At 65.2% G+C, this 57,671-nt stretch carries 47 protein-coding genes (2 of these 47 running past the window's edge); 25 read left to right on the top strand and 22 right to left on the bottom strand.

From position 1 onward, the window contains the following. Window positions 1-2,152, bottom strand: the 5' portion of a protein-coding gene (locus H977_RS0102465) for an MMPL/RND family transporter (protein WP_029106363.1). Its footprint begins 752 nt before the window's first position; the window shows 2,152 of its 2,904 coding nt (coding positions 1-2,152); it begins with the start codon at window positions 2,150-2,152; the stop codon falls past the left edge of the window. After that, a complete protein-coding gene (locus H977_RS0102460; RefSeq protein WP_029106362.1) occupies window positions 2,149-2,595 on the bottom strand; it encodes an MmpS family transport accessory protein in 447 nt (148 codons plus the stop codon). The genes H977_RS0102465 and H977_RS0102460 overlap by 4 nt, the downstream gene beginning before the upstream one ends. 150 nt (window positions 2,596-2,745) lie before the next feature. On the opposite strand from H977_RS0102460, the gene H977_RS0102455 reads away from it, so the two are divergent. Next, a complete protein-coding gene (locus H977_RS0102455; RefSeq protein ID WP_029106361.1) occupies window positions 2,746-3,348 on the top strand; it encodes a TetR/AcrR family transcriptional regulator in 603 nt (200 codons plus the stop codon). Between the two features lie 13 nt (window positions 3,349-3,361). Here the strand turns inward: H977_RS0102455 and H977_RS0102450 are convergent, their stop codons facing one another. Both H977_RS0102450 and H977_RS0102445 read right to left on the bottom strand, forming a co-directional pair. Beyond that, entirely contained in the window at window positions 3,362-3,655 is a 294-nt protein-coding gene (locus H977_RS0102450; protein ID WP_029106360.1) for a DUF3618 domain-containing protein, read from the bottom strand. Next, a complete protein-coding gene (locus H977_RS0102445; protein WP_029106359.1) occupies window positions 3,642-4,052 on the bottom strand; it encodes a phage holin family protein in 411 nt (136 codons plus the stop codon). The genes H977_RS0102450 and H977_RS0102445 overlap by 14 nt, the downstream gene beginning before the upstream one ends. A gap of 172 nt (window positions 4,053-4,224) precedes the next feature. Here H977_RS0102445 and H977_RS0102440 point away from each other — a divergent pair, with 172 nt between their 5' ends. Further along, a complete protein-coding gene (locus H977_RS0102440) occupies window positions 4,225-4,497 on the top strand; it encodes a DUF4235 domain-containing protein (protein ID WP_029106358.1) in 273 nt (90 codons plus the stop codon). A 27-nt stretch (window positions 4,498-4,524) separates the two neighbouring features. Here H977_RS0102440 and H977_RS0102435 read toward each other — a convergent pair whose 3' ends face one another. The 4 genes from H977_RS0102435 to H977_RS0102420 form a co-directional block, all read right to left on the bottom strand. Further along, window positions 4,525-4,797, bottom strand: a complete 273-nt coding sequence (locus tag H977_RS0102435; RefSeq protein ID WP_029106357.1) for a hypothetical protein — start codon at window positions 4,795-4,797, stop codon at window positions 4,525-4,527. 68 nt (window positions 4,798-4,865) lie between these two features. After that, window positions 4,866-5,357, bottom strand: coding sequence for a hypothetical protein (locus tag H977_RS0102430; RefSeq protein WP_029106356.1), 492 nt, complete (start codon window positions 5,355-5,357; stop codon window positions 4,866-4,868). 109 nt (window positions 5,358-5,466) lie between these two features. Further along, window positions 5,467-6,102: a DUF1361 domain-containing protein gene (locus H977_RS0102425; RefSeq protein ID WP_029106355.1), complete on the bottom strand. Its 636-nt coding sequence runs from the start codon at window positions 6,100-6,102 to the stop codon at window positions 5,467-5,469. Between the two features lie 48 nt (window positions 6,103-6,150). Continuing rightward, on the bottom strand, window positions 6,151-6,921 hold the full coding sequence (locus H977_RS0102420) for an IclR family transcriptional regulator (protein ID WP_029106354.1): 771 nt from the start codon (window positions 6,919-6,921) through the stop codon (window positions 6,151-6,153). A gap of 52 nt (window positions 6,922-6,973) precedes the next feature. On the opposite strand from H977_RS0102420, the gene H977_RS0102415 reads away from it, so the two are divergent. From H977_RS0102415 to H977_RS0102390, 6 genes are read left to right on the top strand one after another with little or no spacing between them, the layout of a single operon-like run. Beyond that, on the top strand, window positions 6,974-8,443 hold the full coding sequence (locus tag H977_RS0102415) for an MmgE/PrpD family protein (RefSeq protein WP_502691129.1): 1,470 nt from the start codon (window positions 6,974-6,976) through the stop codon (window positions 8,441-8,443). Further along, a complete protein-coding gene (locus tag H977_RS32375; RefSeq protein ID WP_051288568.1) occupies window positions 8,443-9,828 on the top strand; it encodes an MmgE/PrpD family protein in 1,386 nt (461 codons plus the stop codon). The genes H977_RS0102415 and H977_RS32375 overlap by 1 nt, the downstream gene beginning before the upstream one ends. After that, entirely contained in the window at window positions 9,825-10,703 is an 879-nt protein-coding gene (locus H977_RS32370; protein ID WP_051288566.1) for an isocitrate lyase/PEP mutase family protein, read from the top strand. The genes H977_RS32375 and H977_RS32370 overlap by 4 nt, the downstream gene beginning before the upstream one ends. Before the next feature lies 1 nt (window position 10,704). After that, on the top strand, window positions 10,705-11,955 hold the full coding sequence (locus H977_RS0102400; protein WP_029106352.1) for a 3-isopropylmalate dehydratase large subunit: 1,251 nt from the start codon (window positions 10,705-10,707) through the stop codon (window positions 11,953-11,955). 14 nt (window positions 11,956-11,969) lie between these two features. After that, window positions 11,970-12,518: a LeuD/DmdB family oxidoreductase small subunit gene (locus H977_RS0102395; RefSeq protein WP_029106351.1), complete on the top strand. Its 549-nt coding sequence runs from the start codon at window positions 11,970-11,972 to the stop codon at window positions 12,516-12,518. Beyond that, a complete protein-coding gene (locus tag H977_RS0102390) occupies window positions 12,515-13,063 on the top strand; it encodes a YbhB/YbcL family Raf kinase inhibitor-like protein (RefSeq protein ID WP_029106350.1) in 549 nt (182 codons plus the stop codon). Before H977_RS0102395 ends, H977_RS0102390 begins: the two co-directional genes overlap by 4 nt. A gap of 82 nt (window positions 13,064-13,145) precedes the next feature. On the opposite strand, the gene H977_RS0102385 is transcribed toward H977_RS0102390, so the two are convergent. From H977_RS0102385 to pdxS, 7 genes are read right to left on the bottom strand one after another with little or no spacing between them, the layout of a single operon-like run. Next, window positions 13,146-13,778 (bottom strand): MBL fold metallo-hydrolase, encoded by a 633-nt coding sequence (locus H977_RS0102385; RefSeq protein ID WP_029106349.1) that lies wholly within the window; start codon window positions 13,776-13,778, stop codon window positions 13,146-13,148. Between the two features lie 29 nt (window positions 13,779-13,807). Beyond that, entirely contained in the window at window positions 13,808-14,902 is a 1,095-nt protein-coding gene (locus tag H977_RS0102380) for an S-(hydroxymethyl)mycothiol dehydrogenase (RefSeq protein ID WP_036474803.1), read from the bottom strand. Continuing rightward, the gene (locus H977_RS34330; RefSeq protein ID WP_051288564.1) at window positions 14,895-15,278 is read right to left on the bottom strand and encodes a hypothetical protein; all 384 of its coding nucleotides are present in this window, start codon (window positions 15,276-15,278) and stop codon (window positions 14,895-14,897) included. Before H977_RS34330 ends, H977_RS0102380 begins: the two co-directional genes overlap by 8 nt. An 18-nt stretch (window positions 15,279-15,296) precedes the next feature. Beyond that, window positions 15,297-16,661, bottom strand: a complete 1,365-nt coding sequence (locus H977_RS0102370) for an aldehyde dehydrogenase family protein (RefSeq protein ID WP_029106347.1) — start codon at window positions 16,659-16,661, stop codon at window positions 15,297-15,299. Between the two features lies 1 nt (window position 16,662). Further along, on the bottom strand, window positions 16,663-17,397 hold the full coding sequence (locus H977_RS0102365; RefSeq protein ID WP_029106346.1) for a gamma-glutamyl-gamma-aminobutyrate hydrolase family protein: 735 nt from the start codon (window positions 17,395-17,397) through the stop codon (window positions 16,663-16,665). A gap of 6 nt (window positions 17,398-17,403) precedes the next feature. Further along, on the bottom strand, window positions 17,404-18,777 hold the full coding sequence (locus H977_RS0102360; protein WP_036474801.1) for an aminotransferase family protein: 1,374 nt from the start codon (window positions 18,775-18,777) through the stop codon (window positions 17,404-17,406). Window positions 18,778-18,809: 32 nt separating this feature from the next. After that, window positions 18,810-19,685: a pyridoxal 5'-phosphate synthase lyase subunit PdxS gene (gene pdxS, locus H977_RS0102355; protein WP_029106344.1), complete on the bottom strand. Its 876-nt coding sequence runs from the start codon at window positions 19,683-19,685 to the stop codon at window positions 18,810-18,812. 225 nt (window positions 19,686-19,910) lie between these two features. Between pdxS and H977_RS0102350 the strand changes: the two genes are divergently transcribed. The 4 genes from H977_RS0102350 to H977_RS34325 all read left to right on the top strand — a co-directional run bounded on the left by H977_RS0102350 (window position 19,911) and on the right by H977_RS34325 (window position 24,513). Continuing rightward, entirely contained in the window at window positions 19,911-20,927 is a 1,017-nt protein-coding gene (locus H977_RS0102350) for a phosphotriesterase family protein (protein ID WP_029106343.1), read from the top strand. A 142-nt stretch (window positions 20,928-21,069) separates the two neighbouring features. Then, a complete protein-coding gene (locus tag H977_RS0102345) occupies window positions 21,070-22,272 on the top strand; it encodes a glutamine synthetase family protein (protein WP_231395847.1) in 1,203 nt (400 codons plus the stop codon). Next, window positions 22,265-23,665: an APC family permease gene (locus H977_RS0102340; protein WP_231395846.1), complete on the top strand. Its 1,401-nt coding sequence runs from the start codon at window positions 22,265-22,267 to the stop codon at window positions 23,663-23,665. The genes H977_RS0102345 and H977_RS0102340 overlap by 8 nt, the downstream gene beginning before the upstream one ends. Then, complete coding sequence (locus H977_RS34325) at window positions 23,662-24,513, top strand: FadR/GntR family transcriptional regulator (protein ID WP_051288562.1); 852 nt, start codon at window positions 23,662-23,664, stop codon at window positions 24,511-24,513. Before H977_RS0102340 ends, H977_RS34325 begins: the two co-directional genes overlap by 4 nt. Before the next feature lie 11 nt (window positions 24,514-24,524). Here H977_RS34325 and H977_RS0102330 read toward each other — a convergent pair whose 3' ends face one another. Further along, window positions 24,525-25,184 (bottom strand): TetR/AcrR family transcriptional regulator, encoded by a 660-nt coding sequence (locus H977_RS0102330; protein ID WP_036474799.1) that lies wholly within the window; start codon window positions 25,182-25,184, stop codon window positions 24,525-24,527. Between the two features lie 267 nt (window positions 25,185-25,451). On the opposite strand from H977_RS0102330, the gene H977_RS32355 reads away from it, so the two are divergent. The 5 genes from H977_RS32355 to H977_RS0102305 are packed head-to-tail and all read left to right on the top strand — an operon-like array spanning window position 25,452 to window position 30,452. After that, a complete protein-coding gene (locus H977_RS32355) occupies window positions 25,452-26,756 on the top strand; it encodes an NAD(P)-binding protein (RefSeq protein WP_051288560.1) in 1,305 nt (434 codons plus the stop codon). A gap of 37 nt (window positions 26,757-26,793) precedes the next feature. Further along, a complete protein-coding gene (locus H977_RS0102320; protein ID WP_036474798.1) occupies window positions 26,794-27,246 on the top strand; it encodes a flavodoxin domain-containing protein in 453 nt (150 codons plus the stop codon). Between the two features lie 48 nt (window positions 27,247-27,294). Beyond that, entirely contained in the window at window positions 27,295-28,806 is a 1,512-nt protein-coding gene (locus tag H977_RS0102315) for an APC family permease (protein WP_029106338.1), read from the top strand. A gap of 46 nt (window positions 28,807-28,852) precedes the next feature. After that, the gene (locus tag H977_RS0102310) at window positions 28,853-30,061 is read left to right on the top strand and encodes a cytochrome P450 (RefSeq protein WP_029106337.1); all 1,209 of its coding nucleotides are present in this window, start codon (window positions 28,853-28,855) and stop codon (window positions 30,059-30,061) included. 28 nt (window positions 30,062-30,089) lie between these two features. Then, entirely contained in the window at window positions 30,090-30,452 is a 363-nt protein-coding gene (locus tag H977_RS0102305) for a cupin domain-containing protein (RefSeq protein WP_036474795.1), read from the top strand. Window positions 30,453-30,522: 70 nt separating this feature from the next. Here the strand turns inward: H977_RS0102305 and H977_RS0102300 are convergent, their stop codons facing one another. Continuing rightward, a complete protein-coding gene (locus tag H977_RS0102300) occupies window positions 30,523-32,358 on the bottom strand; it encodes an acyl-CoA dehydrogenase (protein ID WP_029106335.1) in 1,836 nt (611 codons plus the stop codon). 236 nt (window positions 32,359-32,594) lie between these two features. Here H977_RS0102300 and H977_RS0102295 point away from each other — a divergent pair, with 236 nt between their 5' ends. Further along, window positions 32,595-33,674, top strand: coding sequence for an NAD(P)H-dependent amine dehydrogenase family protein (locus H977_RS0102295; RefSeq protein ID WP_036474794.1), 1,080 nt, complete (start codon window positions 32,595-32,597; stop codon window positions 33,672-33,674). Window positions 33,675-33,762: 88 nt separating this feature from the next. Here H977_RS0102295 and H977_RS0102290 read toward each other — a convergent pair whose 3' ends face one another. After that, on the bottom strand, window positions 33,763-44,925 hold the full coding sequence (locus H977_RS0102290; RefSeq protein ID WP_029106333.1) for a type I polyketide synthase: 11,163 nt from the start codon (window positions 44,923-44,925) through the stop codon (window positions 33,763-33,765). 229 nt (window positions 44,926-45,154) lie between these two features. Between H977_RS0102290 and H977_RS0102285 the strand changes: the two genes are divergently transcribed. The 5 genes from H977_RS0102285 (at window position 45,155) to H977_RS0102265 (ending at window position 53,611) form a co-directional block, all read left to right on the top strand. After that, window positions 45,155-46,576: a condensation domain-containing protein gene (locus H977_RS0102285; protein ID WP_029106332.1), complete on the top strand. Its 1,422-nt coding sequence runs from the start codon at window positions 45,155-45,157 to the stop codon at window positions 46,574-46,576. Between the two features lie 51 nt (window positions 46,577-46,627). Beyond that, complete coding sequence (locus H977_RS0102280; protein ID WP_029106331.1) at window positions 46,628-49,606, top strand: MMPL/RND family transporter; 2,979 nt, start codon at window positions 46,628-46,630, stop codon at window positions 49,604-49,606. Window positions 49,607-49,752: 146 nt separating this feature from the next. Continuing rightward, window positions 49,753-50,886 carry an acyltransferase PE gene (gene pe, locus H977_RS0102275; RefSeq protein ID WP_036474974.1) on the top strand — a complete coding sequence of 378 codons (1,134 nt, stop codon included), beginning with the start codon at window positions 49,753-49,755 and terminating at the stop codon, window positions 50,884-50,886. Window positions 50,887-50,934: 48 nt separating this feature from the next. After that, complete coding sequence (locus H977_RS0102270) at window positions 50,935-52,686, top strand: AMP-binding protein (RefSeq protein WP_081681576.1); 1,752 nt, start codon at window positions 50,935-50,937, stop codon at window positions 52,684-52,686. A gap of 40 nt (window positions 52,687-52,726) precedes the next feature. Beyond that, window positions 52,727-53,611 carry a P1 family peptidase gene (locus H977_RS0102265; protein WP_036474792.1) on the top strand — a complete coding sequence of 295 codons (885 nt, stop codon included), beginning with the start codon at window positions 52,727-52,729 and terminating at the stop codon, window positions 53,609-53,611. A gap of 38 nt (window positions 53,612-53,649) precedes the next feature. On the opposite strand, the gene H977_RS0102260 is transcribed toward H977_RS0102265, so the two are convergent. Continuing rightward, window positions 53,650-54,312: a GAP family protein gene (locus H977_RS0102260; protein ID WP_029106327.1), complete on the bottom strand. Its 663-nt coding sequence runs from the start codon at window positions 54,310-54,312 to the stop codon at window positions 53,650-53,652. Between the two features lie 92 nt (window positions 54,313-54,404). On the opposite strand from H977_RS0102260, the gene H977_RS0102255 reads away from it, so the two are divergent. After that, window positions 54,405-55,382 (top strand): 2-oxoglutarate and iron-dependent oxygenase domain-containing protein, encoded by a 978-nt coding sequence (locus H977_RS0102255; RefSeq protein WP_029106326.1) that lies wholly within the window; start codon window positions 54,405-54,407, stop codon window positions 55,380-55,382. 27 nt (window positions 55,383-55,409) lie between these two features. After that, window positions 55,410-55,895: a flavin reductase family protein gene (locus H977_RS0102250; RefSeq protein ID WP_029106325.1), complete on the top strand. Its 486-nt coding sequence runs from the start codon at window positions 55,410-55,412 to the stop codon at window positions 55,893-55,895. A 22-nt stretch (window positions 55,896-55,917) separates the two neighbouring features. Here H977_RS0102250 and H977_RS35145 read toward each other — a convergent pair whose 3' ends face one another. The 3 genes from H977_RS35145 to H977_RS0102235 all read right to left on the bottom strand — a co-directional run. Then, on the bottom strand, window positions 55,918-56,079 hold the full coding sequence (locus tag H977_RS35145) for a hypothetical protein (protein WP_155946469.1): 162 nt from the start codon (window positions 56,077-56,079) through the stop codon (window positions 55,918-55,920). 120 nt (window positions 56,080-56,199) lie between these two features. Next, complete coding sequence (locus H977_RS0102240; RefSeq protein WP_029106324.1) at window positions 56,200-56,949, bottom strand: succinate dehydrogenase/fumarate reductase iron-sulfur subunit; 750 nt, start codon at window positions 56,947-56,949, stop codon at window positions 56,200-56,202. A gap of 1 nt (window position 56,950) precedes the next feature. Next, window positions 56,951-57,671: the final stretch of a fumarate reductase/succinate dehydrogenase flavoprotein subunit gene (locus tag H977_RS0102235; RefSeq protein WP_029106323.1), read on the bottom strand. Its footprint extends 1,163 nt past the window's final position; the window shows 721 of its 1,884 coding nt (coding positions 1,164-1,884); the start codon falls outside the window, past its right edge; its stop codon occupies window positions 56,951-56,953.

Genomic DNA, 57,671 nt, shown 5'->3' with positions numbered 1-57,671 from the left:
TGGCGGGAGTGCCCTCATGCGTGATGATCATGCGGGCGGCTTTGCCGTCGGGCGACATGAACAGTTTCAGGCCGCGCTTGAAGTCGGGATTGTCGAAGGCTTCGGGAGGCAGGTAGAACGAGTCGTCGTTCTTGGCGGAGTCGAAGGCCTGTCCCATCGCGGTCGAGTTCTGCAGGGCCTCCTCCGACTGCGAGTTGGTCCCGGCCGTGGTGGCGTAATTCGACAGAGTCAGGTCACGGTTTCGCTCCTGGATGGCGATCTGGGGCGGGAGCAGCGCCACCAGTTTCGGCTGAAGCGCATCAAGCTTGTCCAAGCTCGCAGTGATCTGCCCGAACTGGTCGCTGAGCTTGTCGATCCCGTCGAGTGCGTCGAACACCGATCGCAACGCCGCACACATGGGGATGTCGAAACAGTGTGGCTCCCAGTAGAAGTAATTGCGCAGGGGCCGGAACTGATCGTCGAAATTGGCGATCTTGTCGCGAAGGTCGTTCACGATCGCCACGGTGTCGTGGAACGCCTGAGTCTGCTCATGGGTCGCCGCGGCACTGGCCTGCTGCAGCGTGACCTGCTGTTTGAGGATGTTGATCGTGTTCGACAGCTCGTTGGCCTGCTTGAGCAGATCGGCGGCGCGATCCTGCTGGTAGCCCAAATTCATGATCTGACTGGCGCTTTGGGCGCTGATCTGAAAGGGGATGGAGCTGTGCTTGATCGGCGTGCCCAGGGGCCGGGTGATCGACTGGACCAGGGCGATGCCGCGGGTGTGCAGAACGGCTTTGGCCACGCGTTCGAGGACCAGCATGTCCGAGGGGTTGCGCATGTCGTGATCGGTTTCGATCATCAGCAGCTCGGGGTTCAGCCGGGCCTCCGAGAAGTGGCGGGTGGCGGCGGTATAGCCGATGTTGGCCGGTGCCGATTCCGGGAGGTAAGGGCGACCGTCGTAGCTGGTCTTGTACCCCGGCAGGGCGAGGAGGCCGATCAGCGCGATCAGGCATGACACCACCAGGATGGGGCCGGGCCAACGCACGATCGCGGTACCGATGCGGCGCCATCGCGGTGCTCGCGGGTTGCGTTTCGGCTCGAAGAGTCCGAACTGGCTGGCGATGGTCAATACGGCGGGCCCCAGGGTCAGCGCCGCCGCCAGTGTCACGAGCACGCCGATGGCGGCGGGGACGCCCAAGGTCTGGAAGTAGGGCAGACGGGTGAAGTACAAGCACGCCACTGCTCCTGCGATGGTCAGTCCGGAGCCGACGATGACGTGCACGGTGCCGCGAAACATGTCGTAATAGGCGGCTTCTCGGTCCATGGCACGACTACGTGCTTCGTGATAGCGGCCGACGATGAAGATGCCGTAGTCCGTGCCCGCGGCGATTGCCAGGAGCGTCAGCAGGTTGGTCGAATAGGTGGACAGGCCGATGATCCCGGTGTGAGCGAGCGCGGCGACGACACCTCGCGCGGCCGACAGCTCTATGAGGACCGTGACGAGCATGAGGAACATCGTGACGAAGGACCGGTAGACGACCAGCAGCATCACGGCGATGACCAAAAACGTGAGGAGCGTGACCTTTTCGGTACCCTCACTGCCCACTTCGAAGTTGTCGGTGATCAGCGGCGCGGCGCCGGTGACATAGGCCTTGACCCCGGGCGGTGGCGGGGTGGTTGCCACGATTTCGCGGATGGCGTCGACGGATTGATTGGACAGCGCCTCGCCCTGGTTGCCGGCGAGGTATACCTGCACGAGAGCGGCTTTGCCGTCCTTGCTCTGAGAGCCACCCGCGGTGAGCGGATCGCCCCAGAAGTCCTGGATGTGCTCGACGTGTGTGGTGTCCTCGGCCAGTTTTTTCACCAAGGTGTCGTAGAAGCGGTGAGCCTCATCGCCGAGGGGCTGGTCGCCTTCGAGCACGATCATGGCCGCGCTGTCGGAATTGAACTCGTCGAAGACCTGTCCGATATGGCGCATCGCCATGGTCGACGGCGCATCGGGGGCGTTGAGTCCCACCGAGCGAGCGGCGCCGACGACTTCCAGTTGTGGCACAAGGATATTCGTCAGCGCAGCGATGGCGACCCACACCAGCACGATGGGCACCGCGAGCAGGCGAATGGTCCGCGCCGTCCTGGAATGCTCGGTGGCACCCTCGACGTGCTGGCCGCTCATGCCGATTTGTCCAAGCAGGCGATGTAACCGTTCACGTTGCTCGTGGACCTTTCGTCCTTGACGACCCCGTTGACGGTGATGCGGCACCCGATGGTCCCGCCGTCACCTTGAGCGCGGAGATCGGCGAACATGGTCGGGTCATCCGTGACCAGGGTTTGCGACCACGGCAGGGTCACATCATCGACCCGCTGGGGTTGTGCGTCGATGTCCAGGTAATTGATGGTGGCGACCGAACCCGGTGATCCGAACACCTCGAAGAGAACCCTCTTGGGGTTGTACCCGGTGTTCTCCAGGGCGTCGGCGCTCGGCCGTGACACCTCGTTGTCGGAGCCGAATATCCCGTGCAGGCGACTGACGGTGAACGCGACGACGGCCACCACCAGCACGGCCACGATCACCGTCCAGCGTCGCCTGATCAGGCCTCCTACCGAGATCCCCGCCATCTCAGTGCCTTTCGACAACGGCCGCCCTACGCATCGTGAGTCGAGAGTCTGTGGCCGTCCAAAGCTTCTGAACGGTACCGTACGGTACTATCCTGGACGGGGCAAGACCTACGGACTGCTAGGCCCACCGCTCCGGAAAGGTTTCCCCGCGTGGCTCCTTCTTCTACGCATCACGTCTCACCGCCGGCAACGGCGGCGCAGTGGACTGAGCGTGAGTCGGAGTTGTTGGCAGTCACCCTGCGGCTGTTGCAGCAGCACGGATACGACCGGCTGACCGTGGAAGCCGTGGCGACCGAAGCGAAATCGAGCAAGGCCACGATCTACCGGCGGTGGCCGTCGAAGACTGAGCTGGTGCTGGCCGCCTTCATCGAGGGCACTCGGATTCAGTTGATACCGCCCCGCACCGGCTCGTTGCGCGCCGACCTCTTGAGCATCGGCGCGTCGGTGTGTACCCAGGCACGCGAGCACGGCAGCACGATGAGCGCCATCATGAGCGAGGTCGCGCACAGTCCGGAACTCAGTGCGGCCCTTCAGAATCAGTTCGTGCTCGCGCGCAAGAAGCTGATGGCCGAGGTCTTGGCCGACGCGGTCGACCGCGGTGAGATCGACGCTGGAGCGATCCATGACGAACTGTGGGATGTGATGCCGGGCTATCTCGTGTTCCGGTCCTTGATTCCCGGACGTCCGCCCACCGAAGAGACGGTCCGCGCGCTGGTGGACGACGTGTTGATGCCGAGCCTGACCCGGCTCTGAGAGCCGGCCCGGGTCAGCGGCGCCGCCGCCACACCAGCAGGCCGACCACCGCAACGAGCGCGATCACCACGGCTGCCGGCACCGCAGGCTTGGAACGCGCGGCCTCGGTTGCGGCGTGGGTCCGGTCCACGACGGCGTGCTTGGTTTCGGCCGCCTTGTCCTGCGCGCGGCCCTTGACGTCGAACTTGTCCGACAGTGCGGCCACCGTCTCGCCCAGCTCGCCGCGGGTCTTGTCGATGTCGGACTGCAGTTCGTCGATGTCGGCGTCCGGCCCCGGTTCGGGGGGAAGGCGGTCAGCGGTTGCCATGTCGTGCCTCCTTGATCTGGTCGAGGTCGTGTTTGACGCTGCCGACTGATTCGGTCGCCGGCGGTGGAACCTTCCGGGCTTGGCTGCGGCTGATCAGAGCGGCCACCCCGGCTCCGAGGAACAGCACGGCGGCGACGATGATCGCGGCGGCCCAGACCGGGAGGACCAGTGCGATCGCGGCCACCGCTGCGGCGACCGCTGTCATGAGGCCCAACACCGCCAGCAGGCCGGCGGCACTGATCAGCCCGGCGCCGAGGCCGGCATGGCGGGCGGATTCCTGGAACTCCCGCTGCGCCAACCGCAGCTCGTCACGTACCAGTCGCGTCGTCTGCTCCTGGAGCTGCCCGAGGAGTTGAACCGTGGACGGTTCGTTGATGGTTTTCGATTCGGTCGTCATCGGTGTGCCTTTCACCAGACGTACTACTTCTCTGAAGAGCAGTGCCCGACGCACGGGCGGGCAAAACCTCGAACCGGCAGCTGCGCCGTTAAAACAGTCAGGTTGGGGGTATCCGCATTCGCAACCCGTGAGCCGGTGCGTTCCGGGCCCGTTGCCGATGTGAGGAGGATCCGTGAGCCGACTCTCGAAGATGCTGTACATGCCGCTGTCGATGGCCACGAGTGTGGGCGGAGGTCTGCTGGCCGGCGCGGTGTTCACCCAGATCTGGAAACGCATCGACGAGCCGAATCTGGAACCGCCCGACCCCAAGGATCTCGACCGGTCGGCCGCCAAGGCGCTGACGGCAGCGGCCATCCAAGGTCTGGTGTTCGGTTTGGTGCGTGCCGCCGTCGACCGTGCGGGGGCGAAGGGATACCGGGCGTTGGCCCACGAATCGCCGGTCTAGGGGGAGTGCCGCGCGGACTTGGGCCGGCTATTTCTCCGGTGCCGGAATGATCCTGCGAAGCAGGGTCCCGGTTGGATAGTTGAGCACCATGGGATCGCTGCCGGCGTGCGGCTGAGACGTCAGGATTACCCTCGGCTGCTCGCCGGTGATGAGTTCGTTTCTGATGTCCACGTTGGCCACTCGAAAAATGTGCGAGCGGGGATCGCTGTCGCCCGACATCGACAAGACGTCCCCGACGCGGACCTGTTCTACCGCAACATGCTCGACGTCTGGTGGCCTGGGGTCGGCAGGTTCGATCATGGGGCTCCCGGGCAGATCTGGTCGGATCAGGTCGACTCTATGACTCGGCCGTCCGCCAAGCCAGGCCGTCAACCGGCCCAGGTGCGCCGACTGGTGGCGCGCACCCTGCTGGTCGCCACGTTGTGTGGCCCGGCGCAGTGCACAGCGGGTGCGAGTTCGTCGTGTCGACGGCGGTCATCACGGTTCATGCGCCGGTTGAGTACCCGCGCGTCACGTCTGGACAGTGATTGGTTTCGACGGATCAGTAGATCCAGTTGTTGCCAGCTCAGGCCGTCGAGTTCGCCGCCGGAGTCGTGGGTCGCGACGACGACACAGCCGCGTAGCAAAGGGACCGACTTGGCGCTGAATGTTGTTGTAGCCAGCAAGAGTTCAGTGGCCGGCCGGTTGACGCGGCGCTGGCACCAATGGGTTGACGGGCTGAACCAGAAATCGAACTGCCGGTCGGTGGAAGTCAGGGATTGCAGCCCTTGGTCGTGCACGAGTTGGTCGATGTCGGCGGTCGTGTATGCCCGGGTCTCATAAATGTCGCCGGTGATACTGAAGTACAGGACGGTATGCATGGTGATGGTCCATTCGCCTCTTTCTCTTTGTGCGGGCCACAGACGCCACCCGCTGTTACTGAAGTTACCCATGTGGCAAATGGGATAAACCTTGATAACGATCAGAACACTATGTGCGCAATCCGCGCAGCGCCCAGATCGTCAGATAGGCCAGACCGAAGAACGCCGCAACCGCTATCGCCACGCCCGTCGACTGGACGTAGGACAGCGGTGAGCGCACCCAGTCGAGCGTCGCCGTGACCACCGCATCGGGACGGGTCACCAGGTCCCAGGAGTTCCATCGCTGGAAGCGGCCGATGACCACGCCGACGGCGCACAGCGCAACGGACAGCACGACGGCCAACCAGCCCCAGAAGGAGCCGAACTCGTCGTTCAGGCGTTGATGCACCAGCAGCAACGACACCACGCCCAACAGGATCCCGGTCCATGCGGCGAACCCGTACTGCAGCACGTGACGCCACAGTTCGTAACCCTCGGCGAGATGGACCAGGTCGGTCACCAGATAGGGGGCGTTGGGCAGGAAGGCCAACCAGGCCACGCCCAGCGGCAGCAGCCACAAACGGCGCTCGACCAGATCGAAGGCGACGGCGAAGATCATCGGGGTCCAGGCCAGCACCAGGTTCCAGATCAGGAACTTGGTCGGGTAGGACATGGGCGCCGCCGGATCGGTGATCCCAAGAGCGAGGGTCAGCGCGGTCGTCGCCATCAGTGAGACGACCAGCAGGATGCCACGGGCTTCGGTCATGGGGATCAGTGTGCCTGTTCGGCGCAGATGCCCCGAGACACAGATCCGCTAGAGGTCGAGGGCGTCGATGTTGTTTCCGGGATTCGGGCCCAGCAGTGCGGCGAGCCGCGGGCTGAGATCCCGGCACGCGGCCGTCAGCGGACCGGCGAGACGGCCCAGATGCTCGGGTGTCAGGCGTTCACACGGACCGGCAATGGTCATGGAGCCCAGCACGATCGGCACGGTTTCCGGGTTTTCGGCCTCGGCGAGCAGCGGCACGGAGATGCCGTTGATGCCGGGATGGTTCTCGCCGTAGGACATCTCGTAGCCACGTGCTCGGATCGCGGCCAGCTGTTGTGCCGTGACACCGTTGAGATCGATATCCGCAAGCTCGGTCTCGGGTAGATAGGCGAGGATGATCCGGCCGCTGGCCCCGGAAGCCAGCGGCGACCGCTCTCCGAGGATGCCGGCCGGGTCGAGGATCGGACCCGACCGGGCGGGCACCCCCAGCACGAGCACCCGGAAGCGGCCGGCTCGCAGGTGGATCACCGCCGCTTCGCCACTGATCGCGGCCAGTCGGGCCACCACCGGATACAACAGGCGCAGCATCGCCGGTCGCGGCCCGATGACGGTGGCCAGCGCGAGTGACCGGCTGGCCAATCGGTAGCCCGAGCGACCGAGGTGGTGAAGGTAGCCCTCCTGCTCGAGAGCCTGCAGTATCCGGAAGGCGTTGGACTGCGAGATTCCGGCCCGGTCGGCGACATCGCGCAACGTCGCCGGCTGACGCATCCCGGCGAGCGTTTCCAGCATCTGCAGTCCCCGCAGCGCTGTCGTGGCCACGTCGAAATTCTACTTGCGGATCCTGCAAGTTAACTGGTGTGTGGTCGGCGGTCTGCCTGGAATGGAGCAGGTGACCATTTCAGACATCGAACCCCGAGTAGCGGAAACCAACGCACCGAGCGCGCCTGACGGACCGACAGGCCGACTGGTGGACTGGGTGCACGCCCTCGACTGGGCAGAGATCCCGGAACCGGTGCGCCGACGCGCAGTGCACCTGTTGTTGGACGGTGTCGGGTGCGCCTTGGTCGGTGCCCAGCTGCCGTGGTCACGGACCGCCACCGCAGCTGTGCTCGGCATTGAAGGGCCCGGCGCCGTTCCGGTGATCGGTACCGGACGGACGACGACGCCGGTGGGGGCGGTGCTGCTCAACAGCACCTTCATTCAGGGGTTTGAGCTCGACGATTTTCATCCTCTGGCACCGCTGCACTCGGCATCGTTGCTGGTGCCGTCCCTGCTCTCGACAGCGGCCCAGCTGGATCGGGTGGTGAGCGGCCAGGAGCTGCTGGTCGCAGCGATTGCTGGGTTCGAGACCGGACCACGGATCGGTAACGCGCTGGGTGGCACCGAAATGCTTTCTCGCGGATGGCATTCGGGACCGGTGTTCGGTGGTATCGCGAGTGCCCTGGCGTGCGGCAAGCTGCGTGGCCTGGACGGGGCGCAGCTCGAGGATGCCGTCGGCTTCGCCGCCACCCAGTCCGCCGGACTGATGTCCGCGCAGTACGAGGCCATGGGCAAGCGGATGCAACATGGGTTCGCCGCGCGCAACGGATTCTATTCCGCCGCACTGGCACACACCGGCTACACCGGCATCGACCAGGTGCTGGAGCGTCCCTACGGTGGCTTTCTCGCGGTCTATGGCGAAGGGCACGATCCCGACGCCGACGCGCTCACCCGCGGGTTGGGGGAGAACTGGGAGACGACGTTCATCATGGTCAAGCCCTGGGCGGTGATGGGTGGACTGCAGGGAGTGGTCGAGGCCGCGCGCACGCTGCGGGAACGCTTGGCCGGCCGCATCATCGACCGGATCGACATCCGGGTCGGCGATGTCATCTACCACCACGGTTGGTGGCCGCCGCGGCGGCCGTTGACTGCCATCGGCGGGCAGATGAACATCGGCTACGCCGCGGCCGTCACGCTGCTCGACGGTGTCGCACTGCCTGAACAGTTCACCGCCGAACGCCTTGACGCGGACGACGTGTGGCAACTGGTGGACCGCACGCGCGTCGAACTCGACCGCAGCATCGATGAGCTGCCGCTGACCGAGCGGTTCCAGACGCATCTGACCCTGACGTTCGGCGACGGCAGCCAGGAGACGGCGACAGTCATTGCGCCCCATGGCTATCCGATGGACCCGGTGACCAATGACGAAGTGATCGCCAAGTTCCACAGCCTGGTATCGCGGGTCATGCCCGCCGACCGGGCCGAGGCGATCGAGCGTGCGGTGCTCGGCCTGGCCGAGGCCGACGACATATCGCCACTGGTGCAGCTTCTGGCCGGTGAAGTGGGAAGGGCGCTGGACTGATGGCCACCACGACCACTCCCGCCGGAGCCACCGCGACCCTGGCCGACTTCGTCGTGCACACCGCGCTGGACGATGTGCCCGAGCAGGCACGCAACCGGCTGGCCCAGTGCTTGCTCGACTTCATCGGTGTGGCCGCGGCCGGGTCGCGCTACGCCGAATCCAGCGCCGCGATCCGCGCCACGCTGCGCGGGCTGGTCAGCGGGGGAGACACCACGGTGGTCGCCGATCCGGAACCGTGGCCGGAACCGTATGCCGCACTGCTCAACGGGATCTACGCCCACAGCCTGGATTTCGACGACACCAACATCGCCAGTGGCCTGCACCCCGGCGCCGCGGTGATCCCTGCCGCCCTGGCGGCCGCCGAACGCGCCGATGTGACCGGCGCCGAGCTTCTGGTTGCGCTCGCGGTCGGATACGAAGTGTGCTGCCGGGTCGGCGTGGCGCTGGGACGGGGTGCCTATCAACGAGGCTTTCACCCGACCGCGATCGCCGGGCTGATCGGTGCGACGGCCGCTGCGTCCCGGTTGCGGGGTCTGGATGTTGACGGGGTGGCGCAGGCCATCGGCCTGGCGGGGTCGATGGCGTCCGGGTCGATGCAGTATCTGGCCAACGGTGCCGAGAACAAGCGCCTTCATCCTGGACTGGCCGCCCAGAATGCCGTTCTGGCAATGACATTCGCAGAGGCCGGACTGCGCGGTGCGGCAGCAGCCCTCGAAGGCGACTACGGCCTGCTGCACGCGTACAGCGATCAACCGCACCCGGATAGGCTTGTCGAAGACCTGGGCCGAACCTGGCTGTTGGAGGGCACCGGCATCAAGCCGTACCCGGCGTGCCGGCTCACCCACGGCGCCATTGATGCGGCCCTGCAGGCGCGACGCGAGTTGGGCATGAACCCGGCGCCCGACGCCACTGTTCGGCTGGCGATCTCACCTACCGCGGATCAGATTGTCGGCGGGACGGATCCGCGCAAGCGTGCCCCGCAGAACTCCGTCGACGGCCAATTCAGCGCGGTGTTCCAGACGGCGGTCGCGCTGCTCGACGGCCACGTCGACTGGGACAGCTATCAGCGCATCGCCGACCCTGATCTGCGGGCGCTGACCGCGCGCATCGAACTGGCCGTTGATCCGACCCTGCCGGAAGCCGGCGCCGAACTCCGCGTCACCTCCGGGCATGACACTCATACTGTGCGCGTCGAAGCGCCCTCCGGTGAACCCGGCACCGGTCTGTCCTGGGATCTGGTGCGGACCAAATACCAAGGCCTGACCAGAAATGCATTGCCCGACACCGTCGCTGCGACCATCGTCGACCTCGCATCCTGCCGCTCTGCACGGACCCTTGTCCAGCAACTGCGCACCCCGATTCCCGACCCTCAGGACAACTCATGACAACAACAGCACGGGCACGGCTGCGTGAACTGCTCGACCGTAAAGAGCTGATCGTGGCTCCCGGTGTGTACGACGGCATCTCGGCGCAACTGACCAAGCGCACGGGCCACACCGCGGCCTACCTCACCGGTGCCGGTGTCGCCGCCTCCGGATTCGGGCTACCTGACATCGGACTGGTCACCCAGACCGAGATGGTCGAGCGTGCCCGGATGGCAGTGCGCGCACTTGGCGACGTGCCGCTGCTGGCCGACGCCGACACGGGTTACGGCGCACCGATCAATGTCATCCGGACCGTGCGGGAATACGAAGACGCCGGTGTGGCCGCCATTCAACTGGAGGATCAGGCATTTCCGAAGCGCTGCGGTCATCTTCCCGACAAGGAGTTGGTGAGTGCCGACGACTTCGCCCGGACTCTGGGGGCCGCTTTGGAGGCACGGACCGATGAGGGAATGCTGCTGATCGCCCGAACCGACGCCCGTGGCCCGGTCGGTCTCGACGAGGCGATCCGACGCGCCAACCGGTACGCCGCCGAAGGTGCGGACATCCTCTTTGTCGAAGCACCGCAAAGCGATTCGGAGATCGAGCAGATCGCCGCCGAGGTCAACGCGCCGTTGCTACTCAACCTCGTCATCGGCGGCCTGACGCCCGAGCAGTCCGCCGAGCGTCTGCAACAACTGGGCTTCGCCGTTGCCATCCACCCGTCCGCGGCCCTTCTACCGTCGACGCTCGGTGCGCTCACCGCCTTGTGCCAGTTGCGCGGCATCGGCGTCGAGAAATTCCTGCCGATCAAGCCAGAGGACTTCTTCAATCTGGTCGGCATGGCCGAGTGGTTCGCCCTCGGCGAGACGTTCCAGCCCGCCCGACAGGAGGTGTGACATGGGCATGACCATGATCGAGCGGATCCTGGCCCGCAAGGCCGGCATCCCCGAAGTGCATGCCGGTGACATCGTCACCGTAGACGTCGACATGACTGTCCTGATCGACCTGCAGTTCGCCACCATGTGGATCCAGCCGCTGAAGATCAACGACCCGAACAAGGTTGCGATCGTGATGGATCACGCCGTACCGGCCCCCACCATCAAGGACGCGGCGGGCGGACCCAAGGCGCGACAGTTCGCCGCCGAGTTCGGCATTCAGCGCTTCTATGACGTCGGCCGCCACGGCATCTGCCACCAGGTGATCGCCGAGAACGGGCTGGCCCGCCCCGGTGAGATCCTGGCCTGCACCGACAGCCACACCTGCGCCGGCGGCGCCTACAACACCGCGGCCCGGGGACTGGGGCCCGCCGAGGTGTATTCGATTCTGTGCACCGGCCGCACCTGGTTCCAGGTCTCCCCGACCATCCGCTACGAGCTCACCGGCAGCCTGCCGGCCGGGGTCAGCGGCAAAGACCTATTCCTGTACATCGCCGACGAATACGGCGACACCCCGAACGTCAACCTGGAGTACGGCGGGCCTGGACTTGCCTCCATACCGCTCAACGACCGGCGCACCATGGCCACCCAGGGCGCGGAGGTCTCTGCTGACTTCTCCACCTTCGCCTACGACGACGTGCTCGCCGCGCACTTCCACGAGCTCACCGTCAGCGGGTATGAGCCTGCCTACGCCGACCCCGACGCCAGCTACATCGCAGTGCGTGAGATCGACCTGTCGTGTCTTGTGCCCTACGTGGCCCGGCCTGGCACCGTGTCCCGAAACGGTTTGCCCGTCAGTGAGATCGAGCAGCGCAAGATCGACCAAGCTTTCATCGGGTCCTGCGCGAACGGTCAACTCGACGATCTGCGTATCGCCGCCGAGATTCTCCGTGGCCGTCAGGTGGCGCCGGGTGTGCGGCTGATCGTCACCCCGGCCAGCCAACAGGTCTACCGTGACGCCATGCGGCTGGGGTACCTACAAGACATCGCCGACTCCGGTGCCGTAGTCACCAACGCCACCTGCGGGGCGTGCTTCGGGTACCACATGGGAGTCGTTGGGCCGGGCGAGGTGTGCCTGACCTCGTCCACCCGCAACTTCACCGGCCGGATGGGCTCGACCGAGGCCGAAATCTACATGGCATCCCCGGCCACGGTCGCTGCATCAGCCGTGACCGGCCACATCACCGACGCGAGGGAGGTCGCCGCCCGATGAGCACGAATCTGACAGTGACCGGTCGTGTCTGGGTGTTCGGAGACAGCCTCAACACCGACGCGATGTATCCACCCGATGCGATGAAACTCGACATTCCTGAGGCCGCGAGAATGGTCTTCTACGACGTTCGTCCCGGTTGGACCGACCAGGTGGAGTCAGGCGATATCGTCATCGCGGGCACGAACTTCGGCGTTGGATCGTCGCGCCCGGTCGCCGCGTTGTTCAACCAACTCGGGGTTGCGGCGCTAGTGGCCGAAGAGTTCAACTCGTTGTTCTTCCGCAATGCGGTCAACGCCGGCCTGCCTGCCGTGACCATCCCCGGCGTGACATCGGCATTCTCGGACGGCGATATCGGCACGTTCGATCTGCGCACCGGCGCATGGCGCAACGACACCACCGGCGTCGGCGGAACCGTAGGCAAGCTGCCCGACCTCATCCTCGACATCCTCGCCAGCGGTGGCACCCTGCCGCGACTGGCCGAACAAGGCTACATACCAGCCGAACTCGCCGATACGCTGCGCTCACCGAAAGTGTCGATGGTAGGGCAGGGCAGCGGCGCGTGACTGCCCTTCCCGAACTCATCGGCAAAGCCCTCCGGCCTGTACGCGCCGGCCGGGACCGGAGCCGGCTGGCCGCGCTGACACCGGTCCGGACCATCGAGCTGTCCAGCCCCGCTTTCAACGACGGTGGCGCCCTACCCGTGCGGTTTGCCGGAAAAGGAGTGGGCGACAACGTTTCGCCTCCGTTGCGGTGGGCCGGCGTGCCTGAGCGTACTGCGGCTCTGGTGCTCATCATCGAAGATGAGGATGTGCCGTTGCCGCGCCCACTGATGCACACCGTTGCGGTGCTCGATCCCTCTCTCGACCATCTCGACGAAGGTTCACTGCAACCCGGGACGACTGGGCTGCGGTTCATCAAAACGATGCTCGGATATGGATATTCTGGACCGCGCCCCATCCCGGGCCACGGCGTGCATCACTACCGCTTCTACCTTTTCGCAGTCGGCAGCCCCGTGCCCGACGCGGTGACCACCATAGGTGGCGTGACCAGTGTCATCCGCGACAGCGTCACCGCACGCGGCGTGCTGACTGGCAGCTACCAGCAGTAGTAGGCTGACTGGTCTCACCTAAACGAATTCCGGGATCGTTTGGGTCTCTTCCTTTTCGCCGCTCGTTCCTCGCGGCTCATCGTCAGTGACCGCGCGCGACCCACTCGTCGTAATGCACAATCTCGTCGCCGATGGTGGTGGTGTCGCCGTGCCCGGTGTAGACCACGGTCTCGCCGGGCAGCATGCCGAGCCGTTTGGAGATCGACTCCAGGATCGTGGGGAAGTCGGAGAACGACCGTCCGGTGGCTCCGGGCCCACCTTGGAACAGGGTGTCTCCCGAGATCACCGCATTGAGCTCCGGGATGGACCAGCAGACCGATCCGGGGGAGTGCCCTGGGGTGTGCAGCGCGTGCAGTTCGATGCCGCCGACGCGCAACACGTGGTCGTCCTCGACGGTGCGGAAGTCGTTGTCGGGGTGGACGGCTCGCCACAGCATCTCGTCGGCCGGGTGCAGCAGTATCGGCGCGTCCAGTGCCTTGCTGAGTTCGGGGGCGACGGTGATGTGGTCGTTGTGGCCGTGGGTGCAGACCACCGCGATGACGTTGCGCCCGCCGACCGCCTCGATGATCGGGGCAGCGGTGTGGGCGGCGTCGAACACCACGACATCGTTGTTGTCACCGACGATCCAGATGTTGTTGTCGACATCCCAACTGCCGCCGTCGAGTTCGAACTTGCCGCTGGTAACTACACGGGTGATGCCGCGCTGTCCGCTCATCGGTGCTGATCTCCTCTTCGCGCAAGCGCTCATCGGTCCAACACCACCACCGAGCGCAGCACCTCACCGGCGTGCATCTTGTGGAACGCGTCTTCGATCGCGTCCAGCTCGATGCGCTCGGAGACGAACTTCTCCAGCGGTAGCCGGCCCTGCAGGTACAGCGAGATCAGGGTGGGGAAGTCGCGTTCGGGCAGGCAGTCGCCGTACCACGAGGACTTCAACGACCCACCGCGGGAGAAGAAGTCGACCAGCGGCATCTCCAGGGTCATGTCCGGGGTGGGCACACCGACGAGCACCACGGTGCCGGCCAGATCGCGCGCGTAGAACGCCTGCTCGTAGGTCGCCGGCCGACCGACAGAATCGATCACCACATCCGCGCCGTTGCCCTCGGTGAGAGCTTGAATCGACCTCACCACATCCGCATGGGCCGCGTTGATGGTGTGGGTGGCACCGAACTGCCGTGCCCACTGCAATTTTCGGTCATCCAGATCCACGGCAATGATCTTCTTGGCGCCCACCAGCGCGGCACCGGCGATCGCGGCATCACCCACACCGCCGCAGCCGATCACCGCCACCGTGTCGTCGCGGGTCACCGCACCGGTGTTGATCGCCGCGCCGATGCCGGCCATCACCCCGCAGCCCAGCAGCCCGGCCACCGCCGGGTCAGCCGCCGAATCGACCTTGGTGCACTGGCCTTCATGCACCAGGGTCTTGTCGGCGAACGCCCCGATGCCCAACGCGGGGGTCAACTCGGTGCCGTCGGTCAGCGTCATCTTCTGGGCCGCGTTATGGGTGTCGAAACACAAATGCGGGCGGCCGCGCTTGCAGGCGCGGCACTGTCCGCACACCGCGCGCCAGTTCAAGATGACGAAGTCGCCCGGTTCGACGTTGGTCACGCCCTCGCCGACCGATTCCACGGTGCCTGCGGCCTCATGTCCCAGCAGGAACGGATATTCGTCGTTGATGCCGCCTTCGCGGTAGGTCAGGTCGGTGTGGCACACCCCGCAGGCGATGATGTCGACCACCACCTCACCGGGACCCGGATCCGGGATGACAATGTCGACCAACTCGACGGGCTGCTTCTTACTCCGGGAAATCACACCACGCACAGTCTGGCTACTCAATGTGGATACCTTCTTTCGGCTTGGAATTGGCCTCGGGATGACGTTGTTGCGCTTGCGGTTTCCAACACCAGAAGCCGTGACGCATGATCCATTGCCCGCCGTCAGACGAAAGGCCCACGTCGCGCGCCCGCGGTTTACTGCTTGTCGGCGGAACGAGCTCGCGAGCGCGGGCAAGTAGGCGGCGTTGGCGATGGTTCAGCGACGCGCCGTCACGCAGCGAGAGTTCGGTGATCAGTTCGACGAACCGGGCATTGAGGCGTTGTGCGTCCATACCGAATCTCGGCAGGATGTCTTCTTCGTCCGGCCCGCCGTACGGCGCCCAACTGACGACGTAACGGACAATATCCCAATCGAATTCGTCGATCTGGCGTGCCATTGGCCCAGTGTCAAGCGGCTAGGTGGCTGTGGTGCTGAAGAAGACGTTCTTCACTTCGGTGTAGGCGTCAAGCGCATCGGGTCCGAGTTCACGGCCCAGCCCTGATTGCTTGAAACCGCCGAACGGCGTGGTGATCCGCACGGAGGTATAGGAATTCACCGCCAGTGCGCCCGCTGCGACGCCTCGCGCGACACGCATGGAACGGGCGGCGTTCGACGTCCAGATCGAGCCGGCCAAACCGTAGACGGTGTCGTTGGCCCGGGCAACCGCCTCGTCCTCGCTGTCGAACGCCAGAATCGATACAACGGGCCCGAAGATCTCCTCACGGACCGAACGGTGATCATCCTCGATGGGGTGCAGCACCGTGGGGGCAAACCAGTAGCCGCGCCCGGTGGGGGCGGAACCGCGAAACAGCACCGGTGCATCGTCGACGTAGCTTTGGACTGTCTCGGCATGTGCGGCGGAGATCAGTGGGCCCATCTGCGTGTTCTCGGCAAGCGGATCACCGACGACGATGTTGGCGACGACTTTCTCGAGTTTTTCGAGAAATGGTTCCAGAGCTGAGCGTTCGACGAACACGCGAGACCGCGCGCAGCAGTCCTGCCCTGAATTGCCGAAAACAGCGCCGGTCAAGCCCTCGGCGGCCGCGTCGAGGTCGGCGTCGGCGAAGACCAGGGCTGCCGACTTACCGCCAAGCTCCAGGGTCACGCGCTTGATGCCCTCGGCGGCCCGACGGGCGATGTCCTTACCGACACTGGTCGAACCGGTGAAGGCCACCTTGCCGACACTGGGATGCTCGACCAACTGGCTTCCGATCGTCCGGCCGGGGCCGACGATGACGTTCAACAGGTCTGGGGGCAGCCCGGCCCGAACGGCGAGTTCGCCGAGTTTCAGCGAGGTCAGTGGCGTGAGCTCGGCGGGCTTGAGTACCACTGCGTTTCCCGCGGCCAGGGCCGGAGCGACTTTCCAGGCGGCGATCGACAGGGGGTAGTTCCACGGCGTGATCAGACCTACTACGCCGATGGGCTCGCGGAAGGTCATGTCGACTCCGTCCGCTACCGGAATGGTCTGTCCGAGAAGGCGTTCCGGTGCAGCTGCGTAATAGCGGAACGTCGCCGCGACGCCTGAGACGGCGCCTCGCGCATCGCTGATGGGCATTCCGACGTTGCGTGACTCAAGTTGGGCCAGGGTTTCGCGGTTGCGATCGATCGCCGAGGCGACGGACAGCAGCACCTCGCCGCGGAACTGTGGAGACTGCGCAGCCCATTGCCGCTGCGCGACGGATGCGCGGGCGATCACGTCATCCAGTTCCGCGGCCGTGATCTGTTCGAGCGATTCGAGGACCTGTTCGGTCGCAGGTTCGATGATGTTGATGACAGCCATATCAGTGGTTTCCTCCAAGAGCGTGTGCTGCGCTGGCGATGAAATCGGTAAGGGCGTGTTGCAGTTCGGCTGCTTCCGGGTGCCACTGCACACCGAGCGCGTACCGGTGGTCGGGCCATTCGATTGCTTCGGGAAGTTGGTCGGGGAGCGATCGGGCGGTGACCACAGCGCCGTGGCCCAGCTGATCCACACCTTGGTGGTGGTGCGAGTTCACGGTCTGAATTCCGCTGCCGCACAACATGGCGGCGTGGGTATCGCAATCCACCTCGACCTCGTGGAACGTTGCGTCATCGAGCCGTCCGGGGCTCGGGCGGTGTTCGGCGTAACCGACGTCGAGCAGGTGCTGATGTAGCGTGCCTCCGGCCGCGACGTTGAGTACCTGCATGCCTCGACACACGCCGAGCACGGGGATGTCCCGCCGCATCGCTGCCCGCGTCACGACGAGTTCGAATTCATCGCGCAGCGGCTCCGTAGCTTCGGTACGGCCGTTGTCGGCGGCGCCATACGATGACGGCTCGACGTCGACCCCGCCGATCAACAGCAACCCGTCGATGCGGTCGACGAGCAGGCCAGGATTTTGGACCGCGTAGGTGTCGGGTATCAAACCCAGCGGAACTCCGCCTGCGGCATGGATTTTGGCGAGATAGGTAGCTGGCACGATGGCAGCCTGCTGATTCCAGAAGCCCCAGCTGGCCGTTTCGAACGCGGCGCAGACCCCAATGACGGGTGCAGGCACGACAACTCAGCCGATCTCGGCGGCGAACTTCGCCTCTGCCTCGGTGAGGCAGCGGTCGACGATCTCGATGGCACGCTCGGCTTCATCGCGGGTCAGCACGAACGGCGGCGCGAGGTGTAGAACGTCCCACACCCGGGTGACCAGGCCCTCTTCCTGCGTGCGCAGTGCGAGTTGCTTGATGAACGGATGCGATGTTCCCCAGGCCTCACGGGTCTCCTTGCTCTTGACGAAATCGATTGCACACAACAGCCCTTTGCCGCCGCGGACATCGCCGACGGTGGGGTGGCTGCGCAGCTGCTGGGCCAACTCGAACAGATAGGTGCCCATCTCCGCGGAGCGTTCGACCAGGTTCTCGCGTTCCAGGATCTCGATGTTCTTCAACGCGGCGGCAGCCGCCACGGCGTGGCCGCCGAACGTGATGAGGTGGCCCAGCGCATGGCCGTCGGGACGGAAATCGTCGAAGATCGACGATCGAACCGCGACGGCAGCCACAGGTGCGTAACCACTCGATAGGCCTTTTGCCATGGTCATGATGTCGGGGACGACGCCGTAATGTTCGGCAGCGAACAGCTTGCCGGTGCGTCCCCAGCCTGTGATGACCTCGTCCATGATGAGCAGAACGCCGTATTTGTCACAGATTTGACGCAGCATCTGCCAGTACACCGGGCTGGGCAGATGCGTGCCGTTGGCCACAGAGATCGGTTCGCCGATCACCGCGGCGACGTGCTCGGGGCCCTGGTTCAGGATCTCCTGCTCGACGTAGCGGGCGCACATGATGTCACCGGCTTCTCCCTCAAGGCCGAAGTCATTGCGGTAGTGGTTGGGGTTCGGCACCTTGCTCACCCCGGCCATGAACGGTCCGAAGTACTTTTCGCTTGCGCTGCCGGTCAGGCTGGCGGCGCCGAAGGTGGTGCCGTGGTAGGAGCCGCGGCGCGCAATGATCTTGTAGCGCTTGCCGAATCCGCGCATTACCTGGACCTGCTTGGCGATCTTCATCGCGCTCTCCACGGCTTCGGATCCGCCCGAGCACAGGAAGACCCGGTCGAGGTCACCAGGGGTGAGGGAGGCGATCTTGGCGGCCAGTTCGATCGCGGCCGGGTTGGCAGCGTTGGACGCGGCGGTGTAGGCGATCTTGCCGGCCTGTTCGGCCATGGCTTCGCCGATTTCGGTGCGGCCGTGGCCTGCTGCGACGACGAACAGACCGGCCAGACCGTCGATGTACTCCTTGCCGTTCACGTCGATCAACGTCGCGCCGCGACCCTCGACGAAGACCCGTAGACCGCCCTGAATCAGTTCGTTCCATTCCAGGTCGTTGCTGTGCAGCCAGAGGTGGTCCAGAGCTTGCGCTTCCAACGCGTGACGGTTCTGCAGTGACGTCATAATATGTTGCCTTTCTTGGTGTTTGAGTCGCACTACCAGCCGCGTTGCGCGAGCCGGTGTGAGACGGGAACGTCTTCGACGTTGATGCCGACCATGGCTTCGCCGAGCCCGCGCGACACCTTGGCCAGCACATCGGGATCGTCGTAGAACGTGGTGGCCTTCACGATCGCCGCGGCCCGCTGCGCCGGGTTGCCCGACTTGAAGATCCCCGAACCGACGAACACACCCTCAGCACCGAGCTGCATCATCATCGCCGCATCGGCCGGGGTGGCGATCCCACCCGCGGTGAACATCGTCACCGGCAGCTTGCCGGCCCGCGCCACCTCGACCACCAGGTCATAGGGCGCCTGCAGTTCCTTGGCCGCCACGTACAACTCGTCCTCGGACATCGAGGTCAGCCGACGAATCTCACCACCGATCTTGCGCATATGGGTGGTGGCGTTGGAAACATCGCCGGTACCGGCCTCACCCTTGGAGCGAATCATCGCCGCGCCCTCGGTAAGACGACGCAACGCCTCACCCAGGTTGGTCGCACCGCACACGAACGGCACCGTGAACTTCCACTTGTCGATGTGGTTGGCGTAATCGGCCGGGGTCAGCACCTCGGACTCGTCGATGTAATCCACACCCAACGACTGCAGGATCTGCGCCTCGACGAAATGCCCGATCCGCGCCTTGGCCATCACCGGGATGGTCACCGCCGAGATGATGCCCTCGATCATGTCGGGATCCGACATGCGCGACACCCCGCCCTGGGCCCGGATGTCGGCGGGAACCCGCTCCAGGGCCATCACCGCCACCGCACCCGCACCTTCGGCAATCTTGGCCTGTTCGGGGGTGACGACGTCCATGATCACGCCGCCCTTGAGCATCTCAGCCATCCCGCGCTTCACGCGCGCGGTACCCACGACTACCGGGGTAGGGCTTACCGTGAGTTGATTGGATTGCGACACGATCCATTTTCTACTCCGGATCGCACCCCTCGTCAAGGCGTGTGTCGGCGTATCGCCAATTACTGTCGTTACAAGAATGTTTCGCGTATCCGCCGTTGCCCAGCGGCTCGTCCAGGCATTGCCAAGCCGTCAATCATCTGATAAAAAGGCGCTCACTGAACTCCATTTAAGGATGTTGCGATGCCGATCCACACAGTCCTCGGCCCGATACAGCCATCTGAGCTGGGCGAGACCAGCATGCACGAGCACCTGCTGATCGACGGCCGTGTCTGGTTCGAACCAGCCCGCGAACCCGCGCCGGTCCCAGCCGCGGTCACCCTGGAGAACTTGGGATTCGTGCACTGGAACCTCGTCAGCCTCGAGGACAACCTGCTGATCGACGACGTCGATCTCGCTGTGCGGGAGCTCGATCATCTCTCCACCGTGCCGAATGCCGGCCTGGTCGATCTCACCAACATCGGCCTCGGTCGTCGGGTCGATGATCTCGCGACGATCTCCAGACGAGCTGGCGTACACGTGATGAGCGGATGCGGCTTTTACATCCACGACTCTCACCCTGAGTACGTCGAACGGTGGAGCGTGGACCAACTCGCGGAAATGTTGATCGGAGAACTGCGCGAGGGCGTCGAGGGCACCGGCATCAAGCCGGCCCTCATCGGTGAGATCGGCACGAGTTCGCCGGTCACCGAACGGGAGAAGAAGGTGCTCGCCGCGGCCGGAACAGCCGCGGTCGAGACACAGGCATCGGTCAGCATCCACCTGGAACCACGGGGCGCGGAAGCCCTGAACGTACTGGGAGTTCTATTGGCGCAGGGTATGTCAACGGATCGAGTGATCATGGGGCATCTCGATGAGCACCTCGACAAGGGGTATCACTCCGATGTCGCACAGACCGGTGTGGCGATGGCATTCGACACCTTCGGCTCGGATTTCTACTTCAGCGGACTGTTCAAAGACCCCACCGACCTCGAACGGATCGACCATCTTCTACCCCTGCTGCACGACGGCCACGCCGAGCAGATGGTGCTGGCATGCGACGTGTGGACGAAGGCGAACCTCAAGAGCTACGGCGGATTTGGCTACGACCACCTCCATCGCCGCATATTGCCGCTGTTGCGTGACGAACACGGGGTCGATGGCGACACGATCACCCAAATGATGATCGAGAACCCGCGTCGTCTGCTCGCGCGGCCCTGACTCCTTCGACCTAGAGGAAGATCACTTGTCCACCATGTATGTCGACACCGAAAAGACCGATGTACTCAATGGCATCCCCGTTGACGCGCATTCAGTCGTACCATTGTTCCCGGACATTCACGGGAATCTCCGCGGAAAACTCGTGGATCCCAAGGTAATCGGGTCCGACCGCGCGTTGAGCGAAGGTATCCCGACCACCGATCTGCTGCTGGCCGTCGACCCCGTGGACGAGCCGATCACCACGTTGTCCACCATGGGGCTCAAAGGCGGCGCGAAAGATCTGCTGCTGCGCCCCGATCTCGCGACGCTGCGGCCGATGCCATGGTTTCCCGCCGCGTATCTGCTGCTAGGCGACCTCTACGAAGCCAGCGGAGCGCCATGCCCGGTCAGCCCGCGCCAGGTGCTGCGCAAGGCGCTGGACGCGCTCGCCGATGACGGACTTCAGCTCAAAGCTGCCTTCGAGTTCGAGTTTCGGCTGTTCCGCGCGGGCACATGGGAGCCCGCGACTGCCGGCTTGAGCTACAGTCCACTGACCCTGTCCCATGTCACCGACTTCATCGGCACTCTCCGGCGTTATGCCGATGAGCTGCGGCTCGGCCTATCCGTGGTCCACAGCGAGGGAGCACCGGGTCTCATCGAGGTCAACGTCGACCCGCAGGACGGTTTGGCGGCCGCTGACACCGCGGCCCTGCTGCGGCTGGTCGCGACCGAGGCCGGTCGCCGGCACGGCCTGTCGGCCAACTTCATGGCCAAACCCGTTGCCCACGAGGAGGGTTCGAGTGCCCATGTGCACTTCTCGATGTGGGACGAGTCCGGCGGCAATAGGCTGTACGGGGCTGCCGGCGATCCGAATCATGAGTTCTACCGGCGCGCAGCCTGGGGAATGCTCACCCATCTGCCGGCCCTCAGCTTGATCTACAACCCCACCATCAACTCCTACAAGCGGTTGGTGCCCGGTTACTTCGCGCCGGTCAGTGCCGCCTGCGGGCCCGACGACCGCTCATTCGCGCTCCGTGCGCTGCTGAAGAGCGAGTCGGCAAGCCGGTTCGAACTGCGGCGGCCCGGCGCGGACTGTAACCCGTACCTGACCTTGGCCGCGATCGCGGCGTCAGTGCATCTCGGCTTGACGGACGAGGTAGTGCCCGACCGTGGGCATGTGGACCGACACGACGGCGCCCTGCCCACGAGTCTCGAAGGCGCGATCAACGAATTCCGGCGGCGGCACAGAGGTTTGGATGACGTGCTGGGAACCGAGTTCTGCTCCCACTACCTGCAGACGCGGGAATGGGAATTGCACGCCTGGCAGAACGCGGTCAGCGAATGGGAACGGCAGCGCTATGCCTGAATCGACCGAGTCGACCGATGTGTCGAAGGTGGAGCGCTACCAGCAGCAACTCAGCCGCAGCCTGGGGCTCTGGGGCAATGTGGCGTTGTGTGTCGCCGCGATCACCCCGGCAGTGGGAGTATTCGCCATCGCCCCGATCCTGCTCAACATGGCGGGCACCGGAGCGGTGTGGGCACTGGTCATCGCGGGTCTGCTCGGACTGTCCATCGCTGCCTGTTACGCAGAACTGGGCAGTGCGTATCCCATTGCCGGAGGTGACTATTCGGTTGTCTCACGGACCCTCGGCAAGGCGGCTGGTTTCGTATCCCTGGTGTTCACCGGACCGGTATGTGCGTTCCTGATCCCGGCCGTGGTCGCCCTGACGATCGCCACCTATCTCAACGTGGTCGTGCCACTCGATGCGCGGTGGGTCGGCGCAGCGGTGATCGCTGCCGGCAGCGTGATCGCCATTCTCGGTGTGCGGTTGAGCGCCCGGCTGGTGGGGCTACTGCTCGGGGTCGAGTTGCTGGTTGTCATGTTCGTGACGGCGCTCGGCTTCGTCAAGACACAACATTCACTGGCCGAGGTGCTCAAGCCTACGGTGTTCGGACCCGGGGGCCCGCAGGCCCTGGCTGTGGGTGCGTTGATGGCGGCGGTCGCCGTCGCTGCCTTCACATACAACGGTTTTCAAGGCGCCCTGCTGTTCTCCGAGGAAACGTCCGGCGGCGGACGCAACATCGCCCGCTCGGTGTTCATCTCACTGGCCGTCGCCGTGTCGTTCGGTGTCATTCCGGTACTCGGCGGGCTTCTGGGCGCCCGATCGCTCGAAGAATTCACCACGTCGCCCACACCGTGGCAGCAGTTTCTCACCGATACCGGAGGGGAGCTGTTCAACACGGTGGTCAGCCTCGGGATCGCTCTGGCAGTAGTGAACGGCGTCATGGCGCTGACCCCCTACTTCGCGCGGGTCATCTACAGCTCCGGGCGCGACATGATGTGGCCCGCGCCGATCAGCCGGGCGTTCGCACAGGTGCACCCGAGATTCGAGACACCCTGGGTGGCAACGGTTGTCATCGGTGTCGCCGGTGTAATCCTGATCCTCACTATGGACGTCGAGGCCATGGCGACGGTGATCGGGACGGTCATCGCGCTGGAGATGATCCTCGTCGCTCTGTCGGCGATCGTCAGTCGGGTCCGGTTCCCGGCCCTCGTCCGTCCCTATCGCATGCCGTTGTGGCCGGCGGCGCCACTGGCCGCAATCGCGCTGTGTCTCGTGGTCCTCGTTGAACAGACTCGCAAAGACCAGTTCACCGCGGTGGTCATCGTGGTGGTGTCCGTGCTGTATTACGTCGGCTATCTGCGGCCACGGCACGCGACGCACATGAGAATGCTCGACCCGGCCGAGTCGGAATGAGCACCTCACCGAGCGTGTCGAGCAGCATCGGCTGGGTAGCATTGGCCGATGAGCAGGACACTGGTTCGGCTGAACGGATGAGCGTGCTGATCAGCGGCATAGCAGCTGGGACGGTCTCGCTGCCGCCGTCCCATGTCGACGTCAACCGGTACGTGGCCGACCTCGTTCGCCGGGAGATCCGCCTCGGCCTCTTGCCGCCCGGGTCGGCGTTGCCATCGGAGCGTGAATTCGCCGAGATGCTGGGGGTCGGGCGGACCCCCGTTCAACTGGCGTTCCGTCAACTGCACTCGGAAGGTCTCATCGAGCGTCGGCGCGGCCGCAACGGCGGGGCCTTCGTCCGCGGCGCCGGAGAGGACGAGTCGCGCTTTCATGACGTGATCATGGAGGCCATCCAGAACCGCGACGAGATACGGCTGGCCATGGAGTATCGGTGCCTGGTCGAGCCGGCCGTCTCGCGGCTCGCCAGCGAGCGGCGCACCGCGACCGAACTCAACGACCTGGACGCCGCACATGCGTTGCTGCAGGAGGCGTCCGACGATGCCTCGTTCATGAGAAGTGACGCCGTCTTCCACCTCACGCTGGCTCACATCACCGCCAATCCGTTCTTGGTCCGCGGCATCGAGGAATCCCGCCAGTGCTGCCATCCGGCGCTGGCCCTGCTACCCGAGGGTGGGACCTTCCATGAAGCCACCATCGCCGAGCATCAAGAGGTTCTCGAGGCGGTAAGGGCCAGAAGGCCCGACGAAGCCGAGCGTGCGATGAGCGCCCACGTTCAACGCAGCATGTGGAGCGTCCAGAAGTTACTGGCCACGCTCAAGGATCGTCATGCGGAGGCTACGGCCGAGTGACCGAATGTGCCTCATTCGCCCGAGTAGCCGGCGAAGTAATCGGCGAGCATTCTTCTCGCCTCGGCGATCGTGGCGGGATCGCCATCCGGATCGTCGGTGAAGGCCAGCTGGAAGAGGCGTTCTGCCGTATGCATGCCGACACGGCACTGCAACTCGGTGAGCCCGTCGAACAGTGGTGTGTGCCTGCGGAATTCGGACAGCACCAGGGTCGCGAAGCCGTCGATCGCGAGGTGATCCAGTTGTCTGACCCGGTGGGTCAAGTTCTGCCGGACCCACAGCTCGCGGATCAACGGTATCCGGTGTTCGGTGGTGTAGAAGTCGATGACGACGTCGACGATCTCGATCCACCGGTCGCCAGGCCGGGAGCGCAGTGCCTTTTCGAAGGCGACGGCTGACTGTTGGATGCGCTGGTATGAGAGCTCATCGAGAACACGCTCCGGTGTTTCGAAGAAGGCGTAGAACGAACCGCGGCTGATTCCCGATTTGTCGAGCAGCAGGGTGGGCGATCCGACGACGGCCTCGTAGCCAACCTCTTCGACGAGCTCCGCCGCGGTGTCGAGGATGAGCTGGATCATCGCCCTGGAGCGTTCCTGAAGCGGTCGTTTGCGCAATCCGCCGGCAAGTTCGTGATGCCAGGCGGTGCTGACCGTCGGACTCGCCGTCTGTGTCACCAGTGCCCCCTAGTTCGTCACTCCGGCCACTCCTACACCGGCGCCGGCAATGTGAGTGTAACTGTGTCGCGATTTCAGTCGGGTTTTTGGTCAGTCGACAGGAAGCTCAACGCGGGTTCTTCGGCACGTAACCGCCGTGTAAATGCTGCTTGCACCTATAGACACCAGAAGCCAGCGAAACTATTCTTCTAAATACACGACTCAAGTCGCGTCTCTAGTCTAAATTCAGGTTCGACCACCGTTCGGCCACATTCCCGAGGTGAACCAATGTACGACTCCACGCTGGCAGCCAAACCAGTATCAGCATCGAATCCGCTGGCCCCGGCGATTGCCGTGGTCGGCAGCGGGCCCTCCGGTTGCTACGTCAGTCAATTCCTGGCGAAGCGGTGGCCTCATGCCGAGATCACGATCTTCGAATCCTTGCCTGCCCCGTACGGGCTCATCCGCTACGGCGTCGCCGCCGACCATCAGGGCGCGAAAGGGGTCACTCGCCAATTCGACCGAATGTTCACCAAGGGCGGGGTGCGGTTCGCCGGAAACGTGACGGTGGGCCGCGACATCGACTTCTGTCAGATGGCCGCCAGCTTCGACGTCGTGGTCCTGGCGACCGGGCTCCCGGTCGACCGGGCGTTGGGCATCCCGCAGGATCCGTCGGCGCGCGTGCTCGGCGCCGGCTCACTCCTGCGGGCGCTCAATGGTTTTCCCGCCAACGCCTTGCCGCGGGATGCGGCCGGAGCCGCGCTGCCACTGGGGCGGCGACTGGCGGTGGTCGGCATGGGCAACGTAGCCATGGACGTGGTGCGGTTGCTGTCCAAGGACCCTGACGGATTTGTCGGATCGGACGTCGACGACGAGCTTCTCGGCCAACTGCGTCCGGAAACTCCGATGACCGTGGACGTGATCAGTCGCTCGGCCGCCGGTGATGCCAAGTGTGACACGGCGATGTTGCGAGAGGTCGTGTCATTGAGCAATGTCGACGTCGAGGTAGCCGGACTGCACGACCACGATACCGGATCGGTGGCAGAGTTGTTGCGCCCCTTGAGTTCTTCGAGAGGCGACGCGCAACGCACGCGGCTGCGCATGCACTTCGGCGTCGTGCCCGAACGCGTCGAAGGCGGCGCTGGCCACACGCTTGTCCGCGGCCGGCGCCGGCACGGTGACCGCGCGCCCGTGCACTTCGCCGTCGACACGGTGATCACCGCAGTCGGGTTCACCTGCGGTCCATCCGACGATCGATGTTGCCCGTCCGAGGCCTGGTCGGGTGCACACGTCTACCGCGTGGGCTGGCTCAGGCGAGGCGCGAACGGGACCATTCCGGAGAATCGCAAAGACGCCCAGCAGGTCGTCGACGAGATAGTCGAGGACGTCGAATCCGGGCGAATACGACTGGGAAACCCAGGGTTCCGTGCAGTGGAAGAGGCCGTAGGTGACCGGATGGTCAGCTTCTCCGGTTGGCGGCGGATAGAAGCCTACGAGCGCCAGTCAGCACATCCTGGCCGATGTCGCCGCAAAGTAGCCGATCTCGACAAGATGATCGAGATCGCCACCGCGTCGGCGACCAACATCAATTGACCTCGAACAACAACAATTCCGACAGGAAGGCTGACGCATGGACAAGGTGACGATTCTCTTCGGTACCGAATCGGGAAACTCCGAGTTGGTGGCCGACGACATCGCCAAATCCCTGGAAGACAACGGAATCACGAGCGAAGTTTTCGACATGGAGAACTACGACGTCGGCGATCTCGGTACGCAGAAGATGGTCATCATCGTCTCCTCGACGTATGGCGAAGGTGACCTCCCGCGAACCGCGCAGCCGTTCTTCGACGCGCTCCGAGACGTCAAGCCCGACCTCTCGTCGACCCGTTTCGCCGCATTCGGCCTGGGCGACAGCACCTATGACACGTACAACCTCGGCGTCGCGGCCCTCATCTCGGCGTTCACCGATCTGGGCGCAGTGCAGGTCGGCGAGACGGGACGCCATGATGCCGACAGCGGACTCGACGCCTCCGACGTCGCCGTTCCCTGGGCCACCGGACTCTTCTCGGGCGCGCGGGCCTGACCCGTACCACCTCTCACCTCCCTCCACCTGACAAGAAAGACAACGCGAATGACGGAAAACCAGTTGGCGGCCGATCCGCCGGTAGCGCCGGCCGGCGGCGGAACTTCTCAAGCCAACCTCAGCGGGAACATGGGTGTGAGCTCCCTGATGCTCACGGTCCTGGCTTTCTCCGCTCCCATCGCTGCCGTCGCCGGCTTCATCCCGTTCAGCATCATGTTCGGTGGCGAGGGAGCGACTCTCGTGTTCGCCTTCGCGACGGTCAGCCTGCTGCTGTTCGCGGTGGGCTATGTGACGATGACGAAATGGTTGCCCAAACCGGGCTCCTTCTATGCCTTCATCAGCGCCGGGATCGGCAAGATCCCCGGACTCGGTGCCGCGTTCATGGCGGTGGTGTCCTACCTGCTGATACTGAGTGGATGCTTCGTCTTCATCGGCCTGACGGTCAAAGAACTGGTGGCCAGCACTGACGGCCCTGAGACGCCGTGGTGGCTGTGGGCGATCGTCTCCTGGGTCATCGTCAGCATCTTGTGTTACTTCCACATTGAGGTGTCGGCCAAAATCCTCAGTGTCGCCATGGTTTTCGAGATCGGGATCGTGATGGTGTTCAACGTGGCGGTCGTGCTACGCGGCGGGGGACCCGAGGGATATTCGGCCACGCCGCTCAATCCGGCAAGCCTGACGCACGGCGACTTCGGCATCGCGCTGCTGTTCGCCATCATGATCTTCCTCGGCTTCGAAGCCACGGCACTGTTCCGCGACGAGGTACGGACCCCCGGTAAGACGATTCCCAGGGCGACCTACGGCGCGGTGCTTTTCGTCGGCACGCTCTACACGGTGTCGTGCTACCTGCTGACCACCGCCTATGGAACGGACGCGGTGCAAGCTGCCACCGACGACCCCAAGATGATGTTCCCCAGCGCGATAGGACATTTCGCCGCCCCCGCATTCACACAGCTGACCTTCGCGTTCATCATCACATCCGAGTTGGCTGCGGCGATCTCGGTGCACAACGTGACTGCACGCTACATCTACAACCTCGGTGTCGACCGGGCTCTGCCCGCCGTCTTCGCGCAAGTGCATCCGCGTCACGGCTCGCCTGCCCGCGCATCCGTCGCCGTTGCGGTCGTGGTCGCGATACTCGTCGTGCCGCTCGGCTTGGCGAATCTCGCAGGCGAAGGATTGGACGCTCAACTGTTCGGGCTCGGAACCGTGGGTGTCCTGGTCCTGATGACTCTCGTCAGTGTCGCGGTGATCGCGTGGTTCAGCAGAAGAGGAGTTCCGCCGGGCGCCAACTGGTTCAAGTGCTTCATCGCCCCGGGCCTGGCCATCGCCGCCCTTGCCCCCACGATCGTGCTCGCGGTGCTGCACTTCGACCTCGTCGTGGGCGGCGCGCCGGGACAGAACCTCGGGCTTCTGACAGTGTTGGCCGCTTCGTTGGTCCTTGGTGGCGGGCTCGCCATCTACTTCCGTTCCGCCAAGCCGCACGTCTTCGTCGGGTTGGGCCGAGCTGACACCGGCGAGTTCGAAACGTCCGACGCTGTCGTGCCCACCCGCATGTGACATCGGAAACAACCACCGACACAGCATATTTGGAAAGGAATCTGCTATGAGTCTGACCCAGACGCGGTCAACAAGTGACTGCCCGGCTACCCGGGATTACCTGCCGTGGAAAGATCCGGAGCTTCGCGTCGACCCCTATCCCTTCTATGCCCGCGCACAAGCTGAGGCCCCGGTGTCGAGGGATGAGGACGGTACCTTCGTCCTGACCAAGTTCGAAGACCTCATGCACTACGGCCGACTCCCCTCGGTGGTGATCGCTCCGGAGTGGGAGAAAGCCGGGGCGTGGAGGATCCTCAAGGACATGGCTCTGGGGCACGACGAGCCCGGCCATACCCGGCTACGCCGAATGACCAGTAAATGGTTGACCCCCAAGCGGATCCAGGATTGGGTCAAGATCACAGCCGCGGTCACCGACGAGATTCTCGATCGTGTCGGCGAGGATGGGTTGGTCGACGGCTCCGACCTTGCGGTCGAGGCCACCCACATCACGGTGTGCCGGCTGCTGCAGGTTCCCGAGGACGAGATCGAATCGGTGCGGCGGGAGATGCGCAACGCCATGCCCGTGCTCAGCGCCGTACCCGATGCCAGTGACTTCGAAGCCTGTGAACGGGCGCACGAATATCTGCGGGCCCGCACGGCCTTCCTGATCGAAAACAGCCGGGCGAATCCGGGCGACGGGCTCATCGATTATCTGCTGGGCCTGCAGGATCGCGGTGAGATGACCGAGGCGGAAGTCTTTGCCACGACACTGTTCTTGTACTTCGTCGGCCACATGGACGCCAGTTACCTGATCTCATCGGGTCTTCACATGTTCACCCGACGGCAGGACATCTTCGACGCTTTTCGGGCGGAGCCGGAGGCTCGCCAGGCCATCGTGACAGAACTCGTCCGCTTCGACGCGCCCGAACCCGTCATCACCCGAACGACCACCGAGGACTTGGTCATCCGGGGTGTCCACGTTCCTGCCGGAAGCGTTCTGCGCTTGGTCATGGGTGCGGCCAACCGGGATCCGGACGTCTTCGACAATCCCCACGAGTTCGACTTCAGGCGACCTCCGGAGCAGTCACGCAACTTGACGTTCAGCTTCGGCAGCCACAGCTGCCAGGGTCGGCTACTGGCCGAAGCCGAGGTGCGGGCGGTGTGGGAGCGAATCGCCGCCCGGTACTCCCGCATCGAACTCGCCGCGCCGCCGGTCATCAAGAACACCGACGCCTCCCGGCATTACTACTCACTGCCACTTCGACTGTGCCCGTAGCAGATAAACCCACCAGAAAGGCAATACAATGCCCACGTCAAGCACTGAAACCCAGAGCGCAGTGATCGTCACCGATCCCAACGCTTACCAGCTGGAGGACTGGGGCACGCTGCCCGAGGCAACCGGCGCGCAGATGGCGACCGCCGGAAAGAAGCTGTGGACCGGCGACGGTATCCGTGAGGTCGGTCTGTGGCAGTGCGCCCCAGGCCCCTCGCGTTGGGTGTTCGAAACCAACGAGACCATCACCATGCTGTCCGGCCGGATGACCGTCACCGAAGAGGGCGGCGAACCCTACGAGGTGAAGGCGGGCGACAACGCCGTCTTCCCCAAAGGCTGGACCGGCACGTGGGACATCCACGACACCGTTCTAAAGGTGTACACGGTCTTCTGACCGCCGTCCAACAAATGAGGCCCCTGGGTTATCCCAGGGGCCTCATTTGTTCGAGCGATGTCGAGTTGCCTTAGAAGGCAGCCTCGTCGAGTTCCATCACCTCGTTGTCGATGGTCTCGATGACCTGACGGGTGCTGGTCAGCAGCGGCAGCATGTTCTTGGCGAAGAACGAGGCCGCGGCGATCTTGCCCTCGAGGTAGGTGCGCTCGTCACCGGTGGCGCCGGCGTCGAGCTTCTCGATCGCGACAGCGGCCTGGCGGGCCAGCAGCCAGCCGAGCAGCAGGTCGCCGACCGACATCAGGAAGCGGACAGAACCGAGACCCACCTTGTAGATGCTGGCGGCATCCTCCTGGGCGGCCATCAGGTACCCGGTGAGGGTGGCGGCCATGCCCTGGACATCGGCCAGCGCGGTGGACAGCAGCTCACGCTCGGTCTTCAACCGGCCGTTGCCCGTCTCGTTCTTGATGAACTGCTCGATCTCGCCGGCCACGAACGCCAGCGCCTGGCCCTTGTCGCGGACGATCTTGCGGAAGAAGAAGTCCTGCGCCTGGATGGCGGTGGTGCCCTCGTACAGCGAGTCGATCTTGGCGTCGCGGATGTACTGCTCGATCGGGTAGTCCTGCAGGAAGCCGGAACCGCCCAGGGTCTGCAGGCTCTCGGTCAGCTTCTCGTAGGCGCGCTCGGAGCCCACACCCTTGACGATCGGGAGCAGCAGGTCGTTGACCTTGTGCGCCAGCTCGCCTTCGATGCCGTGCACGGCCTTGGCAACCTCGACGTCTTGGAACGTCGCGGTGTAGATGTACAGCGCGCGCAGTGCCTCGGCGTAGGCCTTCTGCGTCATCAGGCTGCGGCGCACGTCGGGGTGATGGGTGATGGTCACGCGCGGGGCGGTCTTGTCCATCATCTGGGTCAGGTCGGCACCCTGCACGCGCTCCTTGGCGTACTCGAGAGCGTTCAGGTAACCGGTCGACAGGGTCGCGATGGCCTTGGTGCCCACCATCATTCGAGCCTGCTCGATGACGTCGAACATCTGCGCGATGCCGTTGTGCACCTCGCCGACCAGCCAGCCCTTGGCAGGCTTGTCGTGCTGACCGAAGGTCAGCTCACAGGTGGCCGAAACCTTCAGGCCCATCTTGTGTTCGACGTTGGTGACGTACACGCCGTTGCGCTCGCCCAGCTCGCCGGTCTCGAAGTCGAAGAGGAATTTCGGTACGAAGAACAGTGACAGGCCTTTGGTGCCCGGGCCTGCGCCCTCGGGGCGGGCCAGCACCAGGTGGAAGATGTTCTCGAACAGGTCATCGGAATCGGCGGAGGTGATGAACCGCTTCACGCCGTCGATGTGCCACGAGCCGTCGTCCTGCTTGACGGCCTTGGTCCGGCCGGCGCCCACGTCGGAACCGGCGTCGGGCTCGGTGAGCACCATGGTGGCGCCCCAGCCGCGCTCGGAGGCCAGGACGGCCCACTTCTTCTGCTCTTCAGTGGCGTTGTCGTAGAAGATCTGCGCGAATGCGGCACCGCCGGCGTACATCCACACGGCCGGGTTGGCGCCGAGGATGTGCTCGTTGAGCGCCCACAACAGAGCCTTGGGGGCGGGCACGCCACCGAGCTCTTCGTACAGGCCGACCTTGTCCCAGCCACCGTCGATCGCAGCGCGCACCGACTTCTTGAAGGACTCGGGCAGCGTGACGGTGTGGGTCTTGGGATCGAACACCGGCGGATTGCGGTCACCGTCGGTGAACGAATCGGCGATGGGGCCCTCTGCGAGGCGAGCCATTTCGCTGAGCATCTCGCGGGCCGTATCGGCATCCAGGTCGGCGTAGTCGCCTGCGCCGAGGGCCTTGTCCAGACCGAAGACGTCGAACAGGTTGAACACCTGGTCACGGACATTGCTCTTGTAGTGGCTCACTTTTCCTCCTTGTGAGAATGCCACCTGAGGTTGGGTACTTCGGATAAGTTACCCACCAGTAACTGTGGCCAACTATACCGTTCAGTAACTTCAACGCAAAGAAACTCTTAGCAATTTCTGGAAGCTAACCAACCCAGCGGTTGATCGACCTCTGTACCTCCCCCTCGAAATGGATTTGACCAGCTGTTTTGCCGCATTGTGACGATGCTCACGAATATCGCCACTAGAGTCAGCGGATGCTTCGAATCGCGGTGTGGGGTACAGGGAACATGGGTGCGACGGCCATCAGATCGGCCACGGCTTTCCCGGGCCTCGAACTGGCTGCAGTCATCACGTCGTCCGAGGACAAGGCTGGTCGTGACGCTGCGACGTTCGCCAAGCTCGACGCTCCGACCGGCGTCACCGCCACCACGGACGTCGACGCGGCCCTGGCGCGGTGCGATGCGGTTGCCTACATGTCCTCCGGCGACATCCGCCCCGAGGAGGCCATCGTCGAGATCGAGCGGTGCCTGCGAGCGGGCAAACAGGTGGTAACGCCGTCGCTGTACTCGCTCTATGACCCGGCCTCGGCTCCCACCGAGTGGGTCGACCGGCTGACCGAAGCCGCGGTGGCCGGCAACTCTGCACTTCTGGTCAGTGGCGTGGATCCGGGCTGGGGCAATGACGCGCTGGCGGTGATCGCAGCCGGGCTGTGTACCCGGATCCGCACCATCCGGTGCCAGGAGATCTTCGACTACTCCACCTACAACCAGCCCGAGGCCGTGCGGGTGCGGTGTGGTTTCGGCGGGTCGATGGACGAGACACCGATGATGTTGTGGCCGTCCATCCCCACCATGGTGTGGGGCGGCAACGTGCGGCTGATCGGCCGCGGGCTCGGCCTGGAGATCGACGACATCACCGAGACGGTCGAGCGGCTGCCGCTCACCGAGACCGTGGACAACGTCATGGGCCGGTTCGAGGCCGGCACCCAGGGGGCATTCCGGCTTCAGGTCATCGGATGGGCGAAGGGTGTCGAGCGGATCATCATCGAGCACATCACCCGCATCGACCCGGCCTGCGCGCCGGAATGGCCACAACCCGATGAGGGCGTCGGCGACCATCGCGTGATCATCGACGGTGATCCGCAGCTGAGCATGGTGGTGCGTGCCGATGTGCCGGGCGGGACCCGCGCCGACGGCGGCAACACCACCGCAGCCAACCGTCTACTCGGCGCGATCGACTGGCTGTCGACCCAGAAACCCGGCATCTACGACGGCCTCGACGTGCCGTTGCATCCGCCGCTGCCCGCCGAGGTCGAAGCGACCCGCTGGGTCTAGTTTCTCCCCCGCACTTTCTCTTGCCGAGCAGACGCAAACCTGCCCCAAATCAAGCGATTTGGGGCAGGTTTGCGTCTGCTCGCGGAGGTTAGTCCGCTGCCGCCTCCGCAGCGAGTGGCTCCTCGGCCTCCTGCTGTGACGCCTCCGGCGATTCCGCCGGCGCCTGAGGGGATGCCGGCGATTCCGCGTCGGGCAACTGACCCACCAGATACTCGGCGAGTCCGCCGATGGTCGGGTAGTCGAAGACCGCCGTCGCGTTGAGCGTGAACTTGCCGCCGAACTGACTGTGCAGCCGGTTGCGGAGCTCGATCGCCATCAGCGAGTCCGTGCCGAGATCCAGGAAGCGGCTGGTCGCTGCGGGCGGAGAGGCCAGGCGCAGGAAGTTCTGCACCTCCTTCTGCAGGAACTCCGTCACGAATCCGGCACGCTGTGGCACCGGGATCTCGAGCAGCTGCTTGAGGACCTCGCTGTCACCGACGACCTCACCGACGGCACTCGGCAACACCAGATCGAGGATCGGTGGCCGCTGGCTGCCCAGCACCTTCGCGGCCCGCTGCCAGTTCGCCTTGATGACGGTGGCCTGGCCGGTGCCGTTGGCGACCACCTCGGCAAGCGCGGAGAGTGCTGCCGAGGGATCCAGCGGAATCAGGCCCTGTGCACTGATATTCGCGGTCGCGGCCTCCGAGGACGCCATGCCGCCCTGTCCCCAGGGACCGAAGTTGATACCCGTGGCAGGCAGGCCCTGCGCCCGCCGCTGCGCGATCAGACCGTCGAGCAGCGCATTGGCCGTCGCGTAGTTGGCCTGACCGGGTGAACCGAACAGGCTCGACACCGAGGAGGAGACGATGAAGAAGTCCAGCTCGTCGTTCTTAGTCAGCCGGTCCAGGTAGTCGGCACCGAAGGCCTTGGGGGCCAACGTCGTCCGGAAACGCTCGACGCTCTGCTGACCGAGCAGCGCGTCATCGAGCACGCCCGCCAGATGTGCGACACCGGCAAGCGGTGGCAATTCCGCGCGGATCCGGTTCAGCAGCTGGGACACCTCGGATTCCTCACCGACATCGGCGGTGAATACGTGGATGCGGGTCTTGTAGCGCTCGGTGATCTCGTCGATCAGCCGTTGCGCATCCGCGTCGGGCGTGCGGCGGCTGGTCAGGACGATGTCCCCGGCACCCAGCTGCGCCAGATACGACGCGGTGTGCAGACCGATCGCACCGAGCCCGCCGGTGATCAGGTAGCTCCGATCGGTCTTCGGCTGCAGCGGACTCGGCATCTGGCACACGATCTTGCCGATATGCCTGGCCTGCTGCATGCGTCGGAACGCCGTCCTGGCCTCGGTCAGCGGGTAGATCTCGGCGGGTAAGGGCCTCCACTCGGCTACCGACGAGCGCTCGCGCGAGGAGTCGACGGCTACCGACGAGCGCTCGCTCGAGCGCTCGTGCGAGGAGTAGACACCTGCGGCCAACCCTTCCGATATCTCCGTGAGCAAGGTCCGGATGCGCTCGGGCTCAGTGAACATCACCGTGTCCAGCGCCACGATCTCGTAGGCGATGTCGGGTCGGGCCTCGGCCATCTGCTCCGCGGTCCAGATGTCGCGCTTGGCGATCTCGGCGAAGCGGCCGTTCTTGGCGGTGGCCCGCACGGTCGCTTCGACGAACCCTTCGCTGGTCAGCGAGTTGAGTACGACATCCACACCCGCGCCGCCGGTGTCCGCGAGGATCTGATCGGCGAAATCGGTTGTCCGCGAGTCGTACACATACTTGACGCCGAGCTTGCGCAGCGTTGCTCGTTTGAACGTGCTCGCCGTCGCGTAGACCTCGGCGCCGCATTGCTGCGCCATCTGGATGGCGGCCAATCCCACTCCACCACTGGCGGCGTGGACGAGCACCCGGTCGCCGGGCTTGAGTTGCGCCCAGTCGAACGCGAGCCGGACGGTCAGCGCCGCAGCGGGAATCGTGGCGGCCTCGACCGCGCTGATCCCGTCGGGAATCGGTGCCAGGAACTGTTCCGGCACGTTGAACCGGCTGCCGAAAGCGCCCTGCATGGAGCCGTAGACCCGCTGGCCCACCTTGACGCCGGTGACGCCCTCACCCAATTGCGTGACGACACCGGCGAAGTCGCCACCAATCGGTCCGGGATCACCCGGGTAGAGCCCCAGCACGTTGAGGACGTCCCGGAAGTTGAGGCCGGCGGCCTCGACCCGGACCTGTACATAGCCCTCGTCTGGTGCCGGCACCTCCTTCTCGGTGATCCGCAGGTTGTCGATCGCGCCGCGTTCGGTGGGGGCCAGGACGTAATCGCTCCCGCGCGGCACCGTGAGATGCCCGCTACGTGCCCACGGCAACAACCGCGAAGCCAGTAGCTTGCCTTGCCGCACCGCGATTTCCGGCTCTTCAACCGGCGTCACCAACAGGTTGGCCAATGCCTGCACGGCCTCGGGCGATCCGTCGCAATCGACGAGTTTGGCGCGCAGCGCCGGCTCCTCGTTGATCGTGGTGCGTCCGAATCCCCACAGCGCGGCCTGGACCGGATCGACCGGCTCACCCGATTCGGTGGCGACGGCGTGCTCGGTGACGATCAGAAGGCCGTTCGGAAGCTTCACGCCACCGCCCTGCACGGTGTGCACCGCACTGAGCAGGTTGGCGATCTCGCTCTCGAGTCGCGCCTGACTGTCAGCGCTCGACTCCTGTGGGCCCGGCGCGGTAGCGCGCCAGACGACACCGGAGAACGGCAGACCGCGCTCGAAGGCCTGTGCCAGTACCTGCCCGAGGAGTTCGGGGTCGGTGTTGCGATCGAACGGGATGCAGCCCGGAACCTTGGCGGCCAACTCGTCGAAACCAGCGATCAGCCAAGTACCGGTTGGGCTTTCGGAGGCCGCCGCGTCGTCGATGGACGGCACCGGGACCTCGTGCCAGCCGAGCGTGTACAGCAGCCGGGTGGCGTCACCACCGAGGCCACGGAGCAACGCCTCGCGGGGCGCGCGCTTGACCGTGAACTCCCGAACCCCGCCCAGGTAATGGCCATCCCGATCGAGGTAGTCGAGATCGAAGACCTGCGTTTCGCTGTCCAGGGCACTCTCATGCCACCGAGCACGGCAGTAGAACCGCCGGGGCATCTTCTCCTTCAACGTCACCTGCCCGTACCGCAGCGGCAGGAACAGGTCGTTGACGCCCTGCTCGGCCGCGAGGAGGGCCGGGAACGCAGGGAAGGCGACGCCCGTGCACAGGTCCATCAGCACCGGGTGCATCGGCTCGGTTCCCAGTTGTTCGGCGAGTTCTTCGCCGACCAGGATGTCGCCGATCGCCTCACCTTCGCCGAGCCACAACGACTTCAGAGATCCGGACCACGTCGGGCCCCATGCCAGTTCCAGGTCGGCGAACGTCTCGAACAACTCCTGCGGACGCATGCGTTCCAGGCGCTCGATCGCCTCGTCGACCGGATCGGACTGCTCGGTGGCCTGCTCGCTGTCGACATCGGGGACTCCGGACACCACGGTGCCTTCGGCATTCAGCGACCAGTCGGAGGTCCGGTCCCCGTAGGGACGGCTGTGCACCTGGAACTTCCATCCGCCGCCCTCGTCGAGCGGATGCAACGAGAGCTGCACCTCGCGAGAACTCTTCTCGGGCAAGATGATGGGCTCGTAGAAGAAGACGTCCTTGGCGTGGGCCGGAGTTCCGACCGCGGCCAGCGCCATCGCCGCATAGGTGGCGCCGGGGACGACCACGGTGCCGTAGATGACGTGATCGGAGAGCCATGGCTGCGATTTGACCGACAACCGGCTGGTGTAGACCGAATCGCCGGAGGCGAGGTCCTTACCGCTGCCGAGGATTCCTGATCCCACGGGCCCGTTGACATCGGTGGTGATCCCGGTCCCCTTGGGCCAGAAGCGACGTCGTTGGAACGGGTATGTCGGCAACTCGAGCCTGCGGTGGAGCCCGCGATGCAGTGCGGTGAAATCGGGTCCGTGACCGCCGACGTAGGCGGCGGCCAGCGCGTCGGCGATCTGACGACGATCGCTGACGCCCTTGCGCATCGAGACGATGGCTCGTGGCGCCGCCAGGTGTTCCGGCCAGACCTGCACCGCGGCACCGGTCAGGACCGGCTGCGGGCCGATCTCCATCAGAATCGAGCAGCCCAGCGCGGCCACGGTGCGCACACTCTCGGAGAACTGCACCGGCTGGCGGGAATGCTTGCGCCAGTACTGTGCGTCGAGCGGCGTCTGGGCGGTGAGCACGGCGCCGGTGCGGTTGCAGACCAGCGGCAGTGTCGGCCGCGCGAATTGGAACTGCGCTGCGTAGGACTCGAATTCGTCGAGTACCGGGTCCAGCAGTTCCGAGTGGAAGGCGTGGCTGGTCTCCAGCCAGGTGCAACGGATCGCCTCTTCGCCGAACTTCTCGACGATCTGCTCGAGATCCTCGCCCGGACCTGAGAGCACGGTGTTGGGTCCGTTGTAGGCGCCCACCGAGACCCGCGGGAACTGGCCGGCGATCTGCTCGACGTGCTTGGGGTCGGCGAACACCGCCACCATCCGCCCGCCTTCGGGCAGGCTGCCGAACAGCCGCCCGCGCTCGGCCATCAGCCGGGCGCCGTCCTCGAGGCTGAACACCCCGGCCACGCATGCCGCGGCGTACTGGCCGACGCTGTGACCGAGCACCACGTCGGGCTCGATGCCCCACGACTGCCACAGGCGCGCCAGGCCCATCTCGACTGCGAAGATCGCGGGCTGGGCAAATGAGGTGTGCCGCAACGTTTCTCCCGCCTTGCCGCCGGTTTCGCGATTGTCGGCGAACAACACCTCGAGCAACGGTTGCGCCAGCATGTCCTTCACCGCGTCCGCGCAACGGGTGACCGTTTCGGCGAAAACCGGTTCGGTGTCGAACAACTCACGCGCCATGCCGGCGTACTGGCTGCCCTGCCCGGTGAACAGCCACGCCGTCATCGGGTGGTGCGGACGCTCGCCACGGGTGACGCCGTGTCGCAGGCGGTTCTCGGCCAGTTCGGCCAGGCCGGCACGGGCATCGGCCACCGAATCAACCACGAGGGCTGCACGGTGTTCGAAGTGTGAACGGCCCATGCCCGCGGTGAGGCACAGGTCGGCGAGGTCGACATCGGGGTGCGTGCCCAGCCAGGCCTCGTAGCGCTGCGCCAAGGCCGCCAGTGCTTCCGGTGACCGTGCGGACAGTGTCAGCACCTCAACCTGTTCCGGCCGAGTTTCCGCAGTGGATTCCGTCAAGGCACCGTTCGCGAGATCTTCCTCGGCGGAGACAGGCTGTGGCGGCGCCTCCTCGACGAGAACGTGTGCGTTCGTACCGGTGAATCCGAAGGAACTCACGCCGGCCCGCCGGGGCCTGCCGTCGGCCAGCCACGGGATCGCCTTGTCCACGACCCGCACGGGCAGGGAGTCCCACGGGATGTGCGGTGACGGATTCTCGAAATGCAGGCTCTGCGGCAGGGTCTCGTGCTGCAGCGACAACACGACCTTGATCAGGCCGGCCGCGCCGGAGGCCGACTCGGTGTGGCCGATGTTGGTCTTCACCGAACCCATCAGCAGCGGCCGGTCGGCGTCACGTGAGACACCGTAGGCAGCGGCGGCGGCCTGTACCTCGATGGGATCACCCAGTGGGGTACCGGTTCCGTGCGCCTCCAGGTAGTCCACGTCTCCGCCGTTGAGGCCGGCCCGGCTCAACACCGTGCCGATAAGACGTTGCTGGGCACCACCATTGGGCACGGTCAGCCCGCTGGATGCACCGTCCTGGTTGACGGCGCTGGCGGGGATGACCGCGCAGATGTTGTCGCCGTCGCGCTGTGCGTCGCTCAGCCGCTTGAGGACGAGAATTCCGCAGCCCTCACTGCGGACGTAGCCGTCGGCGGATTCGTCGAAGGTCTTGCATCGTCCGACGGGCGACAGCATCCTGGCGCGGGATGCGGCGACCACTGTCACCGGACTCAGCAGGACATTCACACCGCCGGCCAAAGCCATGTCGCAATCGCCGGAGTGCAGGGCCTGGCAGGCCTGATGGACTGCCACCAACGCCGAGCTGCATGCGGTGTCGATCGCCACCGCCGGTCCCTCGAATCCGAGCGCGAAGGCGACGCGGCCGGAGATCGCGTTGAGCGCATTGCCGGTGATGAAGTGAGGTTCGATCTTCTCGATCGGTTCCGACGACAGCAGGTGCGCGTACTCGTTGGCCGCCACCCCCACGAACACGCCGGTTCGGCTGCCGCGCAGGGCCTCGGGCGAGTGGCCGGCCCTTTCGAGGCCTTCCCACACCGTTTCGAGCATGAGCCGCTGCTGCGGCTCGATCCAAACCGCCTCGCGCGGGGAGATCCCGAAGAACTCGGGGTCGAATCCGTCGATGCCGTCGAGGAATCCGCCGAACCGCGTGTAGGTCTTGCCGGGAGCATCCGGATCCGCGTCGAAGTACTCGTCGATGTCGAATCGATCCTCGGGGACTTCCCGGATGGCATCGACGCCGCCGGACAGCACCTCCCAGAAAGCCTCGGGGTTCGGGGCACCGGGGAACCGGCATGACACCGCGACGACGGCGATCGGCTCGTCGGTGCGTGCCGCCGCCACTGATGCCGGCGCCGGACCGGACTTCTGCTCACTGAGGCCGAGCACCTCGCCCAGCAGGTAGTCGGCCGCGTCGGACAGTCGCGGATGGTCCATCACCAGGGTGACCGGGATCTCCTTGCCCACGCCCTGCTCCATGCGGCGGCGCAGTTCCACGGCCATCAGCGAGTCCATGCCGAGATCGAAGAATCCGGCATCCTCGCGGATCTCCGCGGCGTCCACCCGCGTCACCTCCGCGACAGCGTTGCGCAGGTAGTCGGTCAGCAGCCTCTTGCGTTGCTGGACAGGGGCATTCGTCAACTGGTCGACCAGCTCGGTCTTGCCGGAGGCCGTGGCCGGTGAGGACACGTCCGTGAGGTGCGCCGGCAGCTCGCTCTCCAACTCGGCCAGGTAGCCCCGCCGGCCTGCCTGCTGGTACAGCGGCAGGAACCGGGACCAGTCGATCCGGGCGACGATTCCTTGGGCCGGCCCGGCTGCCGCGGACGACGCCACGGCGTCGGCCAGACCCGCGAGCGCATCGGCGGGGGACAGCGTCCGGACGCCGCGTTGGTCGAGCCGGGCCCGGGACTCCGCATCCGCCATGCCTGCGGACCAGGGGCCGAAGTTGACGCTCGCACCGGAGACACCCTGCTCACGCAGGCGCCACGCCATACCGTCGAGGAAGGCGTTCGCCGCGCTGTAGGCGGTTTGGCCGAAGCCACCCCATACCGAGGCGATGGACGAGGTGCTGATGAAGAAGTCGAGCTTGAGGTCGGCAGCTGCTTCGCTCAGATGCCAAGCGCCCCAAACCTTGCCGGCGAATACGCGGTCGATCTCGGCGTCGTCGAGGTTGCTCAGCGGAGTGGTGCCGATCTCGCCCGCCGCATGGACGATGCCGCCCAGCGGCGGCAGTTCGGCCTGTACTGCCGCCAACAGCCGTGCGACGCCGTGGGCGTCGGCGACATCTGCCGTCACGGCCCTGATGTCGCAGCCGTGTTGTGCGGCCAGGGCGTCGATGCGTTGTTGTACGCCATCGCTGGGCGCGCGACGGCTGGTCAGCACCAGATGTTTGGCGCCGTTCGCCGCCAGGTAACCGGCAATCTCCAGCCCGATCGAGCCGAGGCCGCCGGTCACGAGATAGGTTGCGTCATCGCGCAGTTGCAGCTGTGCACCGCTGGGCGCGTCAGCCCGTCGAACCAGCCTCGGAACGTAGACCGACTGGTCGCGCAGTGCGATCTGGTCTTCTCTGCTCGCGGATTCCGGCGCCGTCACGATCCGGTCGATGAACCGGGACCATTCGTCCGCGGTGCCTTCGGCGAGGTCTGCCAGCCCGCCCCAAACCTGTGGGACCTCCAGCGCTGCCGCGCGGCCGAATCCCCACAGGACGCTTTGATCCGGCGCCACGCTGTCCGCATCGGTGACCCGTTGTGCGCCATGGGTCACCAGCCAGATGGGCCTGCGCAATTCAGCTGTGGTCGCGGCTCGGAAGAGCCGCCGTGTCCCGCCGAGGATCTGGTGTTGCATCCGCAGCAGTGACCGCATCGACGTGGTGGTCGCGGAATTCGGGTCCGCTTCCAGCGCAGCGATGTGCACGATGCGAAGTGACGGGTCGTCGGCAGCCGCGGCGCGCAGGGTGTCGGCGAGCTTCTGCTCTTCGGCGTCGGACGCCGGCAACGCGACGAATCGATGGTGCTGCCCGCGGGCGGTGAGCGCATCGACCAGCGGACGGGCCGCCGGAGAGTCGGCACCGATGAGGAGCCAGGTGGACTGCCCGCCGGCCTCTGCGCCCGACAGGGGAGTCGGGGACTTCTGCCAGCGGATCTCATAGCGGTCGTCGGCGATGGAATGGCTTGTGCGCTGTTGATTGTGTTGCGCCGCAAGCTTGGTCAGCAACTGGAGGGTGTGCGGATCATCGCCCGAGCCGCCGAGCAGGCCGGCCAGTTCGTCGATCCGGCCGTCCTCGAGAAGCCGGACGGTCTGCGTGCGCGCGGCGACGTGCTGTTGCTGGTTCGGCTCTTCCCGGTTGTCCGAATACCAGTACTGGCGGTGCTCGAACGGATAGGTGGGCAGATCGAGCTTGCGCGCGTGTGTCTGTCGAAAGGCGCCGAACTCGGGCAGATGGCCGAGAACGTAGGCGTCGGCGACGGCTTCGGTGATCTGCCGTTGGTCGGAGGCGTTCCGGCGCAGGGAGGTGATGACCCGCGGTGCGGTGGCCGGGTCCGGCCATGCGCTCAGAGCCGCGGCGGTGAGCACCGGTCGCGGCCCGATCTCGAGCAACAGTTTGCAGTTCAGATCGGCCAGAGTGGCCACGCTCTTGGCGAACTCCACCGGTTGGCGCGCGTGTCGGCGCCAGTACGCACCGTCGAGCTTCACGCTCCGGCCGAGAGCGGTCCCGGTGCGATTGTCGATGAGGATGCGCTGTGGCGGGTTGAAGGTGAACCGCTGGGCGTATGCCTCGAACTCGTCGAGGATCGGCTCAAGCAGCGCCGAGTGGAAGGCGTGACTGGTCTCCAGCCAGTCACAGCGGACGTTGTCGGCGGTCAGCCGCGCGATTGCTTTCTCCAGATCCTCTGCGGGACCGGACAATACGGTGTTCGCGCCGTTGTAGGCGGCGACCGACAGGCTGGGGTACTCGTCGGTGAGGTTCTCGACCCGCTCGGCGGGGGCGAACACGGCGACCATGCGGCCGCCGGCAGGCAGGCTGCCGAAGAGACGACCGCGTTCGGCCATCAGCTGCGCGCCGTCTTCGAGGCTGAACACGCCCGCCACGCAGGCCGCCGAGTACTGGCCGACACTGTGACCGAGCACCACGTCGGGCTCGAAGCCCCATGACTGCCAAAGGTGTGCCAGGCCCATCTCCACCGCGAACAGAGCAGGCTGCGCGTAGGAGGTCTGCCGCAGCGTCTCTTCTGCATCCGGACTGTCGAGGTCGAAAATCACGTCCAGCAAGGGCTTTTCGAGAACATCCGCGACGGCGGCCGCGCAGCGCTTCACCGTGTCGGCGAACACCGGCTCTGCGTCGAACAATTCGCGGGCCATGCCGGGGTACTGGCTGCCCTGACCGGTGAACAGCCACGCGGTCTTCGGGGTGTCATGGGATTCTCCGCGGACCAGACCGGGAGCCGGGCGGTCGTCCGCCAGCGCGCCGAGCAGCTCGATGGCGGCTTCGCGCGAATTGACCACCAGCGCGGCGCGGTGCTCGAGGTGTGCTCGTCCGACTCCGGCCGTGAGGCACACATCGGCCAAGGTGGCCTCCGGATGCGCGGTCAACCAGCCGCGGTACTGGTCGGCGAGTTGCACCAGGGCGGTCGGGGTTCGTGCTGACAGCGGGAGCACGCTGAACTTCGCCGCATCCGGCGTGACATCCGGCTCGGTCTGGGGAAGCGGTGCTTCTTCGAGGATGACGTGTGCGTTGGTCCCGGCGAAGCCGAACGAGCTGATGCCCGCGATACGGGGCTGAGCATTGCGTGCCCAGGGGGTCGACTCCTTGACGACCTCCACTGCCAGCCGGTCCCACGGGATGTGGGGCGACGGGTTCTCGAAGTGCAGATGCTTGGGCAGAGTCTCGTGCTCGAGCGACAGGATGACCTTGATGACGCCCGCGATGCCCGCGGCTGCTTCCAGATGTCCGATGTTCGTCTTGGCCGAGCCGATCAGCAGCGGGCGGTCGGCGTCGCGTCCGGCGCCGAGGACCGCACCCGCGGCCTGCGCCTCGATGGGATCACCCAGCGAAGTTCCGGTGCCGTGTGCTTCCAGGTAGTCGACTTCGCTGGGTTTGACGCCTGCGCGTTTCAGGGCGGCGCTGATGACCCGTTGCTGCGCCACACCGTTCGGTACGGTCAGCCCGCCGGATGCACCGTCCTGGTTGATTGCGCTGCCGCGGATCACGGCCCGGATCCGGTCACCGTCGCGGAGCGCGTCCTCAAGGCGCTTGATGACGATGACGCCGCAGCCCTCGCCGCGGACGTAGCCGTCCGCGGCAGCGTCGAACGTCTTGCAACGGCCGTCGGGAGCGAGCATGTGAGCGCTGGAGAACGTGATCATCGTCGCCGGTGTGAGCAGGACATTCGCCCCTCCGGCCAGTGCGAGGTCGCACTCTCCGAGGGTCAACGCCTGGCATGCCTGATGGATCGCCACCAGCGACGAGCTGCACGCTGTGTCGACGGCGACCGAGGGGCCCTGCAAACCCAACCGATAGCTGATCCGGCCGGCTGCCGCCGCGTTTGACGTCCCGATGGCCATGTAGGCCTCGATCTCGGGGTAAGTCAGCTCGTCGGAGGCCATTCCCAGGTAGTCGTGGGTCGCCAAACCGACGAAGACGCCGGTGTTGGTGTCAGCCAAAGCCGTTGGGGCAGTGCCTGAATGCTCCACTGCCCGCCATGCGGTCTCGAGCAGTAGCCGATGCTGAGGGTCCATCAACCGCACTTCGCGGGTGGACAGACCGAAGAACGGCGCGTCGAATCCGGTCACGTCGTCGACGAACCCCGCACGGCGGGTCACGACCTTGCCGGGTACGCCGGGATCGGGGTCGAAGAACTCGTCGACGTCCCAGCGGTCGGCGGGTATCTCCGACACCGCGTCGCGGCCATCGCGCAACACGTCCCAGAACGCGTCGGTGTCCTGCGCCCCAGGAAAACGCGCCGCGTAGCCGACTATGGCAAAGCGAGGGGTCGATTCGATCGGATGTTCAGCGGTCCCCATGCCGTTGTCCTCCTTGCATCGGCGGTCACACGTTGATTACGCGGGACATTTATCGCTCGCGAAAATTGTCCGCCCCCCGACGGCACTACGCATGATTACACGTGAACCTGTGACGCGTGAGGCGTAGGTATCGCTGTCAGGTGGGGTGGACGGTTGCCAGCAGACCGAGGGTATGTTGGGCAACCACGGGTGATCACGGCCACAGCCGGCCGGACTGGGAGGGTGAGCTTTGCGCATCGGCAAGATAACTGTTGGGGCACTTGAGGAATGGGCGTTGAGCCCGGGCTCGGTAACTTCGTGGCACCCGACGGCTGCGGCTCAGGAAACAGCGAAGCGCGCGCCTGTCAGCTCGGTGCCAGTTAGCTACATGCAGAGTCAACACCTTAGAAACTACTCCGAGAGAAACTCTGCCGGACTGAACTTCTCACGGCAGATCATCGCCAGTTGTGAAGTGCCCGGGCAGTGTGATATCGCGGCGATGGATCATGCGGTCAACTCCTACCTCCGTCGGCACGACACATTCCGCAGTTGGTTCGAACAGGGCGAAGACGGCAAATTTGTTAGGCGTGCGATCGAAGATCCGGCGGATATCGAGTTCATGCCCGTCGACCAGGGCCAGATGACCGTCGACGAAATTCGCGCCCATGTCGTCGGGATACCGAATCCCCTGGAATGGGCCTGCTTCACTTTCGGCATCATTCAGAGCGAGAATCATTTCACCTTCTTCGCCGCCATGGATCACGTACACGGGGACGCGACGTTGATCGGCACGACGATGATGGAAGCCAATGGCATGTATTCGGCGATGAGCGGGAGTGGGCAAGCACTTCAACTCCCCGAAGCCGGGAGCTTCGACGATTTCTGTGTCCGCGAACGCGAATACACGTCAACGCTGACCCTGGATTCGCCGGGTGTGCGCGCGTGGATCGACTTCGCCGAGAACAACCGCGACGGTTTCCCGGAATTCCCGCTGCCGCTTGGAAATCCGGACAAGTCGTTGAGCAGTGCGTGGAGTTCCCAGGTGCTCATGGACACCGCGCAGACGGAGCGATTCGATGCGGCATGCTCGGCGGCCGGCGCACGTTTCGTCGGCGGTTTGTTCGCCTGCCTGGGTCTGGTGGAGCATGAGTTCACGGGTGCGCTCACCTATTACGGACTCACGCCGAGGGATTCGCGCACAGCCGGCGACAATTTCATGACACAGGGCTGGTTCACCGGCCTGATCCCTATTGTCGTGCCGGTCGCAGCAACCTCTTTCAGTGACGCCGCGGGCGCGGCGCAGGCGTCATTCGATTCGGGCCTGGACATGGCGAGGGTGCCTTACTACCGCGTTTTGGAGTTGGCGCCGTGGTTGAACTGGCCGCAGCCGAACTTCCCTGTTTCGAATTTCCTGCACGGCGGCGCCGCTCCGCTCAACGCTATCCTCGCGGCAGGGGATCTGGGGCTCGCGAACAACATCGGGATGTATCCGGACAATCGGTTCTCGTACCAATTGACCATTTACATCTTCAGGTATGGCGAGGGCACCGTCATGGCGATCATGCATCCGGACAATGCCGTCGCGGAGAAGTCGGTCACGCGGTACATGGACGCCATGAGGTCGGTGTCGTCTCGGGTTGCTGACAGCGGGCACTGGGGGCGCGTCGCATAGCGGCGAGCAAATCGATGCGATGCGCAAATTGGGCGCGAGGGTGAGGGCGAGATGCGACGGCTGGCCGATTTCGTAGTCCGGTGGCCCTGGGCGGTGATCGGGATCTGGGTGGCGCTTCTGGTGGCCCTGCCACTGGCATGTCCGTCGCTGAGCGACATGGCCCAGAAGCATCCGCTCGCGATTCTGCCCAGCGATGCACCGTCGAGTGTCACCGCGGAAAAGATGACCCAGGCGTTCCACGAATCGGGCAACAACAACCTGTTGTTGGTGGCCCTGATCAACGAGGACGGGCTGGGCCCCTCCGACGAGGCGACCTATCGCAAGCTGGTGGACTCGCTGCGCGACGACGTGACCGACGTCGAGAGCGTGCAGGATTTCATCGCCACCCCACAGCTGAGACAGTTCCTGACCAGCAAGGACAAGACCACCTGGGTGCTTCCGGTGGGCCTGGTCGGTGAGCTGGGCACACCGCGCGCGATGGACTCGTTCAACCGGGTTTCCGACGTGGTCAAACTCAGCACGGCAGGCAGCCCGGTGGCAGTCCACCTCACCGGCCCCGCGGCCACCGCTGCCGATCTCACCGTCGCGGGAGAGAACGATCGGCTCCCGATCGAGATCGCCATCGCGGTCCTGGTCCTGGCGGTGTTGTTGGTGGTCTACCGAAGTCCGGTCACGATGCTGCTGCCGTTGGTGACCATCGGATCGTCCCTGCTCATCGCCCAGGCGCTGGTGGCGGGCTTCTCCGAATTGACGGGTGCAGGGGTCTCGAACCAGTCCGTGGTATTTCTGAGCGCGATCATGGCTGGCGCCGGCACGGATTACGCGGTGTTCCTGATCAGCCGCTATCACGACTATCTGCGGTCGGGTAGGGACTTCGACCAGGCGGTACGGGCGGCGATGATGTCGATCGGGAAGGTGATCACCGCGTCCGCGGCGACAGTCGGGCTCACCTTCCTGCTGCTGAGCTTCACCAAGATGGGAGTGTTCAAAACGGTCGGAGTGGCCGCGGCGATCGGTATCGCCGTCGCCTACCTGGCCGGGCTGACTCTGCTGCCGGCCATTCTGGTGCTGGTCGGGCCGCGCGGGTGGGTGAAACCGCGGCGTGAACTGACCGCCCGGTTCTGGCGGCGTTCGGGAATCCGCATCGTGCGCCGGCCGGTCCCGCATCTCGTGGCCAGTCTTCTCATCTTGGCCTTGCTGGCGGGCGCCGCGATCTTCGCGCGCTACAACTACGACGATCGCAAGGTGGTGGCGGCGTCGGCAGGGAGTTCGATCGGATACGCCGCGGTCGAACGCCATTTCCCGATCAGTCAGTCGATTCCCGAATACATCCTGATCCAGTCGCCGCACGACCTGCGCACGCCGAGGGGGATGGCGGACCTGGAGCAGATGGCCTCGCGGGTGGCCCAGTTGCCCGACGTCGGTCTGGTCAGCGGCATCTCCCGTCCCCTGGGCGAGGTGCCCGCGGAGTTCCGGGCCACGTTCCAGGCGGGCATCGTCGGTACGCGTCTGGCCGACGGTTCCACCCAGATCGATCAGCGCTCGGGCGATCTCAACCGACTGGCGGCCGGGGCCAACACGCTGGCCGGCAGCCTGGCTGACGTGCGCACGCAGATCAACCAGATCGCGCCAAGCCTGCAGGGCCTGGTCGACACGTTCTCGTCGGTGCGAACCGAGTACGGCGGCGACAAACTGGTGAAGGACGTCGCGACGGCGGCGAAACTCGTGCAGAGCATCAACGCACTGTCCAACGCCATGGGATACAACCTGTCGGCCGTCAAGAACATCTTCGCCTGGATCGATCCGGTCCTTGCTGCGCTGCAGAACAACGCGGTCTGCGATTCGAACCCGTCCTGCGCCGAAACCCGCGTCCAGTTTCAGCGGCTCGTCGACGCGAACAACGACGGCAGCCTCGACCAGATCAACGATCTGGCTCATCAGCTGAACGGCGCAGGCGATGACAAGCAATCTCTCAACGCCACGGTCACCAAGTTGAACGCCGCGCTCGCCAGCGTCAACAAGGCCGTCAAGGCCATGGGGCTGAACAAGCCGGGTGGTCCGCAGTCGGGCCTGAAAGATCTGCAGGTGGGCGCCAACCGCCTGGCCGGCGGAAGCCGGGAAGTGGCGGGCGGCGTGGACGAACTCGTCAAGCAGATCAAGGTCATCTCGGCCGGGCTGGACCAGGCCTCGTCGTTCCTGTTGACGATGCGAAACGACGCCTCGGATCCGGCGCAGGCGGGGTTCAACATTCCGCCCGAGGTGCTGAACATGCCGGAGTTCAAGAAGGCCTCCGCGGCATACGTCTCGTCGGACGGCCGCTCGGTGCGGTATCTGGTCCAGACCAAGCTGAACCCGTTCAGCTCCGAGGCGATGGATCAGGTCAATCAGATCCAGGACATCGCCCGGGGCGCCCAACCCAACACCACGCTGGCCGACGCCTCGATATCGATGGGCGGATTCCCGGCCGCACTACGGGATACGCGTGATTACTACCAGCAGGACATCCGCTTCATTATGACCGCGACCCTGATCGTGGTGCTTCTGATCCTGATGTTGCTGCTGCGTTCGATCGTCGCACCGCTCTACCTCGTCGCGTCGGTGTTGATCTCGTACTTCGCGGCACTCGGGATCAGCGTCCTGGTGTTCCAGACCCTGCTCGGTCAGCAATTGCACTGGAGCGTGCCGCCATTGGCCTTCGTGGTGCTCATCGCCGTGGGCGCGGACTACAACATGCTGCTGGTATCGCGAATGCGCGACGAATCTCAGCGCAGTACGCGGTACAGCGTCATCCGGACCCTGAGTTCGACCGGCGGCGTGATCACCGCGGCGGGCCTGATCTTCGCCGCGTCCGTGGCCGGTCTGATGTTCTCCTCCATCGGCATAGTGGTGCAGGGCGGCTTCATGATCGGTGTGGGCATCCTGCTGGACACCTTCGTGGTGCGCACCATCACGGTGCCGGCCGTCGCCGCGCTCGTCGGTAAGGCGAACTGGTGGCCGTCGAAAGCCGCCGGTGGGAGGTTGCGCACGTGAGGAGCAGTTCGGAACCAGCGCACGTGAGGAGCAGTTCGGCACCAGCGGACGTGAGTGCTCAGGAACTTGCGCGCGTAAGTACGGGTGAGCGCGCACGCGTGATGTGTGTGAGACTACGAAACGAAGCGGGGCGATCGGGTGTGGAGATGAAGAAACTCCTTGCAGGACTTGCAGTGTTGGTGACCACCACTGTCACCGGATCCTTCGGCGTCCTCGGGAATGCATGGGCCGATGACACGCCGGCCCCTACGCCGCCGCCGGGCGGGCCCGCCGCCGGGACGCCGTCAAACCCAGGAACCGCGTACGCCTTGGGCGGCGCCCACGTTCTCGGGATTCCGTACGACGAGTACATCCGGATGACCGGTGAGCACTGGTTCCCCGGGATGAAGCGGACGAAGGTCGACTACCCGGCGGGTCAGGTTCAGGGTCACACTCTGGAACGTTTCTTCCCCGGGATCGGTGCGCTCGGTGAAAAGGCCTATCCCGGAATCGGTCTCGACGGGCCGAGCATCGGTGAGTCTGTCGACGAGGGCGAAGGAAACCTCGAAACGGCGATCCGTAACGGTGGCAAGGGAACAGCGATGGGGCTGTCCGAGGGAGCGCTCGTGCTCAATGCCGTGAAGTCGCGGCTGGCCAATGACCCGACTGCTCCGCCGCCAGACCAGCTGAGCTTTGCGACGTTCGGTGACCCGATTGCCAAGCATGCCTTCGGTGAGAGTTTTCTGACCCAGAACTTCCCCGTCGGCAGCGTCGTGCCGTTCATGGACTACCGCATACCGGCTCCTGTGGAGAGTCAGTACCACACCGACCAGTTCGTCTCCGCTTATGACAGCATCGCCGACTGGCCGGATCGGCCCGACAACTGGATGAGCGTGATGAACGCGATCGCGGGCCTGGCGACCGGCCACACCGCGATTGCCTTCACCAATCCGAGCAACGTTCCGGCGCAGAACATCAGAACGACGGTCAACTCCAAGGGTGCGACAACGACGACGTACCTGGTTCCCGAAGAGCACCTCCCCCTGGTGTTGCCCTTCAAGTACCTCGGATATGACCAGAACACGCTCAATCAGCTGGACGGGATCCTGCTTCCGATGGTTGATGCTGGTTATTCGCGGAACGACGATCCCGCGACCGCTCCGATCACGGTCGATCCGGTACACGGTTTCGACCCGGCGGAGGTCACCGCACCGGCCAACGAGGCGACCTTCGGCGGCGGCACCGATCCGATGTCGGAGCTGGCCAACGCTGCGTTGTCTGTGCTGAACCCGCACGGCTGACGCGGTCTCCGAACCGATGGATTCGACGAGTTATGGACGGATGTTGTGATGCCTAGCCCCCAGTCATCAATTCTGTCGATGCTGCATGGACGTGCCAGTCTGCGCCCCGACGACATTGCCTTCAGCTTCACCGACTATTCGGCTGATCCGGCGGGAGTGGTCGAGCGCCTGACGTGGTCGCAGCTGTCCCGCCGGACGGCGAATGTGGCGCGCGAGATCGGCCTTCACGGGTCGGTCGGTGATCGGGCGGTGATTCTGGCTCCGCAGGGCCTCGAGTACATCTTGGCGTTCCTGGGTTCCATGCAGGCCGGCTTGGTGGCGGTTCCGCTGCCCATGCCTCATCGCGGCTCGAGTCACGACCGCGTGAGTGCGGTCTTCGTCGACACCAAGCCTTCGGTGGTTCTGACGACGTCCGCGGCCGCCGAGGAGGTCGGGGACTACGTGGATCAGTCGCGCATGAACACCGCGCCGAAGATCGTCGTGATCGATTCGCTGAATCTGGACGCCGAAGAAACCCACAGTTCCCACAGCGGCACCGTCGAGTTCCCCAGCACGGCGTATTTGCAGTACAGCTCGGGTTCGACCCGGTTGCCCACCGGCGTGATGATCTCGCACCGCAACCTGCAGGCGAATTTCGAGCAGTTGATGCGCGGTTTGTTCGCCGATTCCAACGCCAAGATCCCGGCCAACATGACCATCGTTTCGTGGCTGCCCTTCTACCACGACATGGGTTTGGTACTGGGTGTCTGCGCCCCCATCCTGGGCGGCTACTCCGCGGCCCTGACGAGCCCGGTGGCGTTCCTGGAGAAACCGTCCCGATGGGTGCGAGCACTCGCCGAGAACCCCTGCGCCTTCTCTGCGGCGCCCAACTTCGCCTTCGACCTGGCCGCCCGCAAGACCAAGGACGCCGACCTCGCGGGGCTGGACCTCGGCGGGGTGGCGGGCATCATCAACGGCGCCGAGCGCGTCGAGCCGGCCACCTTGGAGCGTTTCGCAGACAGGTTCGCGCACTTCAACTTTCGCGAGGACATGCTGCGCCCCTCGTACGGGCTCGCCGAGGCAACGGTATTCGTGGCGACCGGCACCTGGAGTGACTCGTCGGAGGTCGCTCACTTCGATGTCGATGAGTTGGCAGCGGGCCGAGTTCGGCGGTGTGCGGCCGGAACCGGCTCCGCGCTGGTCGAATACAGGCTCCCGCAGTCGCCGGTGGTGCGCATCGTCGACGGGGAGACCAACACGGAATGCGCGCAGGACATGGTCGGGGAGATCTGGGTGCACGGCGACAACGTCGCGGCCGGCTACTGGAGCCGGTCCCCCGAGGAGAACCAATGCTTCGGCGCCACACTCGTCGACCCCTCGCCCGGCACGCCTGCGGGGCCCTGGCTGAAAACCGGTGACCTGGGCTTCATTTCGCACGGTGCGCTGTTCGTCGTCGGGCGCATCAAGGACCTGCTGATCATCCGCGGGCGCAATCACTATCCCGAGGACATCGAGGCGACGGTCCAAGAGATCACCGGTGGCCGGGTCGCGGCGATCTCGGTTCCGGTGAACAGCACCGAGAAGCTGGTGACCGTCATCGAGGTCAAGAAACGGGGCGAGTCCCCGGTCGAGGCGGTGCACTGGCTCAAGGAGATCAAGAGCGACGTCACCTCCGCGATATCCAACGCGCACGGTTTGAACGTCGGAGATCTCGTCCTCGTACCTCCGGGGTCGATTCCCACGACGACGAGCGGCAAGGTCCGCCGTGCCGCCTGCGTCGAGCAGTACCGGCTGGACGAATTCACGCGCTTGGACGCCTGAGCGCACGGGTTGGTCCTTCATCGTCAGTACCGTTGGGACGATGTCGGTAGTCAACTCGCAAATCACGCAGTTAGGTGGGGTGTCCGTTGGTCATTGGACCGATGAGTCGTCTCTGACCGGGTGTACGGCTGTTCTGCTTCCCCCCGGCGCCGTGGCGTCGCGGGAGGTCCGTGGTGGTGCACCGGCGACGCGGGATTTGGACGCATTGGCTCCGGACAAGGCGGTTACATCTATCGATGCCGTTCTTCTCACCGGAGGCTCGGCTTTTGGTTTGGCTTCTGCCGACGGGGTGATGAGGTTCCTCGAGGAACAACGACGCGGCGTACCCACTCCCGGTGGGCTCGTTCCCATCGTTCCGACGATGGCTCTATTTGACCTGGCAGTCGGCAACTCATCGGTCCGTCCGACGGCTGAGAACGGATACCAGGCCGCCTCGTCGGCGACCGGTCCCAGCTTCGCGGTGGGGCGGATCGGAGCGGGAGTCGGTGCCTTCACATCGCACTGGCGCGGCGAAGGAGACCGCAAGCCCGGTGGGATCCGGTACGCGGAAACCGTTTTGGGAGATCTGGTGGTCGGTGCGCTGTGCGCGGTGAACGCATATGGAGACGTCGACCGCGGGAACACCGCCGTGAGTCTGGATAGCGTCGCGGATCTGAAGCCACCGTTCACTTACTCGTCGGACCGTGTCCATACGACGATCGGTGTCGTGATATCCAATGCGCGACTGGATAAGACGGCATGCTTCGTGGTTGCTCAGGGTGCGCACGACGGACTTTCGCGTGCTCTCACGCCGCCCCACACCAGATATGACGGCGATGGGTTCGTGGCCGTGGCAACAGGTGAAGTGGAGGCCGATGTCGACACCGTCCGCCTCATGGCGCTGGACGCTGTTTGTCGTGCGATACGTTCAGCTCCGGAGCGGTAATCAGACTACGAACGACCGGGCGGCATCGCCGATCACACTCACAGGCCGACGAGCCCCACGACGACCAGCACCGCGCCGACCGTGGCCACCACGGCCGCTACCTTGCGGTGGCGTTGCGTCTGCAGCCAGGTGTGCAGCGCCGACAGGGCGGCGCGGGTGCGCTCGGGGGCCAGCAGGTAGGAGATCAGCGGAATCTCCACCAGGCCGAACGCCACCACGTTGAACAGCAGTAGGGCGCCCACCTGGGTCGCTGCCGCGGCGCCGGAGGCCACGATGAGGGCGAGCGCGGCGAGATAGTCGACCGACGGCAGTGCGATGCCCAAGCCCGCGGCGCTCGCCGTCCACAGTGAATGACCACCCAGCAGTCCCCGGACCCGTGCCATGAGCGGTCCGGGTTCCCGCTCGGGTCTCGGACCCAGCATGCCGGCCGGCCGGCCGATGGTCAGGACGGCCGCGGCCACCAGTGCTACCGCCCCCACCGCCAGCTGCACCCTGGGCAGGGTGAAATGGGCCGATCCGAGGGCCGGCCGCAAGATGAACAGCACGATGACGCCCACGGTGGTGCCCATCGCGAAACCGCCGATGAGGAACGCCAAGAGTTGCAGTAGTGGTCTCGGCCGGTTCAGCATCACGACCGTCATGCCGATGCGGAAGGGCTCCAGGCTGACGGCGGCGGCCATCACCAGAAGCGGAATCCACATGATGGGCGCCAACTTACCGCCCCGGCCCCGGGTTGTGTTCACCGCGATCGCGACCCTGGCCCGAGCCGCCGGTCACGACGATGATGGACCGAGTGACGTCTGTGCACACCGCCCTGCCGGTGGTCGATCTGAACGACGAGCCGAAGCGGCTCCGTCAGGTCGCCCATGATGTGGGCTTCTTCTACCTGACGGGCCACGGGGTTCCGACCGAACTGTCAGACCGCCTGCTGGCCGCCGCGCGTCGCTTGTTCGCGTTGCCCCAAGCGGCCAAGGACGCGGTGGCGATGACCAACAGCCCGCACTTCCGGGGCTACACGCGGCTGGGTGGTGAGCTGACCGGTGGTCACGTCGATTGGCGCGAACAGATCGACATCGGGCCCGAGCGCACCCCGCTGGCCGATCCCGACGAGGACTATCTGCGATTGCAGGGCCCCAACCAGTGGCCTGCGGGACTGCCGGAACTTCCCGAGGTCATCGCGCAATGGGATGCCGAACTGGCCCGAGTCGGCCGTGCGCTGTTGCGGCGGTGGGCGGTCGGCCTCGGCGCGGATCCCGGTGTGTTCGACGCCGCGTTCGCCGACGCCCCGGCCACCCTAGTCAAGATCGTGCGTTATCCGGCGCAGGCCGAGACTGATCAGGGGGTCGGCGCACATCGCGACGCCGGCGTGCTGACCCTGCTGCTGGCCGAGCCCGGAACTCGTGGCCTTCAGGTCCGTGGCAGTGACGGCGCGTTCGTCGACGTCGATCCGCTGCCGGGAGCCTTCATCGTCAACATCGGCGAGATGCTGGAGATCGCCAGCGGCGGCTATCTGCGGGCCACCGAACATCGGGTGCGGGTCAGTGCCGCCGAGCGCATATCGGTGCCGTACTTCTTCAATCCCCGGCTCGATGCCGCCCTGCCGGTGCTGACGCTGCCCGAAGACCTCGCGGCCGAAGCAAGGGGCGTGAGCACCGACCCGTCCGATGACCGCATCTATGCGGTGTACGGGCGCAATGCGTGGAAAAGCCGGGTGCGCGCGCACCCGGACGTGGCCGCCGCTCACGGCTACGGGCGTGCGGAGCCGGTGTGACTGGGGCTGTGTGAAGATGGAGATGTTATGAGTGCAACAGAACTGAGCCCGACATCGCTGCGTGAGGCGTTCGGCCACTTTCCGTCCGGTGTCATCGCGATTGCTGCCGAGGTAGAGGGCACCCTGGTCGGCTTGGCCGCCAGCACGTTCGTGCCGGTGTCGCTCGATCCGCCGCTGGTGTCGTTCTGCGTGCAGAACTCTTCGACCACCTGGCCGAAGCTCAAGGATCTGCCGTCACTGGGCATCAGCGTGCTCGGCGAATCCCATGACGCGGCGGCGCGCACCTTGGCGGCCAAGACCGGTGACCGGTTCGCCGGCCTGGAGACCGAGTCACGCGAGTCCGGCGCGGTGTTCATCCACGGAACCAGCGTGTGGCTGGAGAGCACCATCGAGCAACTGGTGGAGGCCGGCGATCACACCATCGTGGTGCTGCGCGTCAGCGATATCACCGTCAATGCCGATGTGGCGCCAATCGTGTTCCACCGCAGCACGTTCCGCAAGCTCGGCGCCTGACGTTCCCGGCGGACCGGCCGGCTCAGGGGCGCGCGGCGAGCTCGTCGCGATACTTGGCGATGCGCGCTTCGATCTCGCCCGCATCGCCCGGGCGGCCCTCTTTACGGGCCAGTTCGGCCCGCACCGACAGTTCCCGGATCGCGGTCCGGATCTCGTTGATGCTGTGAGTCTGTCCCATGCTCATGAAGCTGCCTTTCGACGCTGATTGGCTGCCTCTCCGAGCCTACGCCGCCGAGCCGACGCCGAGCGTGCGCTCAGATCGCATTCTCAAGCGAGATCGCGATCTGAACGCACGCTCGACGGACTACTTGCGGAACAGCTTGTTGCCCAACCACACAATCGGGTCGTACTTGCGGTCGGCGACGCGCTCCTTCATCGGGATCAGCGCGTTGTCGGTGATCTTGATGTTCTCCGGGCACACCTCGGTGCAGCACTTGGTGATGTTGCAGTAGCCCAGCCCGAACTCGTCCTGAGCCATGTCCTTGCGGTCGACCACGTCGAGCGGGTGCATGTCCAGCTCCGCGATGCGCATGTGGAACCGCGGGCCGGCGAAGGCTTCCTTGTTCTCCTCGTGGTCGCGCACCACGTGGCAGACGTTCTGGCACAGGAAGCACTCGATGCACTTCCGGAACTCCTGGCTGCGGTTCACATCCTCTTGCTGCATGCGGTACTCGCCGGGCTGCAGATCCTTCGGCGGGGTGAACGACGGGATCTGGCGCGCCTTTTCGTAGTTGAACGACACGTCGGTCACCAGGTCGCGCATCACCGGGAAGGTGCGCAGCGGCGTCACCGTCACGGTTTCGGCCGGGTCGAACGTCGACATCCGGGTCATGCACATCAGCCGCGGGCGGCCGTTGATCTCAGCCGAGCACGATCCGCACTTGCCGGCCTTGCAGTTCCACCGCACCGCCAGATCGCCGGCCTGGGTGGCCTGCAGGCGGTGGATTATGTCGAGCACCACCTCGCCGTCGTTCACCTCGACGGTGTAGTCCTGCAGCTCGCCTCCGGTGTCGTCGCCCCGCCAGACTCGCAGGTTCGCGTCATACGCCGCCATGTCAGCCCTTCCGATCGGGGTGTTCGGCCAGTTCTTGTTCGGTGTAATACTTTTCGAGTTCGGACACTTCGAACGTGGCCAGCAGGTCCTCCCGCATGGGCAGCTGGGACTCGGGCGTCACCGTCACGTCCGGAACCACCTGGTCTTCACCCGTCGCCCGGCACACCAGCAGGGTGTTGCGCCAGTTCGCGTCCATGTCCGGATAGTCATCGCGGGTGTGCCCACCCCGGCTCTCGGTCCGGGCCAGCGCGGCCTTGGCGACGCACTCGCTGACCAGCAGCATGTTGCGCATGTCGATGGCCAGGTGCCAGCCGGGATTGAAGACGCGCCCGCCCTCGACGCTGACGTTGTGAATGCGGGTGCGGAGCTCGGCCAGCTTGGCCAGTGCTTCCTCGATCTCGTCGGCCTTGCGGATGATGCCGACCAGATCGTTCATGCACTGCTGCAGCTCGGCGTGCAGGGTGTACGGATTCTCCGGAGTCGCATGGGATTCGAACGGCGACAACGCCAATTCGGTGGCCTCGACGATCGCGGCTTCCGAAACCGCGGGCCGCTCCGGCAGAGCCTGTACGTAGTCGGCCGCGCCCAGGCCTGCGCGGCGACCGAACACCAACAGGTCTGAAAGTGAGTTGCCGCCAAGCCGGTTCGAGCCGTGCATGCCGCCCGAACACTCGCCGGCGGCGAACAGTCCCGGAGTGGCCGCACCGCCGGTGTCGGGATCG

The sequence above is a fragment of the Mycobacterium sp. URHD0025 genome, from assembly GCF_000426065.1.
Classification (GTDB): Bacteria; Actinomycetota; Actinomycetes; order Mycobacteriales; family Mycobacteriaceae; genus Mycobacterium.
Note: the sequence above shows the minus strand (reverse complement) of the source record. Positions and strands in the feature narration are given on the sequence as shown.

Excerpts from the sequence above, each read along its gene's own strand:
- H977_RS0102460 (WP_029106362.1), bottom strand. The coding sequence starts at position 2,595 with ATGGCGGGGATCTCGGTAGGAGGCCTGATCAGGCGACGCTGGACGGTG.
- H977_RS0102450 (WP_029106360.1), bottom strand. The coding sequence starts at position 3,655 with ATGGCAACCGCTGACCGCCTTCCCCCCGAACCGGGGCCGGACGCCGAC.
- H977_RS0102445 (WP_029106359.1), bottom strand. The coding sequence starts at position 4,052 with ATGACGACCGAATCGAAAACCATCAACGAACCGTCCACGGTTCAACTC.
- H977_RS0102435 (WP_029106357.1), bottom strand. The coding sequence starts at position 4,797 with ATGATCGAACCTGCCGACCCCAGGCCACCAGACGTCGAGCATGTTGCG.
- H977_RS0102430 (WP_029106356.1), bottom strand. The coding sequence starts at position 5,357 with ATGCATACCGTCCTGTACTTCAGTATCACCGGCGACATTTATGAGACC.
- H977_RS0102425 (WP_029106355.1), bottom strand. The coding sequence starts at position 6,102 with ATGACCGAAGCCCGTGGCATCCTGCTGGTCGTCTCACTGATGGCGACG.
- H977_RS32375 (WP_051288568.1), top strand. The coding sequence starts at position 8,443 with ATGGCCACCACGACCACTCCCGCCGGAGCCACCGCGACCCTGGCCGAC.
- H977_RS32370 (WP_051288566.1), top strand. The coding sequence starts at position 9,825 with ATGACAACAACAGCACGGGCACGGCTGCGTGAACTGCTCGACCGTAAA.
- H977_RS0102400 (WP_029106352.1), top strand. The coding sequence starts at position 10,705 with ATGGGCATGACCATGATCGAGCGGATCCTGGCCCGCAAGGCCGGCATC.
- H977_RS0102385 (WP_029106349.1), bottom strand. The coding sequence starts at position 13,778 with ATGAGCGGACAGCGCGGCATCACCCGTGTAGTTACCAGCGGCAAGTTC.
- H977_RS34330 (WP_051288564.1), bottom strand. The coding sequence starts at position 15,278 with ATGGCACGCCAGATCGACGAATTCGATTGGGATATTGTCCGTTACGTC.
- H977_RS0102370 (WP_029106347.1), bottom strand. The coding sequence starts at position 16,661 with ATGGCTGTCATCAACATCATCGAACCTGCGACCGAACAGGTCCTCGAA.
- H977_RS0102360 (WP_036474801.1), bottom strand. The coding sequence starts at position 18,777 with ATGACGTCACTGCAGAACCGTCACGCGTTGGAAGCGCAAGCTCTGGAC.
- H977_RS0102350 (WP_029106343.1), top strand. The coding sequence starts at position 19,911 with ATGCCGATCCACACAGTCCTCGGCCCGATACAGCCATCTGAGCTGGGC.
- H977_RS0102340 (WP_231395846.1), top strand. The coding sequence starts at position 22,265 with ATGCCTGAATCGACCGAGTCGACCGATGTGTCGAAGGTGGAGCGCTAC.
- H977_RS34325 (WP_051288562.1), top strand. The coding sequence starts at position 23,662 with ATGAGCACCTCACCGAGCGTGTCGAGCAGCATCGGCTGGGTAGCATTG.
- H977_RS32355 (WP_051288560.1), top strand. The coding sequence starts at position 25,452 with ATGTACGACTCCACGCTGGCAGCCAAACCAGTATCAGCATCGAATCCG.
- H977_RS0102320 (WP_036474798.1), top strand. The coding sequence starts at position 26,794 with ATGGACAAGGTGACGATTCTCTTCGGTACCGAATCGGGAAACTCCGAG.
- H977_RS0102315 (WP_029106338.1), top strand. The coding sequence starts at position 27,295 with ATGACGGAAAACCAGTTGGCGGCCGATCCGCCGGTAGCGCCGGCCGGC.
- H977_RS0102310 (WP_029106337.1), top strand. The coding sequence starts at position 28,853 with ATGAGTCTGACCCAGACGCGGTCAACAAGTGACTGCCCGGCTACCCGG.
- H977_RS0102305 (WP_036474795.1), top strand. The coding sequence starts at position 30,090 with ATGCCCACGTCAAGCACTGAAACCCAGAGCGCAGTGATCGTCACCGAT.
- H977_RS0102295 (WP_036474794.1), top strand. The coding sequence starts at position 32,595 with ATGCTTCGAATCGCGGTGTGGGGTACAGGGAACATGGGTGCGACGGCC.
- H977_RS0102290 (WP_029106333.1), bottom strand. The coding sequence starts at position 44,925 with ATGGGGACCGCTGAACATCCGATCGAATCGACCCCTCGCTTTGCCATA.
- H977_RS0102280 (WP_029106331.1), top strand. The coding sequence starts at position 46,628 with ATGCGACGGCTGGCCGATTTCGTAGTCCGGTGGCCCTGGGCGGTGATC.
- pe (WP_036474974.1), top strand. The coding sequence starts at position 49,753 with ATGAAGAAACTCCTTGCAGGACTTGCAGTGTTGGTGACCACCACTGTC.
- H977_RS0102270 (WP_081681576.1), top strand. The coding sequence starts at position 50,935 with ATGCCTAGCCCCCAGTCATCAATTCTGTCGATGCTGCATGGACGTGCC.
- H977_RS0102265 (WP_036474792.1), top strand. The coding sequence starts at position 52,727 with ATGTCGGTAGTCAACTCGCAAATCACGCAGTTAGGTGGGGTGTCCGTT.
- H977_RS0102260 (WP_029106327.1), bottom strand. The coding sequence starts at position 54,312 with ATGTGGATTCCGCTTCTGGTGATGGCCGCCGCCGTCAGCCTGGAGCCC.
- H977_RS0102250 (WP_029106325.1), top strand. The coding sequence starts at position 55,410 with ATGAGTGCAACAGAACTGAGCCCGACATCGCTGCGTGAGGCGTTCGGC.
- H977_RS35145 (WP_155946469.1), bottom strand. The coding sequence starts at position 56,079 with ATGAGCATGGGACAGACTCACAGCATCAACGAGATCCGGACCGCGATC.
- H977_RS0102240 (WP_029106324.1), bottom strand. The coding sequence starts at position 56,949 with ATGGCGGCGTATGACGCGAACCTGCGAGTCTGGCGGGGCGACGACACC.